Consider the following 55,747-nt stretch of genomic DNA (forward strand, 5'->3'; position numbering starts at 1 on the left):
CCGGGCGACAGCTTGCGGGTGCCGTCCGGAGTGGTCACCCACACCTGGGCGACGGACGGGGCGGACTGGGCGGGCCCGGCCAGCCCCACTCCGAGACCGCCGACCGTCAGGGACAGGGCGCCGAGGAGAACGGCGGCCTTGCGTACGGCAGGGCGTGGCGCCCGGCCCGACCTCTCAGGGTTCCTCATCCACTCCACTCCTCACGTCCGAGGGCTGTCATGTGAGTTCATGCCGTGCCGGACACTCAGGTCTTAGTTCAAGGTGTGATGGAACTGCCTCCGCACCGCCCGGTCAAGGTCCGTACCAGAAAAAGTGGAAGGGAGCGCTCCCATCCTGCCGCTGCAGGAGCCGGCCAGGCCAGGATGGGCCGGGCCGGCCGAGACGGCCCGGGGACCGCCGCCGGCCAGGTCCCGCCGGCCGAACCGCCCGCGGCGGCCCCGCCGTTCAGCGGGCCTTGCGGCGACTCTGCGGCGTGAAGGCGTACAGGTCCAGGATCTCCGGCCGGGGTGCGACGCCCGGGCCGCCCGCCCGCACCCAGTCCGCGATGTCCTCGGTGGCGGCCGGGTCGTTGACCAGCCCGAGCCACACGGGGCGGGCCCCTGCCGCCCGGCCCGCCGACGACGGCTGCACCACGATGACGTTGGCCTGATCGCACACGTCCAGGCAGTCGGACACCCGCACGGGCGCCTCGGCGCGCAGCCGCGCGGTCTGCTCCGCGTGGTCGACGCCGGTCACCTTAGGGCTTCCGCAGCAACAGTCCCGGCACACGACGATCCGGCAGGGCACGGCCCTGCCCCGTCCCGTGACGGCCCCACGGCCGAAGGCCTCGGCGTCCGTTGTCTCGGGCATGCCGAACCACCTCTCTCCGGGGAGATCCGCCCCGGCGTTCTTCGAGGAGGCGACGACGTGAGTCTCCTGGCTCCCGGGTCGCAGCTCGTCCCGGCCTTCCCACCCCCTCACGGAGGCAGTGGCCTGCACGGGATCCGCTCGCCGGTCACAGTGGCGGGACCGCGCCGGATTCACACCGGCTTCCTCGGACCGCCGTCGCCCTGTCGCCGCTCATCATCCCATCCGGGGCAGGAGGAAAGATAAGTATGTTGACATAGGTTTCTTCTCATAGGTACTGTCCGGACGTGACCGGAAGCAGGGGGGCTCGCACGAGCCAGGGCCTCGACCAGGTGGCCGCGGGCCTCGTGGCGTGCCTGCCCGCGCTGAGCCGGCACCTCGAGCGGAGCGTCGACGGGCGGCTGCCCTTCCCCAGGCTCCCCGAGCGGCAGTTGCACCTGCTCCGCCACGTCGCCGAACACGAGGGCGTCACCGTCCAGCGGGCGGCCGCGGCGCTGCGGATGATGCCCAACAACGTCAGTGCCCTGGTCACCCGCCTCAGCGAGGCGGGACTGCTCGAACGGCACCCGGACGACACCGACCGGCGCGTGGCGCACCTGCGCGTCACGCCGCTGGCCCGTGAGCGCATCGGCGAGGTGGAGAAGATCGCGGCGGCGCACCTCGCGTCCGCCCTGCGCACCCTCACCGACGGGGATCTGGACGCCCTCGGCTCGGCGCTCGGCGCGCTCTCGGCCGTCACCCGGCACCTGCGCGACCAGTCCGTCTGACCGGCCGGGCTCGCCGTACGCCTCCCGTCCTCGCCGCCGGCGTGGCGGGGACGGCCGCGCCGCGCCCGCCGGTCGCTGCCCCCGCACATCCGCGCGCCACTGCGGCGCGCCACTCGCCATGAGGACATCCCACCCGTGCCAGTCACCGCTGTCTCCGCAGCGCCCGCCTCCGTGTCCGCCCCCGGGCCCCGGGGCGTCCGGGCCAATCCCTGGTTCACCCTGGTCGCCGTGGCCTTCGGTCTGTTCATGGTCGGTCTCGACGGATCCGTCGTCTCGATCGCCAACGCCGAGATCGCCCGCGACCTGAACGCCACCACCGCCGAACTGCAGTGGGTCACCAACTCCTACCTGCTCGCCCTCGCCGCCACCCTGATCCTCGGCGGGAAGCTCGGGGACCGCTTCGGACGCCGGACGCTGTACCTCGTCGGTGTCGTGGGCTTCACCGCCGCGTCCGTGGCGATCGGCCTCGCCGGCTCCATCGGGGGCGTCATCGCCTTCCGCGCCGTACAGGGCGCCTTCGGCGCGATGCTGATGCCCAACACCCTCGCCCTGCTGCGCGCCGTGTTCCCGCCCCGGAAGTTCGGCATGGCGGTGGGCATCTGGGCGATGATCTCGTCCGTCTCCACCGCCCTCGGCCCGATCGTCGGCGGGCTGCTCGTCGAGCACGTGAGCTGGGAGTCGGTCTTCTCCATCAACGCCCCGATCGGCGTGGTCGCCCTGGTCTTCAGCCTGTTCGTCCTGCCGCAGTCCAGGAACGAGGCTGCCGCGGGCGAGAAGTTCGACGTGCCCGGCGTGGTCCTGCTGGCCCTCGGGCTGCTCGCGGTCGTCTTCGGCGTCGTCAAGGGCGAGACCTGGCGCTGGACTTCACCCGGCACGCTCGGCGCGATCGCCGGGGGCCTCGTCGTGCTCGGCCTCTTCGGCTGGTACGAGACACGTGTCGCGCACCCGCTGCTGCCGATGCGCCTGTTCCGTAATCCCGCGCTGGCCGTCGGGACGGTCGTCACCGCGCTGAACTTCTTCGTCCTGCTCGGTGTGATCTTCTTCGTGATGCTGTACCTGCAGAACGTGCGCGGCTTCACCCCGGTCGAGGCCGGGATACGCACCCTTCCGCTGAGCCTGGTGTCCATGGTGGCCTCGCCGCTCGGCGCGCACCTCACCGAGCGGTTCGGGCCGCGCTTCACCATGCCGCTGGGGATGGTGCTCCAGGCCGGTGCCGCCTTCTCCATGCTGGCGTGGACCGCCGACTCGTCGTACTCCGCCCTGTGGCCGCCGTTCGTCGCGCTCGGCCTCGGCGTCGGCATGGTGATGTCGGCGTCCTCCGACGCGATCGTCGGCAACGCCCCCGTCCGGGACGGCGGCGTCGCGGGCGGTCTGCAGGCCACGTCGTTGCAGGTGGGCGGCGCGCTCGGCACGTCGGTGCTCGTCTCCCTCATCAGCAGCCGCGTCGGCTCCACGCTCACCGGCTCCCTCACCGACGCGGGGGTCCCGCACACCGTCGCCGGCCGTCTGGAAGAGGCCCGGGACGCGGTCGCCATGGGGGTCGCCCCGGTCTCGGGCGCGATGCCCGCACCGCTCAGGGCGGCCGTCGCACAGGGCAGTCACACCGCCTTCATGAACGGCGTCCACACCGCGGTGCTCGTCACGGGAGTCCTCGCACTCGCCGGCGCGGCGCTGGCAGCCCTCGGCCTTCGCCGCCGGAAGGACGGCTGAGGACGGCTGAGGACGGCTGAGGACGACTGAGAGGACGGCCGACCGGAAGGCCGGCCAGGCGTTCCCCCGGCCGGTGACGCGGCCGACGAGGTGAGTCCGGCCGACTCCTGCGGACGAAACCACGCCGCACAGTGAACGCACGGCCGCCGTTCCTCCTCTAGCAGGGCGAAATCCGCCAACCGAGAGGAATGCGCCGTGCGTTCACGTACGCGTCCCCGCCCGCACCCGGCCGGCATCCTGGTCCTCGCCCTCGCCGCCGCCGGATCCGTGCTGGCCGGACCCGCCGGCGGCACCGCGGTCGCCGCCGAAGGGCGGGCCGACCTCCGGGCGGACGTCGATCGCGACGGGCGGGTCGATGTGACCGGGACCGGCGACACGCGAGGCGAGGACGGCTGGTCCGTCGAGCGGGGAGCCGTCTACCTGCCCAACATCGACGACGACACCGGGCGGTGCCCGGTGAGCGGGCCGGGCGGTGAACCGCTGACCGACGCCCGGCTCGCCGCGTGCAACGACGCCACCGACACCAAGGTCAACGGGACCGCGGACGCCGCCGACCTGGCGCGGATCCGGTCCGTGCCGATGCCCGGCCTGGCCTCCGGCGCCGAGGGCAGGGTGCGGATCAGCGCGGGCGCCCGGCACACACGGCTCTTCCTCGGACGGGCCGGGAAGTGGACACCGGTCACGTCGGGGACGCGACTGACGGCCGACGAGCTGCGCGCCGGTGCGGAGTTCGGCGCCGAGGCCACCGACGTCGTCCGGGACACGGCGAAGTGGGACGGCCGCGCGGTGATCCGGCTGACGGTGACGTCCGGGCGGAGATCCACCTCCGACGCCGTGACCCTGCGCGTCGCACCGATCCTGACACAGCATCACCTCCAGGACACTCGGCAGGTGATGGTCTCCGAGGTGCAGGGCGAGGGGCCGGACAGCCGCCTGCAGCGCCGGTTCGTCGCCGAGCTCCGGAAGGAGGTCAGGAAGGCCGGTGTCACGACTCCGCTGATCACCTTCGAGAAGTACGCCGACCGCTGGGCACAGGACTTCGTGGAACCGGCGTACGTCAGCATGACCGGTCCGGGGGGCCGGCGGCAGGCGATGCGGGTGATGCTGCGCTCGGCCCAGCCCCATCGGGACGCCGGCCGGGAGCTGTTCGAGCGGATGCGCGGCCAGGACGTCGGCGTGGTCCAGGTGACCGACCGGGCGGAGCCCGTGGACTGGTCACTCGACTCCATGGGCAACTTGGAGACCGTCCCGCCCTACGCGCACGGTGGGCGCGCCTACCCGGCCGGGCGGATCATCATGGGCGAGCGCAAGGACATCGGGGCGCGCCCCTCCAAGGTGATGCGGACGCTGCTCGCCTCGCAGGGGCTCCAGGACCCGCTGCTGCTGGACACGTCCTGGCTCGGTGTGGGGCATGTCGACGAGTTCGTGCAGTTCCTTCCCGCCGACACGCCGCGCGGCTGGCGTGTGGGGGTCGCCGACCCGAAGGCGGGTCTGCGACTGCTGCGTTCCGCCGAACGGGACGGGCACGGCGGGACGAAGATGTTCTCCGTCCCGGGCCGCAGCGGCAGCCCCGCGCCCAAGGAGACCGTCAGCCAGGCGCTCGCCTCCCGTCACCTGGTGGCCGACAACGAGATGGCGGCCCGGCGCATCGCGGCGAACCTGGAGATCCTCCGGCGGGAGACGGGGGTCACCGACGCGGAGATCGTGCGCGTGCCCGCGCTGTACACCCGTGACTCACAGGCGGTTACCTCCGCCGGCAGGGCGATTCCCGTACCGCGTCTGACCCGCCTGGGCGCCGGGTCCGCCCTGGTGGACGGCCTCGGGGAGCACGGCCAGCAGAAGTGGCTCGCCGGGCAGAAGCGGGCCGGGCGGGCCGCCCCTGCCGCGACGGTCACGACCGGCGCGTACGTTCCCGGCGCGGTCAACGGCGTGCTCCTGGCACGCGACCGCTACCTCGCACCGCGCCAGTGGGGTCCCGTCGTCGGCGGCAAGGACGTCTTCACGGAGGCCGTCTCGGCCGTCTACCGGCGGGCGGGGCTGAAGGTGTCGTACATCGACGACTGGTACACGTACCACCTGGGGATGGGCGAGGTGCACTGCGGCACCAACACCTTGCGCGACACGTCCGCCGCGTGGTGGCGGCGTCCGGACGGAGCCGCGAACGGAGCGTAGGCAGCGAGCCCGCTACGGGTCCTTTATGCGGCTTTTGCCGGAAGGTTGCTCGTTCTCCACTCGGTGACGGCCATCGTTCGGGGCCTGCCGGGCACCCGGGTGGTACGCCGCGTCCGGGAGGAAGAGCACATGCTGATACTCGCCGTCCTGCTGCTGCCCGGGCTCGCCCTGCTCCTGACGGGCATGAGCGCGATCGAGGACCGGCTCCTGCGCGAGGCGGAACCGGGCGCCCGGCACGCCCGGCCCCGTCGCCTGCGCCTCGTCCACGGGGGCAGGTCGACCGCGAACCGCGACGAGGACCGTGTCGGCGGCACCCGCACACCCGTGTCCGCCCGCCGCGCCGCGCCGCGCGACAGGGCTGCCTGACCGGCACGGGTGCGTGCGCGCCGTCGGACGTGCGCGGGCCCGGGGCGGGTGCTGCAATGGCTGAGGCGGGCGTCCCCGACGGGAAGGCGACGGCGTGGTCCACGAGCCGGAACACCCGAGCGACCCCGGCGACGCACAGCGGCCGGGACACCGGACGGCCGACGACGACGGCACGCAGCCGGAGCACCCGGGCGGCGCGGGAAGCGGCGCGCAACCGGAGCACCCGGGCGGCGCCGGGGGCGGCACGCAGCCGGAGGAGGCCGAACGGCTGCGGGAGCTGCTGCGCAGCCCGGGCTACCGCAAGGCCCTCCTCTTCGCCTCCCTCATCGGCGTCCCCGTGTCGCTGGCCGCCTTCTGGTTCTTGGCCGGCCTGCACGAACTCGAGCACCAGCTGTGGGACGAGCTGCCGCGTCAGCTCGGCTGGGACACCCCTCCCTGGTGGTGGCCGCTGCCGCTGCTCACGCTCGCCGGACTCGTCGTCGGCCTGGTCGTACGGCACCTGAAGGGGGCGGGCGGGCACCTGCCGGCCGGTGGTCTGCACGCGGGCGGGATGACCCCGGGGGCCCTGCCGGGCGTTCTGCTGGCGGCGCTCGCCAGCCTGCCCTTCGGCGCGGTCCTGGGGCCCGAGGCGCCGCTGATCGCGCTCGGCGGTGGTCTGGCCCTGCTCTTCGCCCGGCTGGCCCGTGCACCCGCGTCGCCGCAGAGCGCGGCCCTGCTGGGGGCGGCCGGTGCCGCGGCGGCCCTGCCGGCGATCTTCGGGGATCCCGTGATCGGCGCGGTCATCCTCATCGAGGTGGCGGGGGTCGGCGGACCGCAGTTGTTCGCCGTGATGCTCCCGGCGCTGCTGGCCAGCGGCGTCGGCTCGCTCGTGTTCACCGGGTTCGGCCGCTGGACCGGCCTGTCCACCGGGAGCCTGTCCCTGGACCTCGGGGTGCCCGCGCCGCGCCTGGACGCCGGGGACGTGGTGTGGTCCGTGCTCATGGCCGTGGCGATCGCCGTCGTCCTGCACTTCGTCCTGGACGGCGGCCGGCTGACGGCCGCGTTCATCGCGCGCAGTCCCGTCGTCCGTACGGCGGTGTGCGCCCTGGCGGCCGGGGTGTGCGCCGCGGTGTACGCGCTGACCGTCGACCGCTCCCCCGCGGACGTGGCCTCCTCCGGCGAGGCGACCCTGGCGCGGATGGCTCAGGATCCGCACGCCTGGGGTGTGGGCGCCCTGGTCGCGGTGCTGGTCTGCAAGGCGGTGGCGTACGCGCTCTGCCTCGGCGGCCTGCGCGGCGGCCCCGTCTTCCCGGCGCTGTTCCTGGGGGCCGCGGCGGGCGTCCTGCTGGCGCCCCTGCCCGGACTGGGGATCGTGCCGGGCATGGCCGCGGGCATGGCCGCCGCGTCCGCGGCCACCCTGCGTCTGCCGGTGAGCAGTGTGGTGCTGGTGGTCCTGCTCCTCGGCGGCGCCGGGATGACGCCCGTGGTGATCCTCGCGGCCGTGACCGCCTTCGTCACGGCCCAGTTGCTTCCGGCCGGTCACCCCGTGCCGGCCCTGGGCGAACCCGCAGGGCCGCCGCCGGGCACATCGGCGCGGGCGCCGCAGGACCGTCCCGCGCACACCTGACGCCGGCCGCCGGGCGGGCCCGGGCCGGGGATCGCCTGCCGCTGGGCGAACCTGCTCCCTCGGTCGGCCCAACCCGGCCCCGTGCGGCGTGCCGGCGCCGGGCCGCGGTGATTGTGTGACCCTGCCCCGGCGCCGCGGCCCGGGTCGCCCCGGCCAGGCAGTGGAGGAGACAGTCATCGTGCAGTCGACCGCGAGCTCGCCCCGCGACGTGATCCCCGCCCAGCTGCTGAAGGGCCAGAAGGCGTTGGTCACCGGCGCCAACTCGGGCATCGGCAGGGCGACGGCGATCGCCCTGGGCCGGGCAGGTGCGGACGTGGTCGTGAACTACGTGACCGGCCGGGACGAGGCCGACGAGGTGGTCGCGCGGATTGAATCGTTCGGTGTGCGCGCGGTGGCCCACGAGGCGGACGTCTCCGCCGAGGACCAGGTGGTGGCCATGACGGGGCGCATGGTCGAGGAGTTCGGCACGATCGACATCCTCGTCGCCAACGCCGGGCTGCAGCGTGACGCGCCGCTGACCGAGATGACGCTGGGCCAGTGGCAGCAGGTCCTGGACGTGAACCTCACCGGGCAGTTCCTCTGCGCCCGGGAGGCGAGCAAGGAGTTCGTCCGGCGCGGCGTCGTCCCCGAGGTGTCGCGCTCCGCCGGCAAGATCATCTGCATGAGTTCCGTGCACCAGGTCATCCCCTGGTCCGGGCACGTCAACTACGCGGCCTCCAAGGGAGGCGTGCAGATGATGATGGCGACCCTCGCGCAGGAGCTGGCTCCACGGAAGATCCGCGTCAACGCCATCGCCCCGGGCGCCATCAGGACGCCCATCAACCGCGACGCCTGGGACACTCCCGAGGCCGAGGACGACCTCCTGAGACTGATCCCCTACGACCGCGTCGGCGACCCCGAGGACATCGCGTACGCGGCGGTCGCGCTCGCCTCGGACCTGATGGACTACGTCGTCGGCACCACGCTGTACGTGGACGGCGGGATGACCCTCTTCCCCGGCTTCGCCACCGGCGGCTGACCCGCGCCCCACGGCCCAACGGACGGACTCGGATGGACGGAGCTGAGCCGCTCGTGCGCGACGGGGAGGGGCCGGAATGAGTGAGGACGAGATCCTGCTGGGCATCGCCCTGACCGTGGTCCTGGCCGTCGGATCGCAGATCCTGGCCTCCCGGCTGCGTGTCCCGGCCCTGATCGTGCTGCTGCCGGCGGGGTTCGTCGCCGGCACGCTCACCGACGTCGTCCATCCGGACCAGCTGGTCGGGCAGGACTTCCCGGCCCTGGTGTCGCTGTCGGTGGCGCTCATCCTCTACGACGCCGGACTGGGCCTGGATCTGCGGCTGCTCAAGGGCACGACCCGCAGGGCCGTCGTCCGGCTCCTGGTGTTCCAGGTGCTGCTCACCTGGGGTGCGGTCATGGCCGTGGGACCGGCGCTGCTCGGCGTCCCGGCCGCGGTGGCCAGCATGCTCGGGGTGATCCTCGTGGTGTCCGGGCCGACCGTCGTCGGTCCCCTCCTGGAACACGTCCGGCCGTCGGAGAAGGTGCGGCGCGTCCTGGTGTGGGAGGGGTCCCTGATCGACGCGGTCGGCGGCATCCTCGGCGCCGTCGTGTTCCACTCCCTCGTCTCCGGCGGACTGCGGCCCGGCCACTTCCGGTTCGGCGCGTTCTTCGGCGGCATCGCGGTGGGGCTCGCGGGCGGTGTCGTGGGAGCCGTGCTGCTCTGGCTCACGCTCCGGCTGCTCCGCCTCGGAGAAACCCTCGGCACCCTCACCCAACTGGCCGTCGTGGTGCTGGTGGCGGCCGGCTGCGACGCCGTCTACGACGACACCGGGCTCATCGCGGCGATCGTCACGGGTCTGGTCGCCGCGAACGTGCCCGGCTTCGAGATGCCCGCACGGCGCCCCTTCTTCGAGACGCTCGTCCAGCTGATCATCGGCCTGCTGTTCGTGTCGATCTCGGCGACGGTCACGCCGGAGAGCCTGCGTCCGGTCCTGCTGCCCTCGCTGGTGCTGGTCGCCGTCCTGATCGTCGCCGTCCGGCCCGTCGTCGCCCTGGTGTCGACACTGAGGACGGACCTCGCCCGGGGCGAGCGCGCCTTCGTCGGCTGGATGGCACCGCGCGGGATCGTCGCCGCCTCCACCGCCACCACCTTCGCCGGGGCGCTCACGGCCGACGGGCTCCACGACGCCGACACCATCCTGCCGATCACCTTCCTGGTGATCGTCGGGACGGTCGTGGTGTACGGCCTGACCGCACGGCCCGTGGCCCGCCGGCTGGGCGTCGTGACCGCCCCCCGGGCCCGTCCGCTGCTGCTCGGCGGTGACCCCTGGGTGGTGGACCTCGCCCACGCCCTGCGCACCGCGGGTGCCGACGTGCTGATGTGGGCGGCGTCGGAACGGCAACGGGCCCGGATCGAGGCCGCCGGGGTCGAACCGGCCGCCGAGGAACTCCTGGCCGCCGCCACCGACCCGGAGGCCCGGCTGGAGGGCGTCACCTCCGTGTTCCTGCTGACGGACGACGACGACTTCAACGCGCTCGTCTCGGTCGTCCTGCGGGACAGCGTCGACGGCCCGGTCCACCGGATCGGTCCGCCGCCCGGCACCTCGGGCGTGGTCGCGCCCCACGCCCCCGGCGAGACCCTCTTCGGTCCTGACCTGGTCCGGCACACCGTCGCGGCCCGTCACGGCAGCGGCGCCCGCTTCCGTGTGCAGCCCGCCTCCGCGCCGCTCCCGCCGGGGCACGAGACGCTGTTCGTCGTGCGGCGGGACGGCCGTCTCGACCCGGCCACCCAGAACGGCACACCCGCCGCCGGTCCCGGCGACACCCTCGTGCTCCTGGAACCCGACCCGGCTCAGGCCGACTGAACTGCCTTCCGCTCACGTTCGGTTGAGTGCGGCATCCAGGGTGATGGCCGCGTCGATCAGTGCGAGGTGGGTGAACGCCTGCGGGAAATTGCCCAGTTGGCGGCCCTGCGGGTCGATCTCCTCGGCGTACAGGCCGAGGTGGTTGGCGTAGCCCATCATCTTCTCGAACACCAGCCGCGCCTTGTCGGTCCGGCCCGCGCGGGCCAGGGCGTCCACGTACATGAAGGTGCACAGCGAGAAGGTCCCCTCCGCGCCGCGCAGACCGTCGGGGGACGCCTCGGGGTTGTAGCGGTAGACCAGGCTGTCGCTGACCAGTTCCTCCTCCATGGCCTGCAGGGTGGAGGCCCAGAGCGGGTCGTCGGGCGTGATGAAGCCGACGGTCGCCATGCGCAGCAGGGAGGAGTCGAGGACCTCGCTGCCGAAGTGCTGGACGAACGCCCCGCGTTGCTCGTTCCAGCCCTTCGCCATGACCTGCTCGTAACAGGCGTCGCGTGCCGCGCGCCAGCGCTGTACGTCGGCCGGCCTGCCGTTGGACTCCGCGAGCCGCAGCGCACGGTCGAAGGCCACCCACGACATCACCCGCCCGTAGGTGAAGTTCTCGCGGCCGCCGCGGGTCTCCCATATGCCCTCCTCCGGCTGGTCCCAGTGGTCGACCAGCCAGTCCAGGTCCGTCAGCAGCGCGTTCCAGCCGTGGTGCCCCACCCGCAGGCCGTGCCGGTGGGCGAAGGAGATGCTGTCGAGCGCCTCTCCGTAGATGTCCAGTTGCAGCTGGGTGGCGGCGCCGTTGCCGATCCGCACGGGCGCGGAACCGGCGTAGCCCTCCCAGTGGTCCAGCGTCAGCTCGTCGAGGTCCTGGGAGCCGTCCACCGCGTACATGATGTTCAGCGGCCCGGTGTCGCTGTCCCGTCCGGCGCGTTCCTCGACCCGGTCGCCGAGCCACTGGATGAACGCCCTGGCCTCCTCGGTGAACCCCAGCCCGAGCAGGGCGTACACCGAGAAGGAGGCGTCGCGGATCCAGGTGAACCGGTAGTCCCAGTTGCGCTCGCCGCCCAGTTGCTCGGGGAGCGCGGCCGTCGGGGCGGCCACCACCGCACCGGAGGGGGCGTACGTCATGAGTTTCAGCGTGATCGCCGAGCGCTCCACGGTCTCGCGCCAGCGTCCGGTGTAGCGCGACTGCCGCAGCCAGCCGCGCCAGAACGCGACCGTGTCGTCGAAGAGCCGCCCGTACTCGGCCAGTCGGATCTCCCTGGGCGGGCCCTCGGCGGCCCATTCCAGGACCATCCCGCGCTCCAGGCCCGCCTCCAGGGTGAGGGTGAAGTGCAGGGCTTCCCGGCGGTCGGTGAGGACGTCGAGCAGTTCCTCGTCGTCCGGTTCCCGCACGGGGTGCACGGTGAGGCGCGCCCCGCGCTCCCCGGCGAACACCGCCCCGTGCTCGCTGATGTGCAGCCGGTGGGGTTCCCGCCCGTAGTCGAAGCGGGGATCGACCTCGATCTCGAAGGTCATCCGGCCGCGTACGCAGCGGATCATCCGCACCAGCCGGTGGCTTTCCGTGACGGAGGTGCCGGTGACGGGCATGAAGTCGATCACTTCGCCTGCTCCGGCCTCGGTCATGAAGCGGGTGACCAGGATCGCCGTGTCGGGCAGGTACAGCTGTTTGGTGGCGTAGGAGCGGTGGCGGGGGCGGATGGTGCAGTGCCCGCCCTTGTTCCGGTCCAGGAGCGCGCCGAAGACGCTGGGCGAGTCGAACCTCGGGACGCAGAACCAGTCGACGCTGCCGTCCGTGGTGACCAGTGCCGCGCTCTGCAGGTCACCGACGAGTCCGTGGTTCTCGATCAGCGGGTAGTCGTCCATCGGGCCGCCCTTCCGGTGCGCGATTCACCCGAACGCCCCCGGCATCAGAGTAAGCCGGAGCCGCGGGCCGGCGCGCGGGCTGAACGCGGCGGCGGGGTGGGGCGAGCGGTGCCACGGCCCGTCCCTTCCGCGTCCCGGGCCGGTGGCGGGACCCGCGGGCGGTACGGCGGGGTGCCGTGGGCCGTGAGGTCGCGCACTCTGGGTGAGGAAGGGAGCAGCGTGATGGGGACTTCTCCAGGTGTGCCGCGGGCGAGGTGGGCACGGCCGGCGTGTGCGGGTCCGGGCCGCCTGCCCTGTGGCCGGGCCGCGGGCCGTCCCGGCGCCGCGGGCCGTCCGGGCGCCGCGGAGCTCCGTGCGCCGATCGGTGCGGGCCCCGCACCCCGCCCGGCGGAGTGAGCCGCGGAGCCCGCGGGCCACGCCGGACCTCCCGGGTTCCCGGCCGGTCGCGGCGGCGGGCCCGGACCGGTGGGCGGGGCGGCAGGCTGCGCACGCTCGCCGCGCGGCTGAAGGCACGTTTTCCCCTGCCCACGGCGGTGGTCGAGCGCATGGTGGAGGTCAACGTCTTCGACTCGGCGACCCGCATCGCCGCGCAGTCCTTCCTCACCGCCATTCCCTTGCTCTTCGTGCTCGGCGCCTACGCTCCGTCGGCCCTGAAGGACCAGGTCGCGGTCTCGGTGACGGCCGTGTTCGGGTTGACCGGGCAGGAGAAGGCCCAGTTGCAGCAGGTGTTCCAGCCGCCGACCGCCGAGTTGCGGCAGGCGACCGGTCTCATCGGCGGCCTGATGGTGCTGCTGTCGGCCACCGCGGTGAGCCGGGCCGTGCAACGGCTGTGCAGACGGGCGTGGCAGCTGCCGCGCTCCGGCCCGTCGGTCGCCGCGTGGCGCTGGCTGGCGTGGATCGCCCTGTGGCTGGGCGCCCTGGCCGTGCAGGGGCTGCTGCGCAACGAGCTGGGGGCGGTCCTGGGCTTCACGATCAGCCTGCTGATGCAGACGGCCATGTGGTGGTGGACCCAGCATCTGCTGCTGGGCGGCCTGATCGGCTGGGGCCCGCTCCTGCCGGGGGCCGTGGTCACCGCGCTCGCGGTCAGCGGCCTGTCGGTCGCCGCCCACTTCTACATGCCGCGCGCCCTCAAGCGGGCCCTGGACGCCTACGGGGCCGCCGGCTCGGTCTTCGTGCTGCTGTCCTGGCTGATCGTGCTGTGTGTGGCCATCGCGGTCGGGCTGAGCGTGGGCGCCGTGCTGTCCCAGGCCCCGCCGCTGCGTCGCAGGCTCGGCACCGTCGTACGACCGCCGGAAAACACCTGACGAGCGCCGCCCGGTCGGCGTGAAGGGGCCGGTCGCGTGTCCGCCGCCCGCTCGAGGCAGCTCCCTCAGCTTCTGTGCCGAACTGAGGGAGCCTCGCGCTGATGGGCTCCCGGGAACCGACCTCCGCGTACCACCGAGGCTACTCTTCCGCGACGGCAGCCGCGCCTGCCGCGCTGCCGCCGTTCGAGCTCAGGACGACTTGGCGGCAGGCCGCTTCGCGGTCCTGCTCCGGCCGGCGCCGCGTCCGGCGCTCGCGGCCGTGTCCTTGGGCCGCTTCGCGGTGGTCGCCTTGGCCGTCTCGGAGGCACCCGTCTGCTTCTCGGATCCGGACGGGCGCGATTCCGTCGCGGTGGACCACTTGAGCTCGATCTCCAGCTCGACCTCGCCGCCGCCGATCTCGACCTCGATCTCGCTGCGCAGACCGTCGGGGATCCGCAGGGTCAGTGTGCCGGAGCCGAGTTTCAGCTCGGCGTCCTCGCCTTCCCTCAAAGCGTCCGCGAGTGCGGTGAGCTGGTCGGCGGCCTCACGACGGGACAGCGTGCGCTTCTGCTCGAACTTGAGATCCTTCATGGTCGCCCTCCGATCGGGCACGAACGACGCGACAAGGCCCATTCTCGCGCGGCACCGCGGATCGAACCTCCTCACGCCGGGGCACCGGCACCTCGCCGCGGCCCTGCCCGCTGACGTACCGCACCTCTCAGGAGGGTCCTCCGTAGCGGGCGGCTAGGGCGGCGGCGCGCTCCCGCAAGGCGTCGCGCAGCCACAGGGGGGTCAGGGCCTCCGCGTCCGGGGCGAGGTGCCACAGCGCCCACTCGGCGTGCCTCGCATCCTGGAAGGCGACCTCCATCCGCAACCGCCCGTCGGCCTCGGTCTCCTCGGCGAGGACGGCCACCGCGGTCCCCACCAGCTCCTTCCGCCGGGCCTCGGCCACCCGCAGCAGCACGGTGACCCGGTCCCCGTCGTCGCGGAACCGTGCGCTGCGTTCCCGCCAGACGCGGTCCAGGTCGACCCCGTCGGCGCGGTGGGCCGGTTCCGGTTGCTCCCGGGCGGCGAGGATGCGGGACAGGCGGTAGGTGCGGTCGGCTCCGGACCGGGTGGCCAGGAGGTATCCGCGGCCCCGCACGGTGACCAGGCCGACCGGGTCGACGGTGCGCCAGGCGGGCTCCCGGTCCACCGCCGCGTACTGGATGCGCAGCCTGTGCCCGGCGAACACCGCCCGCCGCACCTCGCCGAGCACGGCGTCGGGTACCTCCTCGGCGTCCGAACGGCGTGCGAGCAGGTCGATGTCCGGCTCGACCAGCAGGCGCCGGGCGGCGCCCGCGGCGGTCGTCCGGGAGTCCTCGGGGAGCGCGTCGACCACTTTGCGCAGCGCCGAGGCGAGCGCCGGGCCGAGGCCGAACGCCTGGGCGCCGCGACGCGATCCGGCGACCAGCAAGGCCAGTGCCTCGTCGTGGGTCAGTCCGGTGAGTTCGGTCCGGAACCCGGGCAGCAGCGCGAAGCCACCGTGCCGGCCCCGTTCGGCGTACACCGGTACGCCGGCCGCGGACAGCGCCTCGATGTCGCGCAGCACCGTGCGGGTGGACACCTCCAGTTCACGGGCCAGCGCGGTCGCGGAGAGCCGTCCGTGCTGCCGCAGCAGCAGCACCATCGATACCAGTCGGTCGGCGCGCATCCGCGAAGCCTAGCGAGATACGTGACACAGGGTGTCATGTATGGCTTGCGAGGCTGCCTGTGTCAACGTCCCTTCCGTACACAGGTGGTGGTCCTCATCGCGCACACGTTGGTCAATCCGCGGGAACTGCACGATCCGGTCCCGTTCGGCTACAGTCACACCGCCGTCGTCCCGGCGGGCAGCGAATTGGTGCTCGTGTCCGGCCAGTTCGGGTCCGGTCCGGACGGCACGGTCGTCCCGGGCGGCTTCGCCCGGCAGGTCGAGCAGGCGTTCCGCAACCTCGGTCTCGCGCTCGCCGCCCACGGGCTCGGGCTCGCCCACGTCGTCCAGCTCAGGACGTACGTGGTGAACCACGACGTCGGCAAGCTCGGGCCGATCGCCGCGGCCGTGCTCGCGGGGTGGGGTACGCGGCCCCCGACGCAGACGCTCGTCGGCGTCGCCGCTCTGGCCACGCCCGACGTGCTGTTCGAGGTCGAGGCCGTCGCCGTCCGGCACTGACACACCGCCCGCCCGCGTCGCGCCCCGGTCGCGTCGATGCGGGCGGGCGGTCCGGGGGCCCGGCGTCAGGGCACGGGCGGCATCTCGGACGGGCGGGTGTCCAGTCCCGGGCGGCGGTTCACCCATGCTCCCCGGGTGAAGTCGGGAATCCGCACGGGGCGTCCTCCGGCCGCCAGGGACTGTGCGCTGAGCGGCACGGGTGAGCACCACACGGCCGCGTCGTAGACGTCGATGTCGGGGACGAGTCCGGCCCGCATGAGCTGGACGGTGCGCCACTGCAGCACGTAGTCCATCCCGCCGTGGCCGCCGTTGTTCTCGGCGTCGTCACCGATCTTCGTCCAGAGCCAGTGGTCGAACTCCTTGCGGTAGGCGTCGAAGTCGCGCCAGGTGTGTCCGCTGTGGTCGGGCTCGACGTAGATCCGGCCGCCGGTCGCGGAGGTGCCCGCGTAGTCCTCGAAGATGCCGCGGGTGCCGGCGAGGCTGTTGATCCGGCTGTACGGGCGGGGCGAGCTGACGTCGTGCTCGGCGCGGACGGTGCGGCCCTTCGCGGTGTCGATCAGGCAGGTGACGAGGTCACCGTTGACGTAGGTCTCCTTCCAGGAGGGGTGCGACCGCGGAACGAACCGCTCGCGGTAGTCGGCGAGGCCCTTGGGTTCGGTCGCGGTGGCACGCAGTGTCGTGAGCCGGTCGCCGCGGTTGACGTCCATGGCGGCGGCGATCGGCGCGAGGCCGTGCATCGGGTAGAGCGAGGCGGTGCTGCGGGTGTGCCACCTCCGCCGCCAGGCGTCGGTGTAGTACGTGTCGGAGAAGAGCAGTTCCCGCAGGTCGTGCAGGTAGCCGCCGTGTCCGTTGGTGAGGTCGCCGAACAGGCCGTCGTGGGCCATCCTGAGCATCGCCAGTTCGTTGCGGCCGTAGGAGCAGTTCTCGGCGAGCATCAGGTGCCGCCGGGTGCGCTCGGAGGTGTCGACGAGGTCCCACAGTTCCTCGAGCCCGGTGGCGACGGGCAGTTCGACCAGGGCGTGCTTGCCCGCCCGCAGCGCGTCCCTGCCCTGGCGGTGGTGGAACTCCCAGGGCGTGGCGATGTAGACGAGGTCGATGTCCTCGCGCCGGAGCATGCGGGTGTAGGCGTCGTCCGAGCCGCCGTACTCGCCGGGGCGCGGCCGGCCCTGGGAGGCCAGCCGATCGGCGACGCGGCGGGCGCGGTCGGCCCGTACGTCGCAGACCGCGGTCACCGTGCAGCCCGGGACGGCGGACCAGCCCTCGGTCATCCCCGAGCCCCGGTTGCCGAGTCCGATGACACCGACGCGGACGGTCCGGTGCTCGCCGAACGGCACGTTGATCATGGACTTCTGGCCTGGCGCGCGGCGTGGTGAGGAGTCGGCCGGCACGTCCGGCCGGTCTCGTGCCGCGGCCGCCTGCGCCGTGCCCAGACCGGCCGCGGCAGCGCCGCCGGCCAGCGCTCCTCCGAGGAGCAAACGCCTGGTGACTTCGGGGATCTCGGGCATGGGGGTGCACGCTCCTCGGGTCCGCGGATCGGCATCACTCGGTGGGGACGACTGTGGAGGGAGTGTCATCGCCATGTCAATAGATGCTCGATGGCGAGGCGTTGCGAGCAGGAATGAGCACGCCGACGGCCGCGGAGGGACGACCGTCGAGCCGTCCCTGCCCTCCGGGGCCCCGGGAACCAAGATCGATTGTCAGTGGTGGATGAGAGGGTGGAAACACCAAGCCCGGAACGAGGGGGAGTTGTGATGTCCGGAACCCAGAATTACATCAACCACGTGGCTCTCGTGCTGGATGCCAGCTCGTCCATGTCGCATCTCAGCCGCAAAGTCGTGGACGTCGCCGACCAGCAGATCGCCTATCTCGCCCGCCGTTCGAGGGAGCTGGACCAGGAAACCCGTGTCACGGTGTACGTGTTCGCCGACAAGGTGGAGTGCGTCATCTACGACAAGGACGTACTGCGCATGCCGTCGCTGAAGCAGTTGTACCGCACCGGCGGAATGACCGCCCTGCTGGCGGCCACGCTCAAGTCGCAGCAGGAGCTGGCGCAGACGGCGCAGCTGTACGGGGACCACAGCTTCCTGACGTTCGTGCTGACGGACGGTCAGGAGAACGCCAGCCACCGCTGCCCGGACGCCCCGAGCAGGAACGCGCGTGACCTGGTCCAGGCCGTGGCCCGGATGATCGAGACCCAGCAGGACAACTGGACGCTGGCCGTCCTGGTGCCCGACCAGATGGGCAAGCGCGAGGCCATGCAGTGCGGTTTCCCCAAGGACAACATCGCCGTGTGGGACGCCACGAGCACGCAGGGGCTGGAAGAGGCCGGTCAGGTCATCCGGCAGGCCACCGAGAATTTCATGGTGGGCCGTGCGCGAGGAATTCGCGGATCCCGGGCGGTATTCTCCACGGGCGCCGACGCGGTGAATGAGAACACCATCAAGGCGGCCGGTCTGACGCCGGTCGATCCGTCGACGTACCAGCTCATTCCGGTGGCCCGGGACGCGGCGATCCGTGAATGGGTCATCGAATGCGGGCACGCCTATCGCACCGGCGGTGCTTTCTACCAGTTGAGCAAGTCGGAGAAAATCCAGGCGCAGAAGCAGATAGCGGTGCTGGAGAAGAAGACGGACCGGGTGTACACGGGGCCGGAGGCCCGGGCCCTGCTCGGCCTGCCGGACACGGAGGTCCGGGTGAAGCCCGACCACAACGACCACTTCACGATCTTCGTGCAGAGCACCAGCGTCAACCGCAAGCTGGTGCCCAACACAAGGCTGCTGCTGATGCTCTGACGTCCCACCGGGGGCCGGCAGCAGCCGGAGGGACCTCCGGAGGGCGTGCCTGCCGGCCCGTCGCCACCCCGGGCGATGCCCTCACTCCCCGGCCAGCCCCAGTTCACGCTCGCCCAGCGGGGCGAAGAAGCGCTCCACGTCGGCGTCGCCGACCTCGGCAAGGGTCCTCGGCGACCAGCTTGGCCTGCGGTCCTTGTCGACGACCTGGGCACGGATGCCCTCCACCAGATCCGGCATGGTCAGCGCGGCGCACGAGACGCGGTACTCCTGATCCAGGACGCGTTCCAGGGTGCCCAGCCGGCGAGCCCGGCGCAGGGAGGCCAGGGTGACCTTGAGGGCGGTCGGCGACTTCGACAACACGGTCTCGGCGGTCTCCTTCGCGGCGGGATCGCCGTGCGCGAGCAACCGGCGCACGATCTCCTCGACGCGGTCGGCGGCATAACAGGCGTCGATCCAGTCGCGTGAGGCCGCCAGCACGCCCTGCGGAGGCGTCCGGGCCACACCTGCGACGGCCTCGGCCGCCGGCAGGCCGGTCAGGGCGTCGAGGAGGTCCGGCAGCGAGTCCGACGGGACGTAATGGTCGGCGAGGCCGCACAACAGGGCGTCGGCGGCGCCGATCTGAGTGCCCGTCAGGGCGAGGTGGGTGCCCAGTTCGCCCGGCGCCAGGGCGAGCAGCCGGGTGCCGCCCACGTCCGGGACGAAGCCGATGCCGGTCTCCGGCATGGCCACCCGGGACCGGTCGGTGACGACGCGGACGTTCCCGTGCGCCGAGACACCGACCCCGCCGCCCATGACGATGCCGTCCATCACCGCGACGTACGGCTTGGGGTAGCGCGCGATCCGGGCGTTCAGGCGGTACTCGTCGCGCCAGAACGCCGCCGAGGCGGAGCCGTCCCCGTCACGGGCGTCGTCGTGGATGGCACGGATGTCACCGCCCGCGCACAGGCCGCGCTCCCCCGCGCCGGTGATCACGACGGTCTGCACCGCCGGGTCCCGCTCCCACGCGGTGAGGGCCTCGTCGATGCGGCGGACCATGGTGTGGGTGAGCGCGTTCAGCGCCCGCGGCCGGTTCAGTGTGATGCGTCCGGCGTGCCCGGTGGTGTGGAAGAGGACCGGTTCCTCGGCCGCGCTCATCGAACCGTCTCCCTCAAGCCGTGGACCACGTTGCCGCCCCTGTCTCCTCGATCCTGCGTGACGCGGTGGCGTAACCGCTCGCCCAGCCCCACAGGTGGCGAGGGGCTTCCGCCCACCGGGACCCTACGGTGCCCGACGCCCGGCCGGGCGGATCGGGCGGGGTGGGCGAAGGGACGCCGTACCGCCGCCGGAATAGGCGATCGAAGTCGTCGTTCCCCGCAAAAGGGGCACCCGGCCGGTCAGAGGGAAGGAGCCGACATGAGCAGTCCCGACGACGAGCTGTCCCATCCGCTGGAAGAAGTCACCGGGGAGAAGGACGTACCGCCCGAGGAGGAAGGGGCGACACCGCCCGACACGGGCGACGAGAGCGGGCCGGACGACGGCAACGCGCCCGAGGCCTCCGACGAGACAAGGGCGCCCTGAGGGCCCTGTGAGCGGGGCGGGACGCCGTGCGTTCGGGCGTCCCGCCCCCCTGTGCCGCCTCGTCGCGAGCCCGCGAGCCGGTCAGGAGCGGGGCCGCAGGGGTGGCTGGGGTGTGGGCGGTCGGCCGGCGATCTCGGTCAGCACGCGGGTGCAGACGTCGTGGAGCTTGAGGTTGGTCTGCTGGGACAGACTGCGCAGCAGGCCCAGCGCCTCTTCCTCGGCGCACTGCCGTTGCTGCATGACGACGCCGATGGCCTGGTCGATCATCCGGCGGGAGGCGAGGGCGCTCTGCAGGTCCCGGGTGAACTCCTCCGCGTCGGCCAGCCGCTGGGCCAGGGCGATGGCACCGCCCGCCTGGGCCGCGGAGAGCGCCAGGGTATGCCGGTCGTCGGCGGTAAAGGCGTCGGGGTCTCCGGCGTAGAAGTTGAGCGCGCCCGCGGTATGGCTGCGTACGGGGATCGGCACCGACAGTGCGGAGCGGACGCCCAGGGACGCGGCGAAGCGCGGGTAGGCCGCCCAGCGGTCCTCTTCCAGCATGTCGGGCACGTGGACGATCTCTCCGGTGCGCAGGGCCTGCAGGCAGGGCCCGTCGTCCTGGCCGTACTGCTTCTCGTCGAGCTTGTCCGCCACTCCCCCGGTGCTGACCACGGTCAGCGGACGGCCGCTGCGCTGCACCGTCACCCCGCAGCCGTCCGCCGCCGAGACGGCGACCGCTTCGGCGACCAGATGCTGCAAGAAGTCCCGCAGCGTGTCGGTCTCCAGCAGCCAGTCGATCATGTCCAGAGCGCGCCGCTCCTGATCCGGCCGGTTCACCGCCCGTCACCTCCCACAGCATGAACCCGTGGCCCACTTCTCCATTGTGCTGATACCCGGGCGGTGCGCGATACGCGCGGCGGATCGCTCCTCGACGGGGCGCGGGCATGCCCCGGTTCCGGCGATCGCCGGCTTCGGCGGCAGCAGGGGCGGCCGCCTAGGCCGGGGGTGTGCGCGGTGTGCAGGGCTCCGGGGAATTGTCGGGCGAGGGCGGACGGCGGTTGATCTTCGCCTTGGCCGTGCCGTCATCCGCGGGCCTGTGCGTCGGCACGCCGTTCCTGTGGGAGAGCCCGCGCCGGCGCATCGAGCGGTGCGTGATCGACCGGTCCGGCCGCGGTCTCGGCCCGGCCGTCACCGACCAGCCGACGTCGGTCGGCGCGATCTGCGGGCAGCGGCGGGTGCGGCCGCTGGAGAGCATCGGCGGACGGCCCGCGGCAGGGCTCCGGCAGCGTGCCGGCGGCCTGATGGAGGGCGGGCGTCCCGCCACCCGCGTCCGTACGGTGTGCCCGGCCAGGAGGGGCGCAAGCAGTGAGGCCCGCACAGCCGGTCCCGTGCGGGCCGGCGCATCGTGGGCCGCCGTTCCGTACCCTGACGGCATGCGCATGCGCCCCACCCTGAGCTGGACCCCCGCCGGAGACGTGCCGCCGGGCACCTCGGACCTGGGGCCGGTCGCCGACGCGCTCGGTGCCGGCGGGGTGCTGGTCCTCAGCGGAGCGGGCATCTCCACGGAGTCGGGCATCCCCGACTACCGGGGCGAGGGCGGGAGCCTGAGCCGGCACACGCCGATGACCTACCAGGACTTCACCGCCGACGCCCGGGCCCGGCGGCGGTACTGGGCGCGCAGCCATCTCGGGTGGCGCACCTTCGGCCGGGCCCGGCCCAACGCCGGGCATCGGGCGGTGGCCGCTTTCGGGCGGCACGGACTGCTGTCGGGTGTCATCACGCAGAACGTGGACGGTCTGCACCAGGCCGCCGGCAGCGAGGACGTCGTGGAACTCCACGGGGCGCTGGACCGGGTCGTGTGTCTCTCCTGCGGCGCGTTCAGTCCGCGCCGCGACCTCGCCCGGCGTCTGGAGGAGGCCAATCCGGGTTTCGCGCCCGTGGCGGCCGGGATCAACCCGGACGGTGACGCCGACCTGACGGACGAACAGGTCGGAGACTTCCGTGTGGTGCCCTGCGCGGCCTGCGGCGGCGTCCTCAAGCCCGACGTGGTGTTCTTCGGCGAGGCCGTCCCGCCGCAGCGGGTCGCACACTGCCGGGAACTGGTCCGCGCGGCCGGTTCGCTGCTCGTCCTGGGCTCCTCGCTGACGGTGATGTCCGGGCTCCGCTTCGTTCGTCAGGCGGCCCAGGAGGGGAAGCCGGTGCTGATCGTCAACCGCGACCGGACGCGGGGGGACGAGCACGCCGTCACCAGGGTCGCCCTGCCGCTCGGCGCCGCCCTGACGACGGTGGCGGACCGGCTGGGCATCGCGCTGGAGGACGAACCGGCCGCCTGAGGGGCGCACGACCACCGGCTGCCCCGATTGTGCCGGGCCCGGGGAAGCGTCCCGTGCCGATGGGCCCGGCACGCTCCCCGCCGCCGCCGGCAGTCACAGGCGGTCGCGGTGCCTGTCGCCGCTTCGCGCCAGGCGGCGGCGCAGGGCCGTCGTCAGCCTGATCGGTGCGACCCGGAGCGTCAGGACGCCTTCCGGAGGGCGCGGGAGCGGCTTGGCGTAGGAGGGGCGGCCCAGGCGGGAGGCGCGGAACCAGCGTGTGCCGCCCAGCCGGTCCGTGTGCGGGACGGGGATCGGCGTGCCGCCCGCATTCGGGCGCAGGGTCAGCGCCCACCGGCCCGGCCTCAGGCGCGCGAGCGGCAAGCGGGCGGTGAAGCCGCGCCCGTCCGGCCCGTAGGACAGGGGCGCCTCCCGCACCCGGCCCGAGTCCTCCTGGGCGCGCAGGGCGACGGGGTGGTGGGCGGCTTCTCCGGTCAGGTGTCCGCGGACGACGAGGGTGCCGGGGGCGGAGGCGTCCCAGGCGATCCCGGTCACGCGGCACGCCGGCTCGGCCGCCGTCCCGGTCCGCCGGATCTCCAGCGCGAGATGCCCGTCCGGGGTGGACCGGAGTCGCGCGGTGGCGGGTTCCGGGCGGGAGCCGGTGGCGGGTTCGCGGACCGGCGGTGTGGGTGCCGGGTCGTCCGCGTCCGCCTTGGGCTGCCGGACTCTGACGGTCCGGCTGACTCCCTGGGCGCGCAGGTCGAGCCGGAGGTCCCACGTCCCGGCGCCGAGCGGGGCGCCCGAGGCGGCGGTGCGCAGATCCACGTCGACGGTGTAGCGGTTCGTCCCGCTCCCGGCACCGTCCGTGCGGTCCTGCTCCCGGGTGTCCGTGCCCGGCCGAGGCGGGGCGGCGTCGAGGGTCACCGGCACATGGACGTCCGGGTGCCGGAAACCGCTCGGGCGCAGGGTCAGCCGGCTGCCGGGCTGCAGCGGTCCGAGCCCGTCGATGCGGGCGTGGCCCGACAGCCGCAGCACCTCGCCCTCTGCGGTCCAGGCGGCCTCGGTCAGCTCGTGGTGGACGGCGATCCGGTCCGTGGCGTCGAAGCAGGCGTCCGGGACCGCCTTGGCCGGATCGCGGAAGAAGGGGTGGGCCCAGTAGACACGGCCCTTGTCGACGACGTGTCCGCGCGCCGCGTCCCGCCGGGCGTGCCGCGCCACCGCCATGAGGTCGTCGAAGCGGTCCGCGCGCAGCAGGTGGACGATCAACCGGTCCTGCGGCGCGAGCAGTTGGAAGACGCCGTCGGTCGCGTGGTCGAGCGCCCACTGCCGGAACTGCGGGTAGTAGCGCTCCCGCGCCTGCTGTTCGCTCTCCCGCGGCAGCAAGGCCCGCAGCGGTCCGCACAGTTCCCACTCCACGTGGCGGCGCATGATCCGGTCCCGCAGCGGTCCGGGTTCCAGGTATCGGGCGACCGTCTCGAAGCACAGCCGGGTGCCGTCCATGCGGTGGACCAGATCGGCGGCCGTGAGGGTGAGGTTGTTGCCGTTCTGCCGGTTCCGCGAGTAGTAGCAGTCGTAGTCGGCGACGACGGAGATGCCGTCGGCGTTGAGGTAGGCCGCGGCGGTGAAGGGCTTGTCCTCGCAGTTGCGGTACGGCGGGAACCGCAGCCCCAGCCGCTCGATCAGCGACCGCCGGAATAGCTTCCAGCAGCCCAGGGTGCGGTACGCGTGGGAGGAGAAGACGTCGGTGCGGGGCTGGTTGTGGGAGAAGACGGCCGTCGGCACGGCGCGTCCGCCGACCGACACCATCTTCCCGAGGACCACGTCGGTGCCGTTGGCGTCGGCCATGGCGACCATGCGGCGCAGGGCGTCCGGGCCGAGGTGGTCGTCGGAGTCGAGGAAGAAGACGTAGTCGCCGGCGGCGAGTTCGAGGCCGGTGTTGCGCGGGCCGCCGGCTCCCTTGCTGTTGGGCTGGTGGACCACACGCAGCCGGGAGCAGGTACGGGCCAGGCGGTCCAGTTCCGCGCCGGTGCCGTCGGTCGACCCGTCGTCGATCGCGATGATCTCGACGTCGTCCGGGTCGAGGGTCTGCTCCATGGCGGACCTGACGCAGTGGGTGACCTCCGGCATCGCGTTGTACGCCGGGATGATCACGCTCACGCGCGGAGGGGTCGTGCGGGACATGCGGGCTCCCGGGCCGTGGGCTGCTGCGGAGGGCGGGGACGGCCGTCCCGTCCCCGACGGCGACGGGGTCGATGGCAGCCGGCTCCTCCCGCGAGCTTCCGGCGCGCCCCGCGCCCGCCGCGCCGCGTGCGGCGCGCTCCTAGGCTGTCGGGGTGCGCGAACCACCCGTTCGGGCGCGTGTCGGAGCCGCACCGGTGCGCAGGAGGGGTCGCGGAGCGGGGCGGCGGTTCGGCGGGAGCGTGCCGCGGCGCGCCGGGCCGGTCACGGCCGGCAGGCGCCGGAGCCCGTCGCGACGTCCGGGGTCGCGGAGGTGCCGGCGGGCCCGCCCGACCGGTGGTGCAGGGGGATGCGCGCCGTGATGCGCTTGCCGACCGCTTCGCGTGCGACCGACAGGCTCTCGGTGACCGCTTTGACGATCTCGAGACCGTGCTGCCCGATCCTGCCCGGGTCGGCGGCGCGGGCCGCCGGGAGTGCGGAGTCGCTGTCCCAGACGACGACGTCCACGGTGCGCTCGGTCAGGCGCAGTTCCATGAAGACGGGGCCGGGGGCGTACTTGCGGGCGTTGGTGACCAGTTCGCTCACCACGAGCTGGGTGAGGTCCCGCACCCGGTCGGAGACGGGCACGCGATGGTCGTCGACGGCCCGGTCGAGGAAGCCGACAGCGTGGTGACGGGCATCGGCGATGCAGCTGTCGTCCCCGCCCAGGGCGAAGCCGACCTGCGCCAGATGCTCGTCCGGCGCCGCACCACCGTCACCCTCGGCACGACATTCCACTGGCCTCGCCCTCACTCCCCGTTTACCTGCCCGCCAGTACCCCCACTGACGCCATACATACCTCACAGGTGATGTTCGATACAGCCGCGGGGTGCATCCGGGACGGCCCGTGGGGCAGAATCAACCTCGTTCTGACCCCAGGACGAGCCCTGAACGCATCGAGGAGATCGTGGCCCACTTCCAACCCGCGGACCGGCCGGACCGGCTGCGCGCCGAACAGCACCTGGTCGAGGGCGTCCGTGTCGTGACCCTGTGCGGCGAGATCGACCACGACGTCCAGGACGTGCTCAGCCAGGCGCTGCTGGGGGGACAGGCCGCCGTGCCGCCCCGGATAGTCGCCGACCTCAGCGGTGTGACCTTCATGGACTCCAGCGGCATCAACGTCTTCGTCGCCGCCCACCAGCAGGTGAGCGTGGCGGACGGGTGGGTTCGCATCGCGGGGGCCCAGGAGTCCGTGCTGCGCGTGCTGCAGCTGGTCGGCGTGGACACGGTCATTCCCTGCCACCCCACGACCGAGCAGGCCCTGACGGCCTGACCGCCTGACCGCTCGCCGCCTGACCGCCCGCCGTCCCGGCCGGGTTCCCGGCGCGGTGCGCGCACCCTTCGACACGTCCTCGTCGGCGCGGCGTACGTTCTCCGGCGGCCGCTCCCGACGACCGCTCCGGCCTGCGCGTCGGGGCGGTGACACGGTTGCCACGACACGTTCAACGAAGCGGTGCTCATGACGCCGATGACGCTGCCGCATCCCCGACCCGCTCCGCATGGATGGTCCGCGCCCACGACGGAGTACTGGACCTCGCCCCTCTCGCCCGGGCGGCGGTCTGCTCGTCACAGTCCGCCTGCCCCGGAAGTGGCAGGCCATAGGGCCGCAGGCCCGTCGCGCGTCCCGGTCCGCCGCGGTTCGTCGACCGGAGCGTACGCCGAAGTCCCTTAGCCCGCTCACCCGTTGCGGCGTCCCGCCGGTCGGGAGGCGCGCGTCACGCACCGGTTGATCTGTGTGCGGTATCACGCATCCCGAGCTGGCCTAAGTTGTCTGCATCACAGCGGAAATGTCCTTTTGGCCTCCATGCTCGAAGCAGGTACTGACTCCCCCGAAGTGGGGCCCCTCGGCATCTTCTTGGGCGCCGGGTCGCGGAAGTGACTCCCGACACACCTGTCGTGAAGGTCGTCCCCCGGCCGGTGCCCGACCCCACCACCCGCTCCCCGGAAGGCTCCCCGACATGGCCGCATACCTCTGTCCCCCAGCCGTCATACACGGCGAGCACACCGTGAAGACCAGCGAGATCGTCGCCGAGGTGCGCGACCGGCACCCCGACGCCGCATGGGCACCCCGGATCGACTCCATCGCGGCCAGTACGGGCATCGAGTCCCGGGGCTGGATGCTGCCGCTGGAGACCGCCGTCGCGCCCGGCAAGGGCGGTACGCTGGACGCCGTCGGCCTGGCGTCGGCTCAAAAGGCCCTGGCCGCCGAGGGGTTCGCGCAGCAGGACGTGGACCGCGCCGTCGCCGCGCTGGAGGCCCTGCCCGTCGCCCAGACGATCGAGGAGCGCACCGCGCCGGCCTGGGAGGCCGTGCAGTCCTACGGGGAGCGCGCCGCTCGCGGGGCCCTGCAGTCGGCCGGGCTGGACGTGTCCGACGTCGACTGCCTGATCACCAGCCACTCCACCACCCCGGCGCTGCCCGGTCTGGACATGTCCCTGGCCAACAGCCTGCCGCTGCGCCCGGACGCGATGCTGCTGCCCGCCACGCAGTGGGCCTGCATCGCCGGCACCCGCTCCCTGGCACTCGCGGCGGACCTCGTGGCGGCCGATCCCGACCGGGTCGTCCTGGTCGTCATCGCCGAGGCGCTCAGCACGACCTACCAGCCCGCGGACGACACCCTGGAGTCCCTGATCGTCCGGCTGCTGTTCGCCGACACCGCGGTCGCCGCGGTCGTCACGGGACGGCAGCGGTCCCAGTCGGTGCTGCGGCTGGACGCCTCGTGGCACCACACGCTGCCCGGCACCCAGGACCTGCACCGGCTGCGGACGCGGGCCGACGGCACCCACTTCGTGATGGACCGGCGCGGGCCGCGCGCGGTGCAGGAGACCGTCACCGCCATGTGGGACTGGCTGCGCAGCCGCTACCAGGACGACCCCGAGGCCTGGCACCCCGACGTCCTGCTCGCGCACCCCGGAGGGACCCGCGTGCTGGAGTACATGGAGCAGACGATGCCCGACTCGTGGCCGTCCGGGCTGCTCGACCACAGCCGGGAGAGCTACACCACGGGCAACCGCGGCGGCGCCGCCGTGTTCGACATCCTGCGCCGGGCGCACGACTCCGGGCAGCAGAAGCCTGGCAACCGCGCCGTGCTCTACGCGGCGGCGCCGGGGCTGACCGCCACCGCCCTGGAAGGCGAGTGGCTGTAGGCCGCCGCCCCACCGCCGGTACCGGCCGGTAGCGCTGACGCGTCCGCCACCTCATACCTGGTTGTGCGGGTCGGTGGAGCGGGGCGGGCGCGGCGAAGCCCTGGTTGTGCGTGCTCGCGGAGTCAGGATGGGCCCGGCGAAGCCCTGGTTGTGCGGGCTCGCGGAGTCAGGGTGGGCCCGGCAAGAGCCTGTGCGGGCCGGCGGAGTCGGGGCGGGCGGGCGCGGCGAGGGTCTGGCTGTGCGGGGCCCGCGGAAGCCGAAAGCGCTGGCCTGCGAGGACCGCGAAGCCCGAGAAGCCGCCCCTGTAAGACCCCCGGGGTCCGAGGGACGGGCCCTGCAAGGCCCCTAGGACCCGAGGGACGGGCCTGCAAGCCTCCCGGGGCCCGAGGGACCGGCTCCGTGAGGGTCAGCCGCGCGGTCTCGCGACCTCCGCCCACACCACCTTGCCGTCATCGGTCCACCGCACGCCCCACCGGGTCGTGAGCCGGTGCACGATGCCCAGGCCGCGGCCGCCGTCGTCGAGGACGTCGCTCCGCCGCAGGCGCGGCCGGCCGTTCCCGGTGTCGCCCACCTCGCACAGCAGGCCGCGGCCCGTCCTGATCAGCCGTACGGTGATGGGCCCCGTCGCGAACCGCACCGCGTTCGTGACCAGCTCGCTGACCAGCAGCAGCACGGCCCAGCGGGTGCGGTCCCCGGTGCGCCAGTGCCTCAGCAGCGCGTCGGCGTGTGCCCGGGCGCGCGCCGGGGCGTCGTCGCGGGCGGGCAGCCGCCAGGTCGCCGTGTCCCCCTTGCGGTAGCCGATCATCCGCGCGAGCAGCAGGGTGACGTCGTCCCGCTGGTGTGCGGGGGCCAGCGAGGAGGCGACGTGCCGTGCGGCCTGCTCCAGGGTGTCCCACGGGTGCACCGTGGCCACCGCGTCCGCCAGCCGGCCGATGCCGTCGTCGATCGACAGCGCCGGGTCCTCCACCAGGCCGTCGGTGTACAGGGCCAGCAGCGAACCGGAGGGCGCGGGGAACGTGTGGACGTCGAACGGCTCGCGCAGCGCGAACTCGGCGCCGAGGCCGGGGTGGGGCCGGATCGCGAGCAGCTCGGCCCGCCCGCCCGGGGACACCAGGATCGGCGGCAGGTGACCCGCACTGGACATGGTCACCTGGTGGCTGACCGGGTCGTACAGGGCGATGCAGCAGGTCGAGCCGAGGGCGCTGTAGCCGGCCGTCAGTCCGGACTCCGCGTCGTCCAGCAGGGACACGGTCTCGTCCAGGTGCTCCAGCACCTGGTCGGGTGCGAGGCCGGCGGACAGCAGCGCCCGGGCCTCCATGCTCAGCTGGCCCATGGTCGCCGCCGCCCCCAGTCCGTGCCCCACGACGTCCCCGACCACCAGCGCGGTACGGCCGTCCGGCAGCGGGAAGCTGTTCACCCAGTCGCCGCCGACGCCCGCGCTGTCGGGGGTGGCGGGCTGGTAGACGCTGGCGATCTCGATGGTGTCACCGCCGGTCCGGGGCAGCAGCCGGCGTTGCAGCGCCAGGACCTGTGTGTGCTCGCGCTGGTGCTGACGGGCCAGATCGACGTGGTGGGCCGTCCGGGCCACCAGTTCCTGCAGGTCGAACAGCTCGCTGTCGCGGAAGGGGTGGTCGGACCGCCGCCAGACCTCCGCCACGCCCAGGACGACGGGCGGTGTGCCGTCCAGGACCAGCGGGATGCACGCGACACCCGCCGAGCGGTCGCTGGGCACGAGGGCGCGGACGACGCGCGGGCTGCCGAAGACCCGCTCGACGGCCTCCCGGTCGGGTATGACGATCGTCTGCGGGTCGTCGTCCCGCATCACCGCCTGCGCCAGCAGCCGGCCGGCGTCTCCGGGCAGGTCGTTGCCGGGGGTGACGTAGCCCGCGGGCCATGCGCGGTCCGGCACGAGGGCCGCGCGACGCAGCCGGATGCGCCCCCGCGGTGTGCCGGTGACCCCCTCGCCCGTCCACACGGCGAAGTCGAGGTCGACGGCGGCCACGTCCCCCCAGGCCAGCAGGGACTGTGCGAGCGACTGCGCGGTCTCCCCGATGTCGAGCGAGGTGCCGATGGCGGTCTCGGCCGCGTAGAGGTGCAACCTCCTGGCCATGGCGATCACCGAGACCGTCAGCCCCTCCTCCGGCGGGGCGGCGGGCAGGATGCTCATGGAGACCACCACCTCCGACCCGTCGGTGCGGCGCAGCCGCTGGATCCGGGCCACATGCGCCTCGCCGGTCTCCAGCACCTGCCGCAGGCGCCGGGTGACCGTGGGTACGTCTCCGGGGGGCAGGAGGTCGACGAACGGCTTGCCCCGCGCGGCGTCCAGGCCCGCGAACACGGGGGCGTCCAGCTTGCAGCGGGTGATGATCAGATCCGCGTCCAGGTTGAGCGCGCCGAGGATCTGCTCCTGGCGGCCGTTCGCCGGGGCCTCGGCCGTCCGCTGCGCCGTGTCGGCACGGGAGTGCCGCTCCTCGGCCGAACCGGCGGCCGCTTCCTCTTCGCCGTGCGGGATGTAGCGCCCCAGCGCGCGGCTGACCAGGTCGAATGCCGAGGAGGACGGGGACGAGGACGAGGGTGTGGAGTCCATGCGGCTCTTTCGGTATGCGGACCCGTGCGAGCGGGGCCCCGAGCTCCCTGGTCGCACACCTCATTCAATAACACCGACGGCCGCTACGCCCACACCAGCGCAGCACCCGGCGAACACGGACAGTGAGGGCGGGACCCGCTCGCCGGGGGTGAGGACCCGTACCAGGAGAGCAGGGGCAGGACGCCGACCCGGCGACCGCCGGTGAACCCGGGACAGCCGGGGCCGGGTGGGCGGTGGGGGCGGGACCTGCACGTGAGCTGCCCCCTCCCGGGCATGGAGGACGCCCCGGCGGGGCAAGCGGTCCCTCTGACATGGGGAGGATGCCGTGACCATGACGGAACCGCACGTGGAACCGGACGACAGGAACGACAGGAACGACAGGAACGACGCCGACGGTGCGGGCGACGACGCACCGGAGAGGAGACGGGGCAGCAAGGGGCCCGAGACACCGCACGAGCGGGTCAACCGGCGCTGGAACGAGATCCTGCAGGAGACGCGCGTGTCCCAGACGGGCGTGCAGATCCTCTTCGGCTTTCTGCTCAGCGTGGCCTTCACCCCGCTGTTCAGGGAGTTGGAGACACTCGACCGCGCCATCTACGTGACGACCGTGGTGCTCGGCGCCGCCGCCACCGGGACGCTCATCGCCCCCGTCTCCATCCACCGCTTCCTGTCCGGCCAGCGCATGAAGGACGAGCTGGTGGAGACCGCCGGCCGCCTGATGATGTGCGGCATGGTCCTGCTCGCGCTGACCATCGGCTGCACCCTCCTGCTGATCCTGCGGTTCGTGGTGTCCGGTGTACTGGCCGAAATGCTGGTCGCGGGTGTCATGTTGTGGTTCGGCATCTGCTGGTACGCGCTGCCGCTGCATCTGCGGCGCCGTGCCGACCGGCGCGCCCGCGAGGCCGACCGCTCCTGAGGCACCTGCCCGGGCAGGCACGGCCTCCCGGGTGGTGACAAGTACACCTTCCTTTCGGCGCTCAGCCCCACTGATCTTCTCGTCCGGTCCTGGAACCGTCGTGGTGGACGAACCGGACGAGGAGGCAGGGCACATGCAGAGGAAGAACGCCTGGAGGCTGCGCAAGGCACTGGTGGTCGTGGCGGCGGCCGGATGGGCGGGCACCGCGGTGGCCGACACGGCGGTGGCGGGCCCGCCGTCGGCCTCGCCGCTCCAGAGGAGCATCGACTCGCTGGTGAGCGAGGAGAAGTACCCGGCTGTGTCGGCCTGGGTGCACAAGGACGGCCGTACCACCTCGCTGGTGGCCGGGTCCGCCCGGCTGGGCCGGCCGGTGCCCGTCCCTCACGACGGCTACGTCCGGGCCGGGAGCAACACCAAGACGTTCACCGCGGTCGTGGTCCTCCAGCTCGTCGCCGAGGGCAGGGTCCGGCTGGACGAGCCCGTCGAGACGTATCTGCCCGGGGTGGTGCGCGGCGAGGGCATCGACGGCAGGAGGATCACCGTCCGCCAGCTCCTGCAGCACACCAGCGGCCTGCCCAGCTACACCGACCACATGGACCTGGAGGAGTTCGGCGAGGTCCAGCACAGGTTCTTCCACCCCCACGACCTGCTGGCGACGGCGCTGGCCCACCCGGCGGAGTTCGCTCCCGGCACCGGCTGGAAGTACAGCAACACCAACTACCTGCTGGCCGGGCTGCTGATCGAGCGGGTCACCGAACGTCCCGTGCAGGAGCAGATAACCGAGCGCGTGATCAGGAAGGCCGGTCTGCGTCACACCTATTGGCCGCAGCCGGGCGACCAGACCCTCCGTGAACCGCACGCGCACGGATACGCCCTGGCCGATCCGCGGTCGCGCAAGGTGATCGACGTGACGGAGATGGACCCCTCCTGGGGCGGAGCCGCCGGACAGTTGATCTCGACCCCGAGCGACCTGGCCAGGTTCGCCCGCGTCCTGATCGACGGCAGGCTCCTCCCGGCCGCGCAGCTGGCGGAGATGCGCAGGACGGTCGACGCCCCGCTGATGCCGGGCTGGCGGTACGGGCTGGGGCTGTTCAGCGTGCCGCTGAGCTGCGGGGGCGTCTACTGGGGGCACGGCGGTGACATCGACGGGTACGAGACCCGCGGCGGCGCCACGGACGACGGCCGTTCCGTCGGGCTCGCGGTGACCGCGCTGCCGGGCACGTTCGGCGACGCGGAGGAAGGGGCCCGGGCCGTCATGGAGTCCGTGGACACGGCGTTCTGCGGGTGACCGGGGCGCCCGGCCCGCGTCACCGGGTCGTGGGGAGGCACGAAGGACGCCTGCCGGCCGCCGTGTCGACCGTTCCACGTGCCGTCGGAACGGGTCGGGCGGACCGGCAGGCGTCCTGTGGCCTGCCGTGCGTGCGGTCAGCGTCTGCGGGCCGTCCAGCCGCCACCCACGCCGGCCACGTGCAGAGCCAGGCACATCAGGCCCAGCAGCATCACGTTCGTCGAAGAGAACACATCGTTGGTGCCGATCTCCGCCGCGTTGATCAGGAACGAGATGAAGAACAGCACTGCCGCGACTATGCCAAGCATGGAACGAGCTCCTCTCGAAGGGGTGAAGCCCGTATGCCCGGCCAACGTCCGGCCATACACGCCTGGTTCACCGAGCAACCACGGGCGGGAGGATGGGGTCCGCCCGGCGCACCCCGACCGGCTCCACGCGGCTCACGCCGTCACGCGAGGACGGTGCGCACCCCTTGCCCGTCGAGGATCTCCAGCACGGCGGCGAACACGTCGCACATCCTGCCCTGTTGCTCAGTGCGGGGTAGTCTCCGCAGCCCGTCCTGCGCCGGAGGTTTTCTCGAGCGCGCACGTGTTCGCGAGACTCGCCGCGCTCCGGTCGGCCGGCAGGGGGACCGTGTGGGACGCGGGGGGCTGCTTCGCCGAGGTCAGCCAGTCCTCCAGGATCCTCGTCGCCGTGTGGTGGCAGGGTGCGAGCGGGCGGAGGCGGTCCGGGTACGTGTCGGCCAGCGCGTCGGCGTGGGTGCCGCCCTCGATGCGGTAGTAGCGGTGCAGGTGCCCGCGGCCCGACGCGCGCACCATGCGGGCGTAGACGTCGGAGTCCCTGCTGATCGGCAGCAGGACGTCCAGCGTGCCGTGCAGGGTGACGAGCGGCTTGCCGATGCGTCCCGTCAGCCCGATCCGGTGCACGGCCTTCCGCACCTCGGCGGGCCGCGCCGCGTAGTCGTAGTCGGCGTCACAGGCCGGCGTCCCGGTGGTGCAGAACGGCGTTCCCGCCTCGGTCGGGCCGTCGTAGCCGGGGTCCAGTTCCTCGCGGTAGAGGCGCTGCGTCAGGTCCCAGTAGACGGTGTGGTGGTACTGCCACAGGAACTCCGACCCGGCCGGGAACCCGGCGGTGTGCAGGGCTGCGCGGGCCGCGTCCGCTCCCTCGCCGCCGGTCGCGTACACCGGGTGGTTGCGCAGCGTCGCGGGCAGGAAGTCCAGCAGCGTGGGCCCGTCCGGGTGCCACAGCGTGCCCTCCCAGTCCACGCCCCCGTCGTACAGCTCGGGGTGGTTCTCCAACTGCCAGCGGACGAGGTATCCGCCGTTGGAGATGCCGGTGACCAGCGTCTGCGACGGCGGCCGGCCGTAGCGCCGGGCGACGGTCGTCCGGGCGGCCCGGGTGAGCTGGGTGAGCCGGTGGTTCCATTCGACGATGGCGTCCCCCGGTCTCCTGCCGTCCCGGTGGAAGGCCAAGCCGGTGTTGCCCTTGTCGGTGGCGGCGTAGGCGTAGCCGCGGGAGAGGACGTGGTCCGCGATGGCGCGGTCGTTGGCGTACTGCTCACGGTTCCCGGGGGTGCCCGCCACCACCAGGCCGCCGTTCCAGCGGTCGGGCAGGCGCACGACGAACTGGGCGTCGTGGTTCCAGCCGTGGTTGGTGTTGGTGGTGGAGGTGTCGGGGAAGTAGCCGTCGATCTGGAGGCCGGGCACGCCCTCGGGTACGGCCAGGTCCTTGGGTGTCAGCCCCGCCCAGTCGGCCGGGTCGGTGTGTCCGGAGGCGACTGTGCCGGCGGTGGTCAACTCATCCAGGCAGGAAGCCTGTTGACGCTCCGCTCCGGGCACGCGCACCTTCTGCGGGTGGGCGCAGTGGCGGCCGCCCGGGTCCTTCGGGCTCACGGCAGTCGCAGGGCCGGCGAGGAGGACGAGGGCCGCCACCGCGAGGGCCGCCGGGAGGCCTCGCCGCCAAGAGCCGGAACGGGGCCGGGCGGGAGGACGGGGGTGGGGTCGGGGGTGAGGACGGGGGCGGACGGAGAGCTGCATGGGTGACGCCTCCACGATCACGTGCAGCGCCTGCGGGGCGCGTACATCGCTTACCAGGACCCGCGGGAGGCTAGGGCGTCCATGTGCCCGCTACCTATGGGGTGGCAGACCATCTTCCGGCGTCTGGTCATGGTTTGGGCCCCCACCCCGTTCCAGGGACGGGGGCGGGACGGCTCTCCCTCATCGCGCCGCCTACACGACGCGTCTTTCGACAGGCCATATAGCGCCGTCACACATGTTCGCGCCGACCATGGCCCCCGGGCCCATGTCCGCACCGACCGGCGCACCTCCACCATGCAGCCAGCACGGTGGCCGATCCCCCTACGGCACCGGCCACATGAGCGCTCCCCACCAGTTCCCTCCCGCCATGCTTCCGCACTCCCCCGCTCCCCCACCAGGAGGCCACCGTCATGGGACAGCCGCCCCCTCGCCCCGCGACCCCCCTCAGCCCGCGCCGCCGCAGCCTCGGCGCACGCGTCCGCCGCTGTGTCGCCGCCGCGGCCGGTGCTCTCGCACTGACCGCCGGCCTGATCACCGTGAGCCCTGCCGCCTCCGCCGCGAGCCTCACGCAGGTCACCGGCTTCGGCACCAACCCCGGCAACCTCTCCATGTACGCCTACGCCCCGGACGCGCTGCCGGCCGGCGCGCCCCTGGTGCTCGCCCTGCACGGCTGCACGCAGAGTGCCACCGACTACTACACGCACTCCGGCTGGCCCGAGTTCGCCGACGCGTACGGCTTCGCCCTGGTCCTCCCCCAGACCGGCAGCGCCAACAACGCCAACTCCTGCTTCAACTGGTTCGAGCCGGGCGACTCGGCGCGGGGCCAGGGCGAGGCGCTGTCGATCAGGCAGATGGTGGACAAGGCCGTCGCGCTGTACGGCAGCGATCCCCGGCGGGTGTACATCACCGGCCTGTCGGCGGGCGGCGGCATGACCGCGAACATGCTCGCCGCCTACCCGGACGTCTTCGCGGGCGGCGCCGTCGACTCCGGGCTGCCCGCGCGCTGCGCGACCAGTGTGTCGGCCGCGTACACCTGCATGTACAGCCCTCCGGACAGGACCCCCGCCCAGTGGGGTGACCTGGTGCGCTCCGCCGCCCCCGCCGGCACGGCCTCCTGGCCGCGCGTGGCGATCTGGCAGGGCACCGCCGACACCACCGTCCGGCCGGCCAACGCCACCGAGCTGCGCGACCAGTGGACGAACGTCTGGGGCATCGGGCAGACACCCTCCCGTACGGAGAGCCTCGGCGCGGGCACCACGCTGACTGTCTACGACGACCCCTCGGGCCGGCCTGCCGTCCAGGTCTACTCCGTCTCCGGCATGGCGCACGGTCTGGCGGTCGACCCGGGCAGCGGCCCGCAGCAGTGCGGCAGCACGGGCGCGTACTACCTCGACACCATCTGCTCCAGCTACCACACCGCCCGCTTCTGGGGACTCGGCGAGGACCAGGGCAGCGGATCCCTGCCCGCCCCGACGGGACTGTCCGTCACGGGAACCACCGACCACACCGTCTCCCTGAAGTGGAACGCGGTCGCCGGTGCGTCCTCGTACGCCGTCCACCGGGACGGCACCCGGGTCGGCACGGCCACGTCGACCGCGTACACCGACACGGGTCTGGCCACGGGCACGGGCTACGGCTACACCGTGGCGGCCGTGGACGCCTCGGGTGCCGTCGGCCGGCCCTCCCCGGGCGTCACGGCCACGACCTCGGGGTTCACGCCGACGTGCCATACCGCCGACAACTACGCGCACACGGCCGCCGGACGCGCCTACCAGAGCGGCGGCCACACCTACGCCAAGGGCTCGGGCCAGGCGATGGGGCTGTGGAACGCGTTCGTCACCCACACCCTCGAGCAGACGGCACCCGGCCACTACATCCTGGCCGACTCGGGCTGCTCCTCCTGACCCGCGAACCGCGCCCGTCCTGCCCGGCCGACCGGGCAGGACGGGCGCGACTGTGTCCCCCACATGTCCGCTGTGTGAAATGGGCAGGTTCCGCTGGTACGGCGGCGTCCGTCGTGGTTCTCTGAGCTCATGACCATGCTCGTGACCCGCCGCCACGTGGACTTCGTGCGTGTCACCGCCATGTGTTGTCCGCCCATGGTCTGACGGTCACGTCACCTCTCCCGAAGCGGCCCGGTCACCTCCTGACCCCGTCCGCGGCGCGCCGCCGTGCCGTGCCGCGCCGCCGTCGCGGGACCTCCGCACGTCCCCTCGCTGCCCCTCTCCTGACCTGCTTGCCTGCCCTGCCCTGCCCTGCCCTCGTATCTGGGAGCACCACCATGAGCCAGCCCATCGACTCCGTCACCGCAGGACACACACCCGCCGACGACACCGCCGGGTCCGACACGTCCGCGTGGTCCTTCGAGACCCGGCAGATCCACGCAGGTGCCGTGCCCGACCCGGTCACCGGGGCCCGGGCCACGCCGATCTACCAGACGACGTCGTTCGTCTTCCGGGACACCCGGCACGCCGCGGACCTGTTCTCGCTCGCCGAGCCGGGCAACATCTACACCCGGATCCACAACCCCACCCAGGACGTGTTCGAGCAGCGCATCGCCGCCCTGGAGGGCGGAGTCGCGGCGGTGGCGCTGTCCTCGGGGCAGGCGGCGGAGACGCTGGCGATTCTCACCCTGGCCGGCGCCGGCGACCACATCGTCTCCAGCACGTCCCTGTACGGCGGCACCTACAACCTGTTCCGGCACACCCTGCCCAGGTTCGGCATCGAGGTGTCCTTCGTGGACGACCCCGACGACGCCGACGCCTGGCGCCGTGCCGTCCGGCCGAACACCAAGGCGCTGTTCGCCGAGACCCTCGGCAACCCGCGCGGCAACGTGCTGGACGTACGGGCGGTCGCCGACGTGGCGCACGAGGCGGGCGTGCCGCTGATCGTGGACAACACCGTGCCCACCCCCTATCTGCTGCGGCCCCTCGAGCACGGGGCGGACATCGTCGTGCACTCGGCGACCAAGTTCCTCGGCGGGCACGGCACCGCCATCGCGGGCGTGGTGGTCGACGGCGGCACCTTCGACTTCGGTGCGCACCCCGAGCGGTTCCCGGACTTCACCGAGCCCGACCCGAGTTACCACGGCCTGCGGTACTGGCCGGCGCTCGGCCCGGGCGCCTTCGCCGTCAAGCTGCGCGTGCAGCTGCTGCGCGACCTCGGCCCCGCGCTCTCCCCCCACTCCGCCTTCCTGCTGCTGCAGGGCGTGGAGACGCTCAGCCTGCGCCTGGAGCGCCACTCGGCCAACGCGCAGGCCCTCGCGGAGTGGCTGGAGCAGCGCGACGAGGTCGCCGCGGTGCACTACCCGGGGCTGCCGTCCAACCGCTGGTACGAGGCGGGGCGGCGCTACCTGCCGCGCGGAGCCGGGGCGGTGCTGTCCTTCGAGCTGCGTGACGGCGTGGAGGCGGGCAAGCGGTTCGTGGACGCCGTGGAGCTGTTCAGCCACCTCGCCAACATCGGTGACGTGCGCAGCCTGATCATCCATCCGGCGTCGACGACGCACAGCCAGCTCGACGAGGGGCAGTTGGCGGCCACGGGTGCCTCACCCGGCCTGGTGCGCCTGTCGGTCGGCATCGAGAACCTGGCCGATCTCAAGGCGGATCTGGAGGCGGGCTTCCGCGCGGCGAAGGGCGCGTCCTGAGCACCGTCCTCACGCCGTCCGAGGTCCCCCTCCCGCCGGCCTCCGGGGCCTGGCGGGAGGGGGACCCGCCCGGGCGCCGGCAGTGGTACCGGCGCACCGCACCGCTGCCGTTGGAGGCGGGCGGTGAACTCCCGGGCGTGCGGCTCGCGTTCGAGAGCTGGGGGCGGCTGGCACCGGACCGGTCCAACGCGGTGCTCGTCCTGCACGCCCTGACCGGTGACAGCCACGTGGCCGGCCCGGCCGGACCCGGGCACCCCACGGCCGGCTGGTGGGACGGGCTGGTGGGGCCGGGGCGGGCGCTGGACACCGACCGCTTCTTCGTCGTGGCGCCGAACGTGCTCGGGGGCTGTCAGGGCAGCACCGGACCGTCGTCCGTGTCGCCCGGCGGGCGCCGCTGGGGCGGTGCGTTCCCGTTCCTGACCCAGCGGGACCAGGTGGCGGCCGAGGCCGGTCTGGCGGACCTGCTGGGTGTCGACCGCTGGGCGCTCGTGGTCGGCGGTTCGATGGGCGGGATGCGCGCGCTGGAGTGGGCGGTGTCCCACCCGGAGCGGACCGGGGCCCTGCTGCTGCTCGCCACCACGGCCGCCGCGAGCGCGGAGCAGATCGCCTGGGCGAACATCCAGGTGCACGCCGTGCGCAGCGACCCGTACTGGCGCGGCGGCGACTACCACGACGCCGCCGCCGGGCTCGGTCCGCACACCGGGCTGGGTCTCGCCCGGCGTCTCGCGCACGTCACCTACCGCAGCGAACCGGAGCTCCAGGCCCGCTTCGGCCGCGCGCCGCAGGGCGCCGAGGACCCCTGGCGCGGTGGCCGCTACCAGGTGGAGTCCTATCTCGACCACCACGCCGACAAGCTCGTGCGCCGCTTCGACGCGGGCAGTTACGTCACGCTCGCGCAGGCGATGAACAGCCACGACGTGGGACGCGGCCGGGGCGGTGTGCGGGCCGCCCTGAGCCGGGTGACCGCACCCGCCCTGGTCGCCGGGGTCGACTCCGACCGGCTCTACCCGCTGTCCCAGCAGGCGGAGCTGGCCGCCGGGCTGCCCGGGGCGGACCGTGTGCGGGTGGTCGAATCACCGTACGGGCACGACGGGTTCCTCATCGAGGTGGAGCAGGTCGCCGCGCTCGTGGCCGAGTTGACGAGCTGATCCGCTCCGCGCCAGCGGACACGCGGACCTACGGGGTGCCGGAAGGCGCGCCGCACTCGGGTGCGGTCACCTCACCCCGCCCGCTCCGTCCGCCCCCGCGTGAAGGCGGCCCAGTCGACGATCTGCACCGCCGACCCCGCCGCCTCCCGGCCCCGGCAGTGGGCGTGGTGCCGGCGCGCGATGCCGTCCAGGTCGAGGTGCGGGCCGAAGGCCGGACGGGCCGCGAGGCGTCGCGCGTATGCCCACAGCGTGGAACGGCCGGTGATCCGGTGCACCGCGGAGGCGTCCAGATGGTGCCGGTGCACGGTGTCGAGCTGCACCAGCGTCACCCACAGGTGGACGTCGGCCAGGGTGAGTTCGGCTCCGAGCAGGTGGTCCCGGGCGGCCAGCCGCGACTCCAGCAGATCCAGGGTGTCCAGCAGCGTGGTCAGGGCCGCGTCCCGTTCCGCCGCTGCGGCCTCGGCGCGCCCGGCGCGTTGGGCGGCCGCCGTGATGCCCTGGTCGCAGAGCCGGGCCACGGCCTCGATCTCCTCCTCCGCGCCGCGCGGGACGAGGTCGGGTCCGTCGCCGCCGAAGCGCCGGGCCATGTCACGCAGGATGCCGGGGGTGTGCGTGCTGACGATCGTCCCGGTCCAGCTGTCGCTGAGCACCGGAGCGACGGCCGGTCCGGGGTGCTGGTGCGAACTGGCCTCGTACAGGGGACGCAGGGCGGTGTGCCCGCCGTCGGGTGTGTCGGGTACCGCGGGGAGCAGCGTCACCGGCAGGGCGTCCTCGAGGCCGAGGAGGCTGTGGGTGACGGCGATGCGCAGGCAGTGCGGACAGGACGGCGACAGGTGGAGCCGGTAGCGGTGCGGCGCGGCGTAGTACCCGCTGCGCGCGTCGCAGCCGATCCGGCCGCGGAAGGACGGCACGGCGGTCGGGGCTGATGCGGACATGCGTCTCCCTGGGGTGCTCGGTCACAGGCGTACGGGCACGAACGGCCCGGTGTACAGGCACGAGAGGCGGCGGCACGCGGCGGCATCGGCGCGGCCGGACGGGATCCTCGGGACGGAGGGATCAGACGGGGACGGAACCGCCGTCGCCCGGGGAACCGGCCGCGCTGCACACCCGCAGGAGATCGATGTGGCGGCGGGACGTCAGCAAGGGGGACCGCCGGAGGGCGAGGAGGGCTGCGTCGGAGCCGCGTGCCCGGCCGGCACGATCCATGATTGCCCTACCTTTTCACTAGGGTTCCCGTCATGGAGTCTCGGACCGTATGCGCCTCTCGTCAAGAGGGCCGTCCGGCCGGGGCCCTGCCGTCTCGCCCGGCGGCACGGACGCCCGGCCCCGAGCGGGGGCAGGGCCCCTTCGCCGAATCGGCAGGCCTCCCCCGGGTGCCGGCATCCGGGCAGGACGCCGGTCACCCGGTGGCCGCCAGCACGGTCGTACGGCCGCCGAGCGCGGCGGAGAACTGGTCGGTGACCTGGGCCAGGGCCTCGGCCGAGCCGGGCGCGACGGTCAGGGTGCCGTCCTCCGCGGTGGTGAGGTCCTTGTCGAGGGTGAACCAGCCCGGGACGATGTGCGTCGCACCCATGGAGCTGAGGACGGGGCGCAGGGCGTAGTCGATGGCCAGGACATGGGCGGTGGAGCCACCGGTGGCCAGCGGGAGGATCGTCTTGCCGGCCAGGGCGAACTGCGGGAGCAGGTCGAGCAGCGCCTTCAGCAGCCCGGAGTAGGCGGCCTTGTAGACGGGGGTGCCGACGACGAGCCCGTCCGCCTGCGCGACCAGGGCCGTGGCCCGGACGATGGCGGGGTGCCGGAAGTCCGCGCCGAGCAGGGCCTCGGCCGGGACGGTGCGGACGTCGAAGGGGATCACCCGGTGTCCCTGCGCGATCAGCCGCTGGTCGAGGTGGCGCAGCAGACGGGCGGTGCGGGACGTGGCGGAGGGGCTGCCGGAGACGGAGAGGATGGTGGCCATGGTCGGGGGTCCTTTCGGAAGTACCGGGTGTGCTGGGGCAGTTCGCCCATGAGGGCATGGCGGCCGCCTGTGCGGGTCGCCTACTTGCCGGTCCTGGGCAGGCCGGGCGGGTTGATCCGCGAGGTGGTGACGGCCTCGTCGGACAGGCCCCAGCGCTCGAGCACCTTGGCGTAGGTGCCGTTGTCGATGAGGTGGTCGATGGCGTCGGCGAGCGGCTCGACGAGGCCGCTGTCCTTCTTGGTGGTGGCGGCGATGAGCCCTTGGAGACCGGCGCCCGCGCCGGAGTGGGTGCCGACGACCTCGGTCGTGCCGGTGGTGGCCGCGCGGTGGGCGACGGTCGGGTTGGGCCCCAGGTAGAGGTCGATGCGGCCGGACTGAAGGGCGAGTCGGGTGTCGCTGTCGTTCTGGTAGTAGGCGATGTCCACCGGTTCGCGGCCGGCCTTCTCGTTCTCCTCGCTCCACTCGATCAGGAGCTTCTCCTGGTTGGTGCCGCTGCTGACGGCGACGGTCAGGCCCGCCACGTCCGCGGGGCCGGTCACCTTCAGGCCGCTGCCCTTCTTCGCCTCGAAGCCCAGGTTGTCCTCGCGGTAGGTGGCGAAGTCGTACTTCTCCTTGCGTTCCTCGGTGACGGTGATGTTGCTGAATGCGGCGTCGTACTTGGCGCTGTCGAGGCCGACGAAGATGTTCTCCCAGGACACGGTGGTGATGTGCGGCTTGAGGCCGAGGACGTCGGCGACGAGGTGGGCGAGGTCGGGTTCCACGCCGATGACGGTCCGGTTGTCGGTGGCGTAGAAGGTCAGCGGGGCCGCGGAGCCCGCGGCCGCCACGAGCTCCAGGGTCCCTCTCTTGCGGATGCGCTCCGGGACGCGGGCGGCGATGGCGTCGACCTCGGCGGTCGTGACGCGCTTCCGGTCGGGACTGGTGTCGATCTTCGTCGTGCCGCCGGAGGTGGCCGCGACCTCGGTCGTGCCGCCCTCGTCGGGATCGGCGCAGCCGGCGAGGACGAGGGCGGCGGCGAGGCCGAGTGCTGCGACGGCGGTCGTGCGGCGTGCGGTGGGGGCGGTGGTCACGGCGGTGCTCCTTGCGTGCGGGGACGAGGGTCGGGGACGGCATGCGGAGCGGCGCGGCTCACAGGACCTTGGAGAGGAAGGCGCGGGTGCGCGCGTGCTGCGGGGCGTCGAGGACGGCCGAGGGCGGGCCCTGCTCCACGACGACACCGCCGTCCATGAAGACGACGGTGTCGGCGACCTCGCGGGCGAAGCCGATCTCGTGGGTGACGACGATCATGGTCGTGCCGGTGCGGGCCAGGTCCTTGATGACGTCGAGGACCTCGCCGACCAGTTCCGGGTCGAGGGCCGAGGTGGGCTCGTCGAAGAGCAGCACCTTGGGTTCGAGGGCGAGCGCGCGGGCGATGGCGACGCGCTGCTGCTGGCCGCCGGACAGCTGCCTCGGGTAGGCGTCGGCCTTGTCGGCGAGCCCGACCCGGTCGAGCAGCCGACGGGCCGTCTCCTCCGCCCGGCGGCGGGGGCGGCGCAGCGCGGAGACCGGGGCCTCGATCAGGTTCTCCAGCACGTTCAGGTGGGGGAAGAGGTTGAAGTTCTGGAAGACGAACCCGATGTGGGTGCGCTGCTTCAGGACGTCCTTCTCCTTCAGTTCGTGCAGCCGGTTCCCCGAGCGGCGGTAGCCGATGAGTTCGCCGTCGATGGTGATCCAGCCGCGGCTGACCTTCTCCAGGTGGTTGATGGTGCGCAGCAGGGTGGACTTGCCGGAGCCGGACGGGCCGAGGACGACGGTGACCTCGCCGGCCCGGACCTGAAGGTCGACGCCGCGCAGCACCTCCAGCGGGCCGAAGCTCTTGTGGACGCCGTGCACGTCCACCATGACCTCGCTCATCGGCTTCCTCCCAGGGGTCCGAGGGTGTTCAGCGGTACGACGGGCTGCTCGGGCCGGGCTGCTGCCACGCGCAGGGCCCGCACCAGGCGCCGGGCGCGCTGGAGGGGGGTGGGGGGCGGGGTGCGGTCGCTGCCGCGGGCGTAGTGGCGTTCGACGTAGTACTGGGCGACCGACAGCAGGGTGGTCAGCAGCACGTACCAGGCGGTGGCGACCAGCAGCAGCGGGATGACCCGGCCGTTGCGGCCGTAGACGACCTGGACCTGGTAGAAGAGTTCGCCGATGGACATCACGTAGACGACCGAGGTGCCTTTCAGCAGGCCGATGATCTCGTTGCCGGCGGTGGGCAGGATGGCGCGCATGGCCTGGGGCAGGACGATGCGCCGGATCTGCCGGAACCGGGGGACGCCGAGCGCGGCGGCGGCCTCCAGCTGGCCGGGGTCGACGGAGATGACGCCGCCGCGGACGATCTCGGCGGCGTAGGCCGCCTGATGGAGTGTCAGGCCGATGACGGCGGCGCCGATGGTGCCGATGAGGCTGTTGCTGTCGACCGACCAGAACACCGGGCCGAAGGGGATCCCGACGCCCAACTCCCGGTACAGGGCGCTCAGGTTGAACCAGAACACCAGCTGCACGATCATCGGGATCGACCGGAAGACCCAGATGTACGTCCAGGCGACGGTCTGCAGCACCGGGCTGCGGGACAGCCGCATGAAGGCCAGGACGGTGCCCAGGAGGAAGCCCAGGACGGTGGCGTAGGCGGTCAGTTGGAGGGTGACCCAGACCGCCTCGACGATCGTCTCGGACAGGACGTAGTCGCGGAAGACGCCCCACTCCCACACGGGGTTGGTGGCCAGTCCGTGCACGAACTGGGCGACCAGCACGATCACGGCTGCGGCCGCCGCCCAGCGGCCGTAGTGGCGGGCCGGGACGACCTTGAGGGAGGCCGGCCCGTCCGGGACGGCGGGCGGGTCGGGGCGGGTGTCCGCTGCGGCCGTGCCGGAGGGCGCGGCGCCGGTGGTGGATGCCATCGTGGTGTTCCTGCTCGGCTTCTAGGGGTGCTCGGGCGGGTTGATGCGCGAGGTCTCGATCGCGGAGGCGGACGTGCCCCACTTGCGGAGGATCCGCGCGTAGGTGCCGTCCGCGATCAGCTCGTCGACGGCGGCCCGGAAGGCCTTGGTGAGGGGCGAGCCCTTCTTGAAGGCGAAGCCGACGTCGAGGCGGCGGTACTCGCCGAGGAACGTGGTCCGCGAGGCGGCGCGGGACGCCTGGTGGCGCAGGCCGTTGATGGTCGACATGACGACGTCGATGCGGCCCTGCTGGAGCGCGGTGAGCGTCGCCGCGTTCTCCGAGTAGACCTTCACGTCGTACGGCTTTTTGCCGGCCGCGGCGCACACGCCCTTGCGGGCGGTGAGCGTCGTCTCGAAGGTGGTGCCGGCGCCGGTGCCGATGGTCAGCCCGCACAGCTGGGTCAGGTCGGTCACCTTGCGGATCTCCGTGTTGCCCTTCCTCACCGCGAAGCCCTGGCCGTCGTTGATGTACGTGACGAAGTCGATGGTCTTCAGGCGCTCGGTGGTGACGCCGAAGTTGCCCGTGCCGACGTCGTACTTGCCGCTGCCGAGGGCGGGCAGGATCGTCTCGAAGGAGGCGTCCTGGCGGTGCAGCCGCAGTCCGAGGACCTTGGCGACCGCGTCGGCGAGGTCGATGTCCTGCCCTGCCGGGGCCTTGTCCGGGCCGTTCGGGTAGTACGCGCCCGGCGGGAGGCCGACCGAGCTGCCGACCCGCAGGGTGCCCGACCGGCGGACGTCGGCCGGCAGCAGCGCGGCGACGGAGGCCACCTCGCGTACGGCGGCGACCGGGTCACCGGCGGGCGCGGGTGAGGTCTGCGCGCCGGCCGCGGCGGTGTTGCCGGAGCCGCAGGCGGTCAGCCCCAGCAGCGGCAGGAGCGCGAGGGCCGTGGCGCTGCGCAGGCGGCCTCGGGTGCCGGGGAGCTTCACAGGTCCGTGGCCTTTCCGGTGGGCGGGACGGGAGGGAGGTGCTTCTCGAAGGGCAGCGGGCCGATGGTCTCCGGGTCGGCCGCGGTGTCGAACAGGGGTGTGTAGCCCGTGGCGAGGTACAGGGCGCGGGCCTCGGGCTGGCGGGGCCCGGTGGTCAGGAAGATCCGCCGGTAGCCCCGTGCGCCCGCCTCGTGTTCCAGTTCGCCGAGCACCCGGCGGGCGAGTCCGCGCCGGCGGTGCGCGGAGTGCGTCCAGATCCGTTTCAGCTCGGCCGTGGTGGCGTCGTGGCGGCGGAAGGCACCGCCGGCCACGGGAGCGCCGTGCTCCAGCAGCAGCAGGAGCAGGCCGCCGTGCGGCGGGGTGAACTCCTCGTCGGGGTAGCGGGCGATCTCGGCGTGCGCGTCCTTGCCGTACCGCGTCGCGTACTCGTGACCCAGTTCGCGCAGCAGGGGTCTCACCCGCGGGTCGGAGACGGGGACGTGAACGACGGCCGGCTGCGCCGCCCGGGGCGGCACGGGGGCTGCCGAGGTCATGCGCCCACCACCGCCCCGGCCCGGTCCTCGCGCGCGGCCCGCTCGGCGTCGCGCCTGGCGACCTCCTCACGGACGAGGGGGATCACGTACCGGCCGAAGTCGATGGCGTCGTCCAGCAGGTCGTAGCCGCGCGCGGAGAGGATGTCGACCCCGAGGTCGTAGTAGTCGAGCAGCGCCTGTGCCACGGTCTCGGGGGTGCCGACCAGGGCGTTGGAGTTGCCGGCGCCGCCGGTCGCCGCGGCGGTCGGGGTCCACAGGGCGCGGTCGTAGCGCTCGCCTTGCTCCGCGATGGCGATCAGCCGCTGCGAACCGGTGTTCTGCGGGGCGCCGACGCGCCGGCGCCGTGCGGGCCCGGCCGCGCCCTGCTCCCGGATGGCACCGAGCGTGCGGTGGGCCTTCTCCCAGGCCAGTTCCTCGGTCGGGGCGATGATGGGCCGGAACGCCACCTGGATGCGCGGGACGTCGGTACGTCCGGCCGCCTTCGCTGCGGCCTTCACGTGCTCGATCTGCTCGGCGGTTCGCGCCAGGGGCTCGCCCCACAGGCAGTAGATGTCGGCCTCGGCGCCGCCGGCGGCGAGGGCGGCGGGCGAGGAGCCGCCGAAGGACACGCCCGGGCGGGGCTGTTGGGCCGGGAAGACGTCACTGACGAAGTCGTGGAAGCGGTAGTGCTCGCCCTCGTGGTCGAAGGGCTCGTGCGTGGTCCAGATCTTCTTGACGATCCGGATGTACTCGCGGGTGCGGGCGTAGCGCTCGTCCTTGGTGAGGGTGTCGCCCTCGCGGCCCTGTTCGTGGTCGTTGCCGCCGGTGATGAAGTGCACGGTCAGCCGGCCCTCGCTGATCTGGTCGAGGGTGGCGAAGGTCTTCGCGGCGAACGTCGGGTACGACACGTTGGGCCGGTGCGCGAGCAGGATCTGCAACCGGTCCAGGCGGCTCGCGATGTACGCGGCGGCCGGCGCCGGATCGGGCGAACCGGACCCGTAGGCGAACAGCACGCGGTCCCAGCCGTGCTCCTCGTGGGCCCGGGCGAGGCGGAGGGTGTAGTCCTTGTCGAAGGCCGCGCCGGAGCGCGGGGTGGTTTCGGAGCCGTCGTTGGTGGCGGCGATGCCGAGGAACTCCACGGGCATGGGAAGGGGCCTTTCGGGAGTGACCGCACGCGGGCAGGGCGAACCGCCCTGCGTGCAGCGGGAGATGACCGGCCGGTCGAGGGCCGGTGCGTTCACGAGGTGACGACGCCGTGCGTCAGGAGGAACGGGTGCGGCAGCGCGCGCGAAGAGGAGGACCGGCTCGCGACGGGATCACCGAGGGGACGGGGTCACCGAAGGAGGGAAGGGCCGGCCGGAGGGTCCGCTGCCGAGTCAGGCGCAACACGCCGCGGACCACACCCGACCGAAGTCGATGTGGTCGCGCGAGACCAAGCGCTGCTGGGCGTCCATGCGCCTAATTGAGCAGGACATCAAGCGTCGCGTCAAGAAGCGACCGGATGCCGGACCCCCGCGTCCGTGCCTCCCGTCGGGCGTTGTTGACACATCCGTGCCGTGGACCCATACGATCGACGGCGGACGGCTCCGCCTCGCGTGAGCCCGCTTCCGCTGCCGCGTTGAGGGACGCGGCGACCGTGACGACGCAGCTTCCCGGCCCCCCTTCGTCTCCGCGCGGCGCTCGTGCGCTGCGCGCGGCGACGGGCGCCCCGGGCGGTCGCCCTCGCCTGAATCCCTCTCCCGGAGAGCCTCCCCATGGTCACGTCTTCCGACGTCACGTCCGTCCCCGTCACGAAACGTCCGCTCCGCACGGAGGAGGCCGGTTCCGGCCCGCCGCGGATCGTGCCGCGCCGGCGCCTCGGCCGCTGGGCGGCGGCTGTCGCCGCGCTGGCCGTGTGCGCGATGGCGCTCCACTCCGTCGTCCGCAACCCGGCCTTCCAATGGGGCGTCGTGGGGCGGTACTTCACCACGGCAGCCGTGCTCGACGGACTGCTGCTGACCCTGTGGCTGACCGCGATCGTGATGGTGCTGGGGTTCGTGCTCGGCACCGTCCTGGCGGTGATGCGGCTGTCCGGCAATCCGGTGCTGCGCACCCTGAGCTGGGGCTACGTGTGGGTCTTCCGGTCCACTCCCCTGCTGGTCCAGCTGCTGTTCTGGTTCAACATCGGCGCCCTGTACCCGACGCTCGGCCTCGGTGTCCCCTTCGGCCCGGAGTTCGTCACCGTCAGAACCGTCGACCTGCTCGGTCCGACCCTCACCGCGGTCGTCGGCCTGACCCTCCACGAGAGCGCCTACGCCGCCGAGGTGGTGCGCGGCGGCATCCTGTCCGTCGACCCCGGCCAGACGGAGGCCGCGCAGGCCCTCGGTCTCGGCAGGCGCCGCACACTGGGGCGCATCGTCGTCCCCCAAGCCATGCGCTCCATCGTCCCGACCGCCGGGAACATGCTGATCGGCACGCTGAAGGGCACCAGCATCGTCAGCGTGCTGGCGGTGCACGACCTGCTGTACTCCACGCAGTTGATCTACCACCAGACGTACGAGGTCATCCCGCTGCTGCTGGTCGCCACCCTCTGGTACGTCGCGGTCACCAGCGTGCTGGGGGCCGGCCAGTACTACGTCGAACGGCACTACGCACGCGGCGACTCCCGCGCTCTGCCGCCGACTCCGCTGCAACGGCTGCGGGCGCGCGCGGCGTCCGCCCGCGTGCGGCTGGGCACGGTGACGGCCTCCGAGGCCCGCCCCGCAATCGGCGGTGACCGGTGACGGGCGCCGCACCGGGGGGCGGCGTCGGCGGCGCCTCGCCGGCCGTCCTGGTCGTCGTGGGCGCGGGCCCGCGTGCCACCGGGCTGCTCGAGCGCATCGCAGCGAACGCGCCCGAACTATGGCCTGAGGGAAGCCAGTTGCACATCCACCTGGTGGACCCGTATCCGCCCGGGCCCGGGCGGGTCTGGCGGCACGACCAGTCCCCGCTGCTGCGGATGAACTCCATGGCGGAGGACGTCACCATGTTCACCGACGAGTCCTCCACGATCGAGGGCCCGGTGCGCCCCGGCCCCTCATTGGCCGAATGGGCCGCCGGGCTCTCGGGCCGGGGCCCCCGTCACGCACCGGACTTCGTCCCCGCCGACCCCGGGGTCCTGGCCGAGCTGCGCTCGCTGAGCGGAACCGACTTCCCCACGCGCCGCGCTCAAAGCGCTTACCTGGACTGGGTGTTCCGGCACGCGGTGGCCCAACTGCCCGCCTCGGTCACCCTCGAGGTGCACCGCACCACCGCGACCGCCGTCACCGGCCACCCGGACGGCCGGCAGTGCGTGCACCTCGCCGGGCGGCCCACCCCGCTCGCGGCCGACCTGGTGGTCCTCACCCAGGGACACCTGGGCTCCGCCCCGCCGGCCGAGCACCGCCCGCTCGCCGCGTTCGCCCGCCGCCACGGGCGCTTCCACCTGCCGCCGGAGTTCTCGGCCGACGCGGACCTCTCGGGACTGCGCCCCGGCGAACACGTCGTCGTGCGGGGCCTCGGACTGGCCTTCATCGATCTGCTGGTGCTGCTCACCGAGGGGCGCGGCGGTACGTACCGCACCGGCGGCGACGGCACGCTCACCTACGTTCCGTCGGGCCGTGAGCCCGTCCTGCACGTCGGGTCGCGGCGCGGCGTGCCGTACCACTCCAAGACCCGCTACCGGCTCCGCGGCCCGCGCCCCGCCCTGCCAAGGTACTTCGGCCCCGAGGCGGTGGACCTGCTGCTCACCCGGCCCGGCCCGCTGGACCTGCGCCGTGACGTGTGGCCGCTGATGGCCAAGGAGATCGGGTTCGGCCACTACCACGAGCTGTTCCACGCCCACCCGGGCCGCACCGCCCTCCCCTGGCGCGAGTTCGCCGCCGCCTACGACGGCCTCGAGTGGTACGCCGAGGAGATGACCGCCCTCGTCGCCGCGGCCGTGCCCGACCCGGCGGACCGGCTGGACTTCGAGGCTCTCGACCGCCCCTTGGACGGCCGTACGTTCGCCACGTCCGAGGCCTTCCAGGACTTCCTGCGCGACCACATCGCCGAGGACGTGGCGCGCCGGGAGGACGGGGAGTTCAGCGCCGATCTCGGAGCGTTCCTCGCCCTGCTGTCGGTGTACGGCGCGCTGCCGCGGCTGCTCGCCTCGGGGCGGCTCACGGCCCGTTCGGTCGCGGACCACCTCGACGGCTGGTGGCACGGGTTCTTCAGCTTCCTCGCCTCCGGGCCGCCCGGGGACCGGCTGCGGCAACTGCACGCGCTGTCCCGGGCGGGTGTCGTCCGGTTCGTGGGGGCCGGCATGCGCGTCGGCACCGACGAGGCCACGGGCACGTTCACCGCCACCAGCCCCACCGTCCCCGGCCGGACCGTCCGCGCGACGGCGCTGATCGAGGCGTATCTGCCCGCCCCTTCGCTGGCCCGCACCGAGGACCCCCTGCTGCGTGACCTGTACCGCCGGGGCTCCCTCAGCGAAGAGGTCGTCAGGGACGCCACCCGGACGCACCGTTCCGGCCTGCTGAGCGTCTCCCCCGGCGACGCCCATGTCCTGGACCCGGCCCTGGGCGGACCGCACCCGCGCCGGCTCGCGCTCGGCGCCCCCACGAACAGCCGGGCGGTCGCCGCCTTCGCCCGGCCCCGTACCGACGCTCCCGCCTTCCGCCAGAACGACTCGGTGGCCCGTCGGCTGCTGCGCACCCTGAGCGATCCGGCCGTGAGTCATTCCCCACGTTTCCTATCGAGTTACTAGGAAAGCCTTGACGGTGTCCATGGAGGATGCACAGGATGGTGTACATGTCCCGTACACAGCAGCGACTCGTTCGCCGTCGGCATGTCGACTTCGGTCACGTCGTCAGCGCCGCCTGCTGTTGCGCCTGAGGCACCCGGCCGACCGCCGCAGGTGCCACTCCGGCTCACCTCACCTTCATCTTTCCCGCCGCCGGACGCGCCCGTACCCGGGCCCCGGCGGCCCGCAGACATCGAGGGACATCCCATGACCACGGCACTCCCGGCCCGGACCACCCCTCCGGCAGCCCCGCCCGTCGAGACCCGCCGCCTCCACCTGGTGGGCGACGCGGGGGTCGACGGCACGACCGGCCCCGGCGCCTCGCGCCTCGTGAGCTACCTCGTACTGGTCCCGGAGGGCACGGACATCGGGGACCTGTTCGCCAAGGACGGCCCGCGGCCCGAGATCCGGCCCGTGGAGGCGGTGGTCCCGGCCGCCGCCCCGCGCTTCGGCGACGGCGCCGTCCAGGTCGACCCGGCCCGCCGGGTCGCCGAGGTGGACGGCCGTCAACTCGACCTGACCTACCTGGAGTTCGCGCTGCTGGCCCATCTCGTCCGGCATCCGCACCAGGTGCACACGCGCGAGCGCCTGGTCGCCGCCGTCTGGGGCTACGACCACGTGGGCGACGGACGGACCGTGGACGTCCACGTCGCCCGGCTGCGCCGCAAGCTCGGCGCGGCACACCGGCACACGATCGCCACGGTGCGGCGCGTGGGCTACAAGTACGTGCCCGAGCGGCACAACCCCGGCGCCGCACCCCGCCACCGACCTTGAGGAGAGCCCGCCATGGGCGTTGCCATCGCACCGGCCGACCCCGCCCCGACACCCGAGCGGACCGGGCCCGGCCGTGCGCACTGGCTGCGCGTGGCCCGGGAGGTGGCGGACGACCTGGCCACGGACGCCGTGGCCAGGGAGCAGGCGGGCAAGGACCCGTTGGCGGAGGTGGCCGCACTCCGTGAGGCCGGGTTGCTGACCCTTCTCGCGCCGGTGGAGTTCGGGGGCGGCGGCGCGGACTGGGCGACGGCCTGCGCCGTCATACGGGAGATCGCCGCCGCCGACGGAGCGATCGGCCAACTCCTCGGCTGTCACTACTTCCTGTCCTGGAGCACCCGCTTCTTCTCCCCTCCCGGTCTCGCCGCACGCGTCCACCTGCGCTCGGCGGCCGAACAGTGGTGCTGGGGCGGGGGCCTGGCCCGCCAGGGCGCCCCGGCACTCCTCACCGGCAAGCCCGGCCGCCAGGTGCTCGACGGCCGGCAGAGCTACGCCACCGGCGTCCTGGTCGCCGACCGGCTCGCGGTCCGGGCCGTCCGCGCCGGCACGGACGAGCCCGTGGCCGTCCTGGTCGACCCCGCCGGCCCGGGCGTGCGGGTGGACGGCGACACCGGCGGCTTCGGCCAGCGGCTCGCGGCCGGCGGGAGCGTGGAGTTCGACGCCGTGCCGGTCACCGGCGACGACGTGCTCGGCCCGCTGCCCGCGGACGAGGAGTCCCTGTCCCCCGCGGCCGCCCTGGCCTCGCCGGCCGGGCGCCTCGTCTCGGTCGGGCTCCTGCTCGGCATGACGGAAGGCGTCCTGGCGGAGGTGCGCGAGTACAGCAGGACGGGCCACACGCCGTGGCCCCCCGCCTCCCAGGTCCCCACACCCGCCGATCCCCAAGTGCTCGGTGTGTACGGGGAGCTGACCGTCCTCACCCGCTCCGCGGCCGCACTCGCCGACCAGGCGCTGGACGCGGTACGGGAGGGGCTCTCGGCCGGGGACGACCTCGGTTTCGAGCAGTGCGCGGAGATCTCCGTCCTCGTCGCCGTGGCCGAGGCCGCCGCGTCCCGGGCGGCGCACGAGTCCACCGCCCGCGCCCTCGACGTGCTCGGCCCCCGGGCCGCCTCCGCACGGCTGGGTCTCGACCGCTTCTGGCGCAACGCCCGCACGCACACCCTGCACGAGCCGGCCGCCCACCGCTTCCGCGAGGTCGGGGACTACTTCCTCAACGGCGCCCACCCGGCCTTCTCCCTGCCGGTGTGACCCTCAGGCAGGACGAAGACCGGCAGCAGACCGGGGCAATCCACGCACTTCACCCTTGGATCTCACTCATCGAGACAAGCCTGCCCGCCATGCGGACACCCTCTTGGGGCGGACGCCGTCTTCTGCCACGATCCCTAGCAGCCAGGTAGGAAAACTAGGGAACTGCGAGGTGTGGCCGTGCGCTTGCTCCACTCCACCGCCCTCGCGCTGCTCCTCCTGACCTCCCGTCGCCACATCGACCTCGCGCGCACGTCGAGTGCCATGTGTCGGCCCGCCTGACGCCTCGCCGTACCCGGCACGTCCCGGCCGCAGGCCCGAGCACACCCCGCTGACCGCTCAGGCGGCCGGGTCACCCTGTGCCGGAGCGTCGCGTTCGCCCGGAGTGTCGCGACCACCCGTCGCGACCACCCGCCCCCACCGCTCGCTCAGCGGCTCACGCACGGCTGTCCCGTGCCGTGCGCCGGCGAGCGCTCCCCGACGTACGGCCCCCGGCGCGCCCCACACCATCGCCCGCTTTCCGATCCCTCATCTCCGAGAGGACACCTCCGTGTCTGCCGCAAGACCCTTCACCAGCCTGCGCACCCTCGCCGCCCTGGCGGCGCTTCCCCTCCTGCTGACCGCTTGCGGCTACGGCTCCGAGTCCACGGACGACGGCAAGAAGAGCGAGGTCGCGGCCGGCGCCGAGAAGCTCTCCGTCGACCAGGTGAAGATCGGCTACTTCCCCAACCTCACGCACGCCACGGCGCTCGTGGGCGTCCAGGAGGGACTGATCCAGAAGGAGCTCGGCGGCACCACCATCAAGGCGTCCACCTTCAACGCCGGGCCGTCCGAGATCGAGGCGCTGAACGCCGGTGCCATCGACATCGGCTGGATCGGCCCCTCCCCGGCGATCAACGGCTACACCAAGTCCGGCGGCAAGAACCTGCGCATCATCGGCGGTTCCGCCTCCGGGGGCGTGAAGCTGGTCGTCAACCCGAAGAAGATCAAGTCCCTGAAGGACGTCAAGGGCAAGAAGATCGCCACACCGCAGCTGGGCAACACCCAGGACGTCGCGTTCCTCAACTGGATCGCCGAGCAGGGGTGGAAGGTCGACGCCGAGAGCGGAGCGGGTGACGTCTCCGTCGTGCGCACCGACAACAAGATCACGCCGGACGCCTACAAGTCCGGTTCCATCGACGGCGCGTGGGTGCCGGAGCCGACCGCGTCCAAGCTGGTCGCCGACGGCGGCAAGGTCCTCCTCGACGAGTCGACCCTGTGGCCGGACAAGAAGTTCGTGATCACGAACATCATCGTGTCGCAGAAGTTCCTCCGGGAGCACCCGGACGTCGTCGAGGCGGTGCTGCGCGGCTCGGTGCGGACCAACGAGTGGATCAACGCCAACCCCGGCAAGGCGAAGGAGTCCGCCAACGAGGCGCTGAAGGAGCTGTCGGGCAAGGCGCTGCCCGCCGACGTCCTCGACCCGGCGTGGAAGTCGGTCACCTTCCTCGACGACCCGCTGGCCTCCACGCTCAACACGGAGGCGCAGCACGCGGTCACGGCCGGTCTGCTGGAGAAGCCCGACCTGAAGGGCATCTACGACCTGAGGCTCCTCAACAAGGTGCTGAAGGCGGACGGCAAGCCGGGGGTCGACGACGCCGGACTCGGCGCGAAGTAGCCCACGGCACGCGGGCGGGAATGCGGAGCCGGTGCCGGTGGTTGACACCCCTGTCTGACATGCCTGAGTCAACCGAAGGCACGTTTGTCGGGCGGAAAGGAGTCCTCATGGCACGCAGCAGCGCGCGGCCCGTCGTGAAGCTGAAGTCGACGGCCGGCACCGGCGTCACCTACGTGACCCGCAAGAACCGCCTCAACGACCCCGACCGTCTGGTCCTGCGCAAGTACGACCCGGTCGCCGGGGCCCACGTCCCGTTCCGCGAGGAGCGCTGACCGCCTGCCTCCCGCCGCCCGGCGGCGGGAGGCCCCCCGACGAAAGGACAGCCATGAGGACCGCGATCCACCCCGTATCCCGTCCCGTCGTCTTCCGTGATCGGGCAGCCGGTTTCGCCCTGCTGACCCGCTCCACCCTCGACTCGCAGCGCACGGTCGAGTGGGAGGACGGCATCACCTATCCGGTGGTCGACGTCGAGATCTCCTCGGCGAGCCACCCCTTCTACACCGGCACCTCGCGCGTCGTGGACACCGCGGGACGTGTGGAGCGCTTCGAGCGGCGCTACGGCCGCGACGGCGCCCGCCGCTGACCGGACACCCGACCCGGAAGGGGACGACATGAAGGTACGCAAGTCGCTGCGCGCGCTCAAAGCCAGACCCGGCGCCCAGGTGGTGCGCCGCAAGGGCGTGACGTACGTGATCAACAAGAAGGATCCGCGCTTCAAGGCCCGCCAGGGCTGACGGACCCTCCACACCGTGGCCGGCCCGGCCCCCGCGTGCACCGCGGGGGCCGGGCCGTTCGCACAACGGGCGCCGGTCCGGTTCAGGCGCCGCCGGCGGGAGCGTCCAGCGGCCGCGCCCGGGCGATGAGCAGGGCCACGTCGTCGTGGTCGGCGGGCTGGCGCAGCCGCTGCAGGAGCCGGTCGGAGGTCTCCTCGGCGGAGCCGTGGGGCGGGGACAGCAGGTCCAGGAGGTCGCCCAGCCGCCGGTCGATGGGGTCGTCGCGCGTCTCCACCAGCCCGTCGGTGTACAGGACGAGCTGATCGCCGGGCCCCATGGCGACGGTCGTGGTCTCGAACGGGACACCGCCCACCCCCAGCGGGGTGCCCGTGGGCAGGTCGAGCAGTTCGGGCGGCGCGCCGTCCCGGACCAGGACCGGCGGCAGGTGGCCGGCGCCGGCCACCTGGAGCCGGCGCAGATGCGGGTCGTACACCGCGTACACGCAGGTCGCGATGTAGGGGTCGAGGCCCTGGGTGATCCGGTCGAGGTGGCTCAGGATCCGGGAGGGGTCGAGGTCGAGCGCGGCGAGGGTGGAGGTGGCGGTCCGCAGCCGGCCCATGGTCGTGGCGGCCGGGATGCCGCTGCCCATGACGTCGCCCACCGCGAGGGCGGTCCGGTCCCCGCTGAGCGGGATGATGTCGTACCAGTCGCCGCCGACCTCGCTGAAGGCCTGTGCGGGGCGGTAGCGGGCGGCGATCTCCAGGCCGGGGCGGCGGGGCGAGGGCTGCGGCAGCAGGCTGCGCTGGAGGGTCTCGGCGGCGCGGCGGATGTGCTGGTGCAGGACGGCGTTGTCGATGCTCAGCGCGGCGGACGCCGCGAGTTCGCCGGCGAGGGTGAGGTCGTTCTCGTCGAAGGGCACCGGGTTGCGCGCGCGGGCCAGGCCCATGACCCCGATGA

51 protein-coding genes and 1 riboswitch (2 of these 52 cut by a window edge) are annotated in these 55,747 nt (G+C 73.0%); of the genes, 28 read left to right on the forward strand and 23 right to left on the reverse strand.

The window, feature by feature from the left end; all coding sequences use genetic code 11:
- Both ACH4C6_RS06140 and ACH4C6_RS06145 read right to left on the reverse strand, forming a co-directional pair.
- Positions 1-188, reverse strand: partial view of an RICIN domain-containing protein gene (locus ACH4C6_RS06140; protein ID WP_398107320.1) — the 5' end (the start) only. The gene continues 1,729 nt to the left of window position 1, outside the view; only the first 188 of its 1,917 coding nucleotides appear in the window; its start codon is at positions 186-188; its stop codon lies beyond the left edge, outside the window.
- Positions 189-444: 256 nt separating this feature from the next.
- Positions 445-849 (reverse strand): (2Fe-2S) ferredoxin domain-containing protein, encoded by a 405-nt coding sequence (locus ACH4C6_RS06145; RefSeq protein ID WP_398107321.1) that lies wholly within the window; start codon positions 847-849, stop codon positions 445-447.
- A 59-nt stretch (positions 850-908) separates the two neighbouring features.
- A riboswitch (cobalamin riboswitch) is annotated at positions 909-1,035 on the reverse strand.
- Positions 1,036-1,133: 98 nt separating this feature from the next.
- On the opposite strand from ACH4C6_RS06145, the gene ACH4C6_RS06150 reads away from it, so the two are divergent.
- From ACH4C6_RS06150 to ACH4C6_RS06180, 7 genes are all read left to right on the forward strand, one after another.
- A complete protein-coding gene (locus ACH4C6_RS06150; RefSeq protein ID WP_398107322.1) occupies positions 1,134-1,613 on the forward strand; it encodes a MarR family winged helix-turn-helix transcriptional regulator in 480 nt (159 codons plus the stop codon).
- Positions 1,614-1,748: 135 nt separating this feature from the next.
- Entirely contained in the window at positions 1,749-3,323 is a 1,575-nt protein-coding gene (locus ACH4C6_RS06155; RefSeq protein WP_398107323.1) for an MFS transporter, read from the forward strand.
- 195 nt (positions 3,324-3,518) lie between these two features.
- Positions 3,519-5,495 carry a protein-arginine deiminase domain-containing protein gene (locus tag ACH4C6_RS06160; RefSeq protein ID WP_398107324.1) on the forward strand — a complete coding sequence of 659 codons (1,977 nt, stop codon included), beginning with the start codon at positions 3,519-3,521 and terminating at the stop codon, positions 5,493-5,495.
- A 129-nt stretch (positions 5,496-5,624) separates the two neighbouring features.
- Positions 5,625-5,861: a hypothetical protein gene (locus tag ACH4C6_RS06165; RefSeq protein ID WP_398107325.1), complete on the forward strand. Its 237-nt coding sequence runs from the start codon at positions 5,625-5,627 to the stop codon at positions 5,859-5,861.
- 268 nt (positions 5,862-6,129) lie between these two features.
- Positions 6,130-7,467: a chloride channel protein gene (locus ACH4C6_RS06170; protein ID WP_398107925.1), complete on the forward strand. Its 1,338-nt coding sequence runs from the start codon at positions 6,130-6,132 to the stop codon at positions 7,465-7,467.
- A 178-nt stretch (positions 7,468-7,645) separates the two neighbouring features.
- On the forward strand, positions 7,646-8,485 hold the full coding sequence (locus ACH4C6_RS06175) for an SDR family oxidoreductase (RefSeq protein ID WP_398107326.1): 840 nt from the start codon (positions 7,646-7,648) through the stop codon (positions 8,483-8,485).
- Between the two features lie 76 nt (positions 8,486-8,561).
- Positions 8,562-10,328 (forward strand): cation:proton antiporter, encoded by a 1,767-nt coding sequence (locus ACH4C6_RS06180; RefSeq protein ID WP_398107327.1) that lies wholly within the window; start codon positions 8,562-8,564, stop codon positions 10,326-10,328.
- 12 nt (positions 10,329-10,340) lie between these two features.
- On the opposite strand, the gene ACH4C6_RS06185 is transcribed toward ACH4C6_RS06180, so the two are convergent.
- The gene (locus ACH4C6_RS06185) at positions 10,341-12,179 is read right to left on the reverse strand and encodes a glycoside hydrolase family 15 protein (RefSeq protein WP_398107328.1); all 1,839 of its coding nucleotides are present in this window, start codon (positions 12,177-12,179) and stop codon (positions 10,341-10,343) included.
- Positions 12,180-12,724: 545 nt separating this feature from the next.
- Here ACH4C6_RS06185 and ACH4C6_RS06190 point away from each other — a divergent pair.
- Positions 12,725-13,483, forward strand: coding sequence for a YhjD/YihY/BrkB family envelope integrity protein (locus ACH4C6_RS06190; RefSeq protein WP_398107329.1), 759 nt, complete (start codon positions 12,725-12,727; stop codon positions 13,481-13,483).
- Positions 13,484-13,672: 189 nt separating this feature from the next.
- Here the strand turns inward: ACH4C6_RS06190 and ACH4C6_RS06195 are convergent, their stop codons facing one another.
- Positions 13,673-14,053, reverse strand: coding sequence for an amphi-Trp domain-containing protein (locus ACH4C6_RS06195; RefSeq protein ID WP_398107330.1), 381 nt, complete (start codon positions 14,051-14,053; stop codon positions 13,673-13,675).
- Between the two features lie 127 nt (positions 14,054-14,180).
- Positions 14,181-15,155, reverse strand: coding sequence for a helix-turn-helix transcriptional regulator (locus ACH4C6_RS06200; RefSeq protein WP_398107331.1), 975 nt, complete (start codon positions 15,153-15,155; stop codon positions 14,181-14,183).
- 96 nt (positions 15,156-15,251) lie between these two features.
- On the opposite strand from ACH4C6_RS06200, the gene ACH4C6_RS06205 reads away from it, so the two are divergent.
- Positions 15,252-15,653, forward strand: coding sequence for a RidA family protein (locus ACH4C6_RS06205; RefSeq protein WP_398107926.1), 402 nt, complete (start codon positions 15,252-15,254; stop codon positions 15,651-15,653).
- Positions 15,654-15,718: 65 nt separating this feature from the next.
- Here the strand turns inward: ACH4C6_RS06205 and ACH4C6_RS06210 are convergent, their stop codons facing one another.
- The gene (locus ACH4C6_RS06210; RefSeq protein ID WP_398107332.1) at positions 15,719-17,158 is read right to left on the reverse strand and encodes a Gfo/Idh/MocA family protein; all 1,440 of its coding nucleotides are present in this window, start codon (positions 17,156-17,158) and stop codon (positions 15,719-15,721) included.
- 246 nt (positions 17,159-17,404) lie between these two features.
- Here ACH4C6_RS06210 and ACH4C6_RS06215 point away from each other — a divergent pair, with 246 nt between their 5' ends.
- On the forward strand, positions 17,405-18,445 hold the full coding sequence (locus tag ACH4C6_RS06215) for a vWA domain-containing protein (RefSeq protein ID WP_398107333.1): 1,041 nt from the start codon (positions 17,405-17,407) through the stop codon (positions 18,443-18,445).
- Between the two features lie 81 nt (positions 18,446-18,526).
- Here ACH4C6_RS06215 and ACH4C6_RS06220 read toward each other — a convergent pair whose 3' ends face one another.
- Positions 18,527-19,579, reverse strand: a complete 1,053-nt coding sequence (locus ACH4C6_RS06220) for an enoyl-CoA hydratase/isomerase family protein (protein WP_398107334.1) — start codon at positions 19,577-19,579, stop codon at positions 18,527-18,529.
- A gap of 258 nt (positions 19,580-19,837) precedes the next feature.
- On the opposite strand from ACH4C6_RS06220, the gene ACH4C6_RS06225 reads away from it, so the two are divergent.
- Positions 19,838-20,002 carry a hypothetical protein gene (locus ACH4C6_RS06225; RefSeq protein WP_398107335.1) on the forward strand — a complete coding sequence of 55 codons (165 nt, stop codon included), beginning with the start codon at positions 19,838-19,840 and terminating at the stop codon, positions 20,000-20,002.
- A gap of 81 nt (positions 20,003-20,083) precedes the next feature.
- On the opposite strand, the gene ACH4C6_RS06230 is transcribed toward ACH4C6_RS06225, so the two are convergent.
- Positions 20,084-20,815, reverse strand: a complete 732-nt coding sequence (locus ACH4C6_RS06230; RefSeq protein ID WP_398107336.1) for a GAF and ANTAR domain-containing protein — start codon at positions 20,813-20,815, stop codon at positions 20,084-20,086.
- A 596-nt stretch (positions 20,816-21,411) separates the two neighbouring features.
- Here ACH4C6_RS06230 and ACH4C6_RS06235 point away from each other — a divergent pair.
- A complete protein-coding gene (locus tag ACH4C6_RS06235) occupies positions 21,412-22,311 on the forward strand; it encodes an NAD-dependent protein deacetylase (RefSeq protein ID WP_398107927.1) in 900 nt (299 codons plus the stop codon).
- Between the two features lie 93 nt (positions 22,312-22,404).
- On the opposite strand, the gene ACH4C6_RS06240 is transcribed toward ACH4C6_RS06235, so the two are convergent.
- Positions 22,405-24,468 carry a glycosyltransferase gene (locus tag ACH4C6_RS06240; protein ID WP_398107337.1) on the reverse strand — a complete coding sequence of 688 codons (2,064 nt, stop codon included), beginning with the start codon at positions 24,466-24,468 and terminating at the stop codon, positions 22,405-22,407.
- A 261-nt stretch (positions 24,469-24,729) separates the two neighbouring features.
- Positions 24,730-25,242: an ATP-binding protein gene (locus tag ACH4C6_RS06245; protein ID WP_398107338.1), complete on the reverse strand. Its 513-nt coding sequence runs from the start codon at positions 25,240-25,242 to the stop codon at positions 24,730-24,732.
- A 169-nt stretch (positions 25,243-25,411) separates the two neighbouring features.
- Here ACH4C6_RS06245 and ACH4C6_RS06250 point away from each other — a divergent pair, with 169 nt between their 5' ends.
- Together ACH4C6_RS06250 and ACH4C6_RS06255 are read left to right on the forward strand one after the other, a co-directional pair.
- Positions 25,412-25,777 carry an STAS domain-containing protein gene (locus ACH4C6_RS06250; RefSeq protein ID WP_398107339.1) on the forward strand — a complete coding sequence of 122 codons (366 nt, stop codon included), beginning with the start codon at positions 25,412-25,414 and terminating at the stop codon, positions 25,775-25,777.
- Positions 25,778-26,462: 685 nt separating this feature from the next.
- On the forward strand, positions 26,463-27,650 hold the full coding sequence (locus tag ACH4C6_RS06255; RefSeq protein WP_398107340.1) for a type III polyketide synthase: 1,188 nt from the start codon (positions 26,463-26,465) through the stop codon (positions 27,648-27,650).
- 406 nt (positions 27,651-28,056) lie between these two features.
- On the opposite strand, the gene ACH4C6_RS06260 is transcribed toward ACH4C6_RS06255, so the two are convergent.
- The gene (locus tag ACH4C6_RS06260; RefSeq protein WP_398107341.1) at positions 28,057-30,237 is read right to left on the reverse strand and encodes a SpoIIE family protein phosphatase; all 2,181 of its coding nucleotides are present in this window, start codon (positions 30,235-30,237) and stop codon (positions 28,057-28,059) included.
- 331 nt (positions 30,238-30,568) lie between these two features.
- Here ACH4C6_RS06260 and ACH4C6_RS06265 point away from each other — a divergent pair, with 331 nt between their 5' ends.
- The gene (locus ACH4C6_RS06265; protein WP_398107342.1) at positions 30,569-31,153 is read left to right on the forward strand and encodes a DUF6328 family protein; all 585 of its coding nucleotides are present in this window, start codon (positions 30,569-30,571) and stop codon (positions 31,151-31,153) included.
- Between the two features lie 133 nt (positions 31,154-31,286).
- Positions 31,287-32,441: a serine hydrolase domain-containing protein gene (locus ACH4C6_RS06270; RefSeq protein WP_398107343.1), complete on the forward strand. Its 1,155-nt coding sequence runs from the start codon at positions 31,287-31,289 to the stop codon at positions 32,439-32,441.
- 137 nt (positions 32,442-32,578) lie between these two features.
- On the opposite strand, the gene ACH4C6_RS06275 is transcribed toward ACH4C6_RS06270, so the two are convergent.
- The gene (locus tag ACH4C6_RS06275) at positions 32,579-32,749 is read right to left on the reverse strand and encodes a hypothetical protein (protein WP_333933081.1); all 171 of its coding nucleotides are present in this window, start codon (positions 32,747-32,749) and stop codon (positions 32,579-32,581) included.
- Between the two features lie 222 nt (positions 32,750-32,971).
- On the reverse strand, positions 32,972-34,477 hold the full coding sequence (locus ACH4C6_RS06280; RefSeq protein ID WP_398107344.1) for a tannase/feruloyl esterase family alpha/beta hydrolase: 1,506 nt from the start codon (positions 34,475-34,477) through the stop codon (positions 32,972-32,974).
- A 410-nt stretch (positions 34,478-34,887) separates the two neighbouring features.
- On the opposite strand from ACH4C6_RS06280, the gene ACH4C6_RS06285 reads away from it, so the two are divergent.
- The 3 genes from ACH4C6_RS06285 (at position 34,888) to ACH4C6_RS06295 (ending at position 39,268) form a co-directional block, all read left to right on the forward strand.
- Positions 34,888-36,381, forward strand: a complete 1,494-nt coding sequence (locus ACH4C6_RS06285) for a PHB depolymerase family esterase (RefSeq protein WP_398107345.1) — start codon at positions 34,888-34,890, stop codon at positions 36,379-36,381.
- 377 nt (positions 36,382-36,758) lie between these two features.
- Positions 36,759-38,120: a bifunctional o-acetylhomoserine/o-acetylserine sulfhydrylase gene (locus tag ACH4C6_RS06290; RefSeq protein WP_398107346.1), complete on the forward strand. Its 1,362-nt coding sequence runs from the start codon at positions 36,759-36,761 to the stop codon at positions 38,118-38,120.
- Entirely contained in the window at positions 38,117-39,268 is a 1,152-nt protein-coding gene (locus tag ACH4C6_RS06295; protein WP_398107928.1) for a homoserine O-acetyltransferase, read from the forward strand. The genes ACH4C6_RS06290 and ACH4C6_RS06295 overlap by 4 nt, the downstream gene beginning before the upstream one ends.
- A 71-nt stretch (positions 39,269-39,339) precedes the next feature.
- On the opposite strand, the gene ACH4C6_RS06300 is transcribed toward ACH4C6_RS06295, so the two are convergent.
- The 9 genes from ACH4C6_RS06300 to ACH4C6_RS06340 all read right to left on the reverse strand — a co-directional run bounded on the left by ACH4C6_RS06300 (position 39,340) and on the right by ACH4C6_RS06340 (position 46,769).
- Complete coding sequence (locus tag ACH4C6_RS06300; protein WP_398107347.1) at positions 39,340-40,203, reverse strand: glutathione S-transferase C-terminal domain-containing protein; 864 nt, start codon at positions 40,201-40,203, stop codon at positions 39,340-39,342.
- 121 nt (positions 40,204-40,324) lie between these two features.
- Positions 40,325-40,474, reverse strand: a complete 150-nt coding sequence (locus ACH4C6_RS06305; RefSeq protein WP_398107348.1) for a hypothetical protein — start codon at positions 40,472-40,474, stop codon at positions 40,325-40,327.
- 193 nt (positions 40,475-40,667) lie between these two features.
- On the reverse strand, positions 40,668-41,225 hold the full coding sequence (gene ssuE / locus ACH4C6_RS06310) for an NADPH-dependent FMN reductase (protein ID WP_398107349.1): 558 nt from the start codon (positions 41,223-41,225) through the stop codon (positions 40,668-40,670).
- An 80-nt stretch (positions 41,226-41,305) separates the two neighbouring features.
- Positions 41,306-42,295: an ABC transporter substrate-binding protein gene (locus ACH4C6_RS06315; protein ID WP_398107350.1), complete on the reverse strand. Its 990-nt coding sequence runs from the start codon at positions 42,293-42,295 to the stop codon at positions 41,306-41,308.
- Positions 42,296-42,353: 58 nt separating this feature from the next.
- The gene (locus ACH4C6_RS06320) at positions 42,354-43,118 is read right to left on the reverse strand and encodes an amino acid ABC transporter ATP-binding protein (RefSeq protein WP_398107351.1); all 765 of its coding nucleotides are present in this window, start codon (positions 43,116-43,118) and stop codon (positions 42,354-42,356) included.
- Positions 43,115-44,146, reverse strand: coding sequence for an amino acid ABC transporter permease (locus tag ACH4C6_RS06325; protein WP_398107352.1), 1,032 nt, complete (start codon positions 44,144-44,146; stop codon positions 43,115-43,117). Before ACH4C6_RS06325 ends, ACH4C6_RS06320 begins: the two co-directional genes overlap by 4 nt.
- 21 nt (positions 44,147-44,167) lie before the next feature.
- Positions 44,168-45,112 (reverse strand): ABC transporter substrate-binding protein, encoded by a 945-nt coding sequence (locus tag ACH4C6_RS06330; protein ID WP_398107353.1) that lies wholly within the window; start codon positions 45,110-45,112, stop codon positions 44,168-44,170.
- A complete protein-coding gene (locus ACH4C6_RS06335) occupies positions 45,109-45,645 on the reverse strand; it encodes a GNAT family N-acetyltransferase (RefSeq protein ID WP_398107354.1) in 537 nt (178 codons plus the stop codon). Before ACH4C6_RS06335 ends, ACH4C6_RS06330 begins: the two co-directional genes overlap by 4 nt.
- Positions 45,642-46,769 carry an LLM class flavin-dependent oxidoreductase gene (locus tag ACH4C6_RS06340; protein WP_398107355.1) on the reverse strand — a complete coding sequence of 376 codons (1,128 nt, stop codon included), beginning with the start codon at positions 46,767-46,769 and terminating at the stop codon, positions 45,642-45,644. Before ACH4C6_RS06340 ends, ACH4C6_RS06335 begins: the two co-directional genes overlap by 4 nt.
- A 609-nt stretch (positions 46,770-47,378) precedes the next feature.
- Here ACH4C6_RS06340 and ACH4C6_RS06345 point away from each other — a divergent pair.
- From ACH4C6_RS06345 to ykgO, 9 genes are all read left to right on the forward strand, one after another.
- Positions 47,379-48,386, forward strand: a complete 1,008-nt coding sequence (locus ACH4C6_RS06345; RefSeq protein WP_398107356.1) for an amino acid ABC transporter permease — start codon at positions 47,379-47,381, stop codon at positions 48,384-48,386.
- Positions 48,383-50,371 carry an FAD/NAD(P)-binding protein gene (locus ACH4C6_RS06350; protein WP_398107357.1) on the forward strand — a complete coding sequence of 663 codons (1,989 nt, stop codon included), beginning with the start codon at positions 48,383-48,385 and terminating at the stop codon, positions 50,369-50,371. Before ACH4C6_RS06345 ends, ACH4C6_RS06350 begins: the two co-directional genes overlap by 4 nt.
- 243 nt (positions 50,372-50,614) lie before the next feature.
- Positions 50,615-51,181 (forward strand): winged helix-turn-helix domain-containing protein, encoded by a 567-nt coding sequence (locus ACH4C6_RS06355; RefSeq protein ID WP_398107358.1) that lies wholly within the window; start codon positions 50,615-50,617, stop codon positions 51,179-51,181.
- Positions 51,182-51,193: 12 nt separating this feature from the next.
- Positions 51,194-52,423 carry an acyl-CoA dehydrogenase family protein gene (locus tag ACH4C6_RS06360; protein WP_398107359.1) on the forward strand — a complete coding sequence of 410 codons (1,230 nt, stop codon included), beginning with the start codon at positions 51,194-51,196 and terminating at the stop codon, positions 52,421-52,423.
- A 177-nt stretch (positions 52,424-52,600) separates the two neighbouring features.
- Complete coding sequence (locus ACH4C6_RS06365; protein ID WP_398107360.1) at positions 52,601-52,702, forward strand: putative leader peptide; 102 nt, start codon at positions 52,601-52,603, stop codon at positions 52,700-52,702.
- Between the two features lie 268 nt (positions 52,703-52,970).
- Positions 52,971-54,077, forward strand: coding sequence for an aliphatic sulfonate ABC transporter substrate-binding protein (locus ACH4C6_RS06370; RefSeq protein WP_398107361.1), 1,107 nt, complete (start codon positions 52,971-52,973; stop codon positions 54,075-54,077).
- A 107-nt stretch (positions 54,078-54,184) separates the two neighbouring features.
- Positions 54,185-54,349 (forward strand): 50S ribosomal protein L33, encoded by a 165-nt coding sequence (gene rpmG / locus ACH4C6_RS06375; RefSeq protein WP_383499512.1) that lies wholly within the window; start codon positions 54,185-54,187, stop codon positions 54,347-54,349.
- Positions 54,350-54,402: 53 nt separating this feature from the next.
- Positions 54,403-54,660, forward strand: coding sequence for a type B 50S ribosomal protein L31 (locus ACH4C6_RS06380; RefSeq protein WP_398107362.1), 258 nt, complete (start codon positions 54,403-54,405; stop codon positions 54,658-54,660).
- A gap of 28 nt (positions 54,661-54,688) precedes the next feature.
- Positions 54,689-54,811, forward strand: coding sequence for a type B 50S ribosomal protein L36 (gene ykgO, locus ACH4C6_RS06385; protein ID WP_398107363.1), 123 nt, complete (start codon positions 54,689-54,691; stop codon positions 54,809-54,811).
- 82 nt (positions 54,812-54,893) lie between these two features.
- Here the strand turns inward: ykgO and ACH4C6_RS06390 are convergent, their stop codons facing one another.
- On the reverse strand, positions 54,894-55,747 hold the final stretch of the coding sequence (locus ACH4C6_RS06390) for a SpoIIE family protein phosphatase (protein ID WP_398107364.1). 1,240 nt of this gene lie beyond the right edge of the window; 854 of the gene's 2,094 nt are visible here — the last part of the coding sequence; its start codon lies beyond the right edge, outside the window — the gene reads right to left on this strand; its stop codon occupies positions 54,894-54,896.

Source organism: Streptomyces sp. NPDC017943 (assembly GCF_044328425.1).
Taxonomy (GTDB): Bacteria; Actinomycetota; Actinomycetes; order Streptomycetales; family Streptomycetaceae; genus Streptomyces; species Streptomyces djakartensis_A.

What these genes read in the sequence shown, in the direction of transcription:
- ACH4C6_RS06305 (WP_398107348.1), bottom strand. Translation starts at nt 40,474, where the DNA reads ATGGATCGTGCCGGCCGGGCACGCGGCTCCGACGCAGCCCTCCTCGCC.
- ACH4C6_RS06355 (WP_398107358.1), top strand. Translation starts at nt 50,615, where the DNA reads ATGACCACGGCACTCCCGGCCCGGACCACCCCTCCGGCAGCCCCGCCC.
- ACH4C6_RS06180 (WP_398107327.1), top strand. Translation starts at nt 8,562, where the DNA reads ATGAGTGAGGACGAGATCCTGCTGGGCATCGCCCTGACCGTGGTCCTG.
- ACH4C6_RS06320 (WP_398107351.1), bottom strand. Translation starts at nt 43,118, where the DNA reads ATGAGCGAGGTCATGGTGGACGTGCACGGCGTCCACAAGAGCTTCGGC.
- ACH4C6_RS06185 (WP_398107328.1), bottom strand. Translation starts at nt 12,179, where the DNA reads ATGGACGACTACCCGCTGATCGAGAACCACGGACTCGTCGGTGACCTG.
- ACH4C6_RS06165 (WP_398107325.1), top strand. Translation starts at nt 5,625, where the DNA reads ATGCTGATACTCGCCGTCCTGCTGCTGCCCGGGCTCGCCCTGCTCCTG.
- ACH4C6_RS06300 (WP_398107347.1), bottom strand. Translation starts at nt 40,203, where the DNA reads ATGTCCGCATCAGCCCCGACCGCCGTGCCGTCCTTCCGCGGCCGGATC.
- ACH4C6_RS06265 (WP_398107342.1), top strand. Translation starts at nt 30,569, where the DNA reads ATGACGGAACCGCACGTGGAACCGGACGACAGGAACGACAGGAACGAC.
- ACH4C6_RS06280 (WP_398107344.1), bottom strand. Translation starts at nt 34,477, where the DNA reads ATGCAGCTCTCCGTCCGCCCCCGTCCTCACCCCCGACCCCACCCCCGT.
- ACH4C6_RS06255 (WP_398107340.1), top strand. Translation starts at nt 26,463, where the DNA reads ATGGCCGCATACCTCTGTCCCCCAGCCGTCATACACGGCGAGCACACC.
- ACH4C6_RS06210 (WP_398107332.1), bottom strand. Translation starts at nt 17,158, where the DNA reads ATGCCCGAGATCCCCGAAGTCACCAGGCGTTTGCTCCTCGGAGGAGCG.
- ACH4C6_RS06260 (WP_398107341.1), bottom strand. Translation starts at nt 30,237, where the DNA reads ATGGACTCCACACCCTCGTCCTCGTCCCCGTCCTCCTCGGCATTCGAC.
- ACH4C6_RS06335 (WP_398107354.1), bottom strand. Translation starts at nt 45,645, where the DNA reads ATGACCTCGGCAGCCCCCGTGCCGCCCCGGGCGGCGCAGCCGGCCGTC.
- ACH4C6_RS06215 (WP_398107333.1), top strand. Translation starts at nt 17,405, where the DNA reads ATGTCCGGAACCCAGAATTACATCAACCACGTGGCTCTCGTGCTGGAT.
- rpmG (WP_383499512.1), top strand. Translation starts at nt 54,185, where the DNA reads ATGGCACGCAGCAGCGCGCGGCCCGTCGTGAAGCTGAAGTCGACGGCC.
- ACH4C6_RS06145 (WP_398107321.1), bottom strand. Translation starts at nt 849, where the DNA reads ATGCCCGAGACAACGGACGCCGAGGCCTTCGGCCGTGGGGCCGTCACG.
- ACH4C6_RS06200 (WP_398107331.1), bottom strand. Translation starts at nt 15,155, where the DNA reads ATGCGCGCCGACCGACTGGTATCGATGGTGCTGCTGCTGCGGCAGCAC.
- ACH4C6_RS06360 (WP_398107359.1), top strand. Translation starts at nt 51,194, where the DNA reads ATGGGCGTTGCCATCGCACCGGCCGACCCCGCCCCGACACCCGAGCGG.
- ACH4C6_RS06195 (WP_398107330.1), bottom strand. Translation starts at nt 14,053, where the DNA reads ATGAAGGATCTCAAGTTCGAGCAGAAGCGCACGCTGTCCCGTCGTGAG.
- ACH4C6_RS06290 (WP_398107346.1), top strand. Translation starts at nt 36,759, where the DNA reads ATGAGCCAGCCCATCGACTCCGTCACCGCAGGACACACACCCGCCGAC.
- ACH4C6_RS06275 (WP_333933081.1), bottom strand. Translation starts at nt 32,749, where the DNA reads ATGCTTGGCATAGTCGCGGCAGTGCTGTTCTTCATCTCGTTCCTGATC.
- ACH4C6_RS06240 (WP_398107337.1), bottom strand. Translation starts at nt 24,468, where the DNA reads ATGTCCCGCACGACCCCTCCGCGCGTGAGCGTGATCATCCCGGCGTAC.
- ykgO (WP_398107363.1), top strand. Translation starts at nt 54,689, where the DNA reads ATGAAGGTACGCAAGTCGCTGCGCGCGCTCAAAGCCAGACCCGGCGCC.
- ACH4C6_RS06190 (WP_398107329.1), top strand. Translation starts at nt 12,725, where the DNA reads ATGGTGGAGGTCAACGTCTTCGACTCGGCGACCCGCATCGCCGCGCAG.
- ACH4C6_RS06380 (WP_398107362.1), top strand. Translation starts at nt 54,403, where the DNA reads ATGAGGACCGCGATCCACCCCGTATCCCGTCCCGTCGTCTTCCGTGAT.
- ACH4C6_RS06325 (WP_398107352.1), bottom strand. Translation starts at nt 44,146, where the DNA reads ATGGCATCCACCACCGGCGCCGCGCCCTCCGGCACGGCCGCAGCGGAC.
- ACH4C6_RS06340 (WP_398107355.1), bottom strand. Translation starts at nt 46,769, where the DNA reads ATGCCCGTGGAGTTCCTCGGCATCGCCGCCACCAACGACGGCTCCGAA.
- ACH4C6_RS06220 (WP_398107334.1), bottom strand. Translation starts at nt 19,579, where the DNA reads ATGAGCGCGGCCGAGGAACCGGTCCTCTTCCACACCACCGGGCACGCC.
- ACH4C6_RS06285 (WP_398107345.1), top strand. Translation starts at nt 34,888, where the DNA reads ATGGGACAGCCGCCCCCTCGCCCCGCGACCCCCCTCAGCCCGCGCCGC.
- ACH4C6_RS06270 (WP_398107343.1), top strand. Translation starts at nt 31,287, where the DNA reads ATGCAGAGGAAGAACGCCTGGAGGCTGCGCAAGGCACTGGTGGTCGTG.
- ssuE (WP_398107349.1), bottom strand. Translation starts at nt 41,225, where the DNA reads ATGGCCACCATCCTCTCCGTCTCCGGCAGCCCCTCCGCCACGTCCCGC.
- ACH4C6_RS06345 (WP_398107356.1), top strand. Translation starts at nt 47,379, where the DNA reads ATGGTCACGTCTTCCGACGTCACGTCCGTCCCCGTCACGAAACGTCCG.
- ACH4C6_RS06235 (WP_398107927.1), top strand. Translation starts at nt 21,412, where the DNA reads ATGCGCATGCGCCCCACCCTGAGCTGGACCCCCGCCGGAGACGTGCCG.
- ACH4C6_RS06225 (WP_398107335.1), top strand. Translation starts at nt 19,838, where the DNA reads ATGAGCAGTCCCGACGACGAGCTGTCCCATCCGCTGGAAGAAGTCACC.